Origin of the sequence: Lysobacter sp. K5869, assembly GCF_018847975.1 — a bacterium.
GTDB lineage: Bacteria > Pseudomonadota > Gammaproteobacteria > Xanthomonadales > Xanthomonadaceae > Lysobacter.
Genome location: NZ_CP072597.1, coordinates 3,801,867 through 3,859,042 on the forward strand (window position 1 = coordinate 3,801,867; position 57,176 = coordinate 3,859,042).

General features: G+C 69.7%; 49 protein-coding genes (2 of these 49 cut by a window edge). 33 read left to right on the plus strand and 16 right to left on the minus strand.

The genetic code is table 11. The features are described from left to right. The 7 genes from J5226_RS16560 to J5226_RS16590 form a co-directional block, all read left to right on the plus strand. A protein-coding gene (locus tag J5226_RS16560) for a TldD/PmbA family protein (protein ID WP_215835537.1) crosses the window boundary here: on the plus strand, positions 1–831 show its 3' portion. Its footprint begins 795 nt before the window's first position; only the last 831 of its 1,626 coding nucleotides appear in the window; its start codon lies beyond the left edge, outside the window; it ends in the stop codon at positions 829–831. Between the two features lie 62 nt (positions 832–893). Continuing rightward, positions 894–1,568, plus strand: coding sequence for a DUF4159 domain-containing protein (locus J5226_RS16565; RefSeq protein WP_215840471.1), 675 nt, complete (start codon positions 894–896; stop codon positions 1,566–1,568). A gap of 73 nt (positions 1,569–1,641) precedes the next feature. Continuing rightward, complete coding sequence (locus J5226_RS16570) at positions 1,642–2,643, plus strand: MoxR family ATPase (protein WP_215835538.1); 1,002 nt, start codon at positions 1,642–1,644, stop codon at positions 2,641–2,643. A 52-nt stretch (positions 2,644–2,695) separates the two neighbouring features. Then, complete coding sequence (locus tag J5226_RS16575; protein WP_255322826.1) at positions 2,696–3,589, plus strand: DUF58 domain-containing protein; 894 nt, start codon at positions 2,696–2,698, stop codon at positions 3,587–3,589. Further along, on the plus strand, positions 3,586–4,743 hold the full coding sequence (locus J5226_RS16580) for a BatA domain-containing protein (protein ID WP_215835539.1): 1,158 nt from the start codon (positions 3,586–3,588) through the stop codon (positions 4,741–4,743). Before J5226_RS16575 ends, J5226_RS16580 begins: the two co-directional genes overlap by 4 nt. Next, the gene (locus tag J5226_RS16585; RefSeq protein WP_215835540.1) at positions 4,740–6,902 is read left to right on the plus strand and encodes a DUF4175 domain-containing protein; all 2,163 of its coding nucleotides are present in this window, start codon (positions 4,740–4,742) and stop codon (positions 6,900–6,902) included. Before J5226_RS16580 ends, J5226_RS16585 begins: the two co-directional genes overlap by 4 nt. Further along, positions 6,899–8,770, plus strand: coding sequence for a carboxypeptidase regulatory-like domain-containing protein (locus tag J5226_RS16590; RefSeq protein ID WP_215835541.1), 1,872 nt, complete (start codon positions 6,899–6,901; stop codon positions 8,768–8,770). Before J5226_RS16585 ends, J5226_RS16590 begins: the two co-directional genes overlap by 4 nt. A 130-nt stretch (positions 8,771–8,900) precedes the next feature. On the opposite strand, the gene J5226_RS16595 is transcribed toward J5226_RS16590, so the two are convergent. From J5226_RS16595 to asnS, 5 genes are all read right to left on the minus strand, one after another. After that, a complete protein-coding gene (locus tag J5226_RS16595) occupies positions 8,901–9,686 on the minus strand; it encodes an SDR family oxidoreductase (RefSeq protein WP_215835542.1) in 786 nt (261 codons plus the stop codon). A gap of 37 nt (positions 9,687–9,723) precedes the next feature. Next, complete coding sequence (locus J5226_RS16600) at positions 9,724–10,359, minus strand: FMN-binding negative transcriptional regulator (protein ID WP_215835543.1); 636 nt, start codon at positions 10,357–10,359, stop codon at positions 9,724–9,726. A 7-nt stretch (positions 10,360–10,366) separates the two neighbouring features. Continuing rightward, positions 10,367–10,678, minus strand: a complete 312-nt coding sequence (locus J5226_RS16605) for a hypothetical protein (RefSeq protein ID WP_215835544.1) — start codon at positions 10,676–10,678, stop codon at positions 10,367–10,369. Then, on the minus strand, positions 10,678–10,983 hold the full coding sequence (locus tag J5226_RS16610) for a hypothetical protein (protein ID WP_215835545.1): 306 nt from the start codon (positions 10,981–10,983) through the stop codon (positions 10,678–10,680). Before J5226_RS16610 ends, J5226_RS16605 begins: the two co-directional genes overlap by 1 nt. A gap of 175 nt (positions 10,984–11,158) precedes the next feature. Then, on the minus strand, positions 11,159–12,559 hold the full coding sequence (gene asnS / locus J5226_RS16615) for an asparagine--tRNA ligase (protein WP_215835546.1): 1,401 nt from the start codon (positions 12,557–12,559) through the stop codon (positions 11,159–11,161). Between the two features lie 122 nt (positions 12,560–12,681). Here asnS and J5226_RS16620 point away from each other — a divergent pair, with 122 nt between their 5' ends. Together J5226_RS16620 and J5226_RS16625 are read left to right on the plus strand one after the other, a co-directional pair. Beyond that, positions 12,682–13,878 carry a DUF2891 domain-containing protein gene (locus J5226_RS16620; protein WP_215835547.1) on the plus strand — a complete coding sequence of 399 codons (1,197 nt, stop codon included), beginning with the start codon at positions 12,682–12,684 and terminating at the stop codon, positions 13,876–13,878. A 220-nt stretch (positions 13,879–14,098) separates the two neighbouring features. Further along, the gene (locus J5226_RS16625; RefSeq protein WP_215835548.1) at positions 14,099–14,437 is read left to right on the plus strand and encodes an iron-sulfur cluster assembly accessory protein; all 339 of its coding nucleotides are present in this window, start codon (positions 14,099–14,101) and stop codon (positions 14,435–14,437) included. Between the two features lie 140 nt (positions 14,438–14,577). On the opposite strand, the gene J5226_RS16630 is transcribed toward J5226_RS16625, so the two are convergent. Both J5226_RS16630 and J5226_RS16635 read right to left on the minus strand, forming a co-directional pair. Next, positions 14,578–16,704 (minus strand): glycosyltransferase family 39 protein, encoded by a 2,127-nt coding sequence (locus J5226_RS16630; RefSeq protein WP_215835549.1) that lies wholly within the window; start codon positions 16,702–16,704, stop codon positions 14,578–14,580. Between the two features lie 13 nt (positions 16,705–16,717). Then, positions 16,718–17,725, minus strand: a complete 1,008-nt coding sequence (locus tag J5226_RS16635) for a glycosyltransferase family 2 protein (RefSeq protein ID WP_255322827.1) — start codon at positions 17,723–17,725, stop codon at positions 16,718–16,720. 201 nt (positions 17,726–17,926) lie between these two features. Between J5226_RS16635 and J5226_RS16640 the strand changes: the two genes are divergently transcribed. From J5226_RS16640 to J5226_RS16660, 5 genes are all read left to right on the plus strand, one after another. Continuing rightward, positions 17,927–19,735, plus strand: coding sequence for a DUF885 domain-containing protein (locus J5226_RS16640; RefSeq protein WP_215835551.1), 1,809 nt, complete (start codon positions 17,927–17,929; stop codon positions 19,733–19,735). Between the two features lie 261 nt (positions 19,736–19,996). Continuing rightward, entirely contained in the window at positions 19,997–20,425 is a 429-nt protein-coding gene (gene rpsF, locus J5226_RS16645; RefSeq protein ID WP_215835552.1) for a 30S ribosomal protein S6, read from the plus strand. Positions 20,426–20,448: 23 nt separating this feature from the next. Next, complete coding sequence (rpsR, locus tag J5226_RS16650) at positions 20,449–20,679, plus strand: 30S ribosomal protein S18 (protein ID WP_031372470.1); 231 nt, start codon at positions 20,449–20,451, stop codon at positions 20,677–20,679. Between the two features lie 156 nt (positions 20,680–20,835). After that, complete coding sequence (rplI, locus tag J5226_RS16655) at positions 20,836–21,288, plus strand: 50S ribosomal protein L9 (protein ID WP_215835553.1); 453 nt, start codon at positions 20,836–20,838, stop codon at positions 21,286–21,288. A gap of 350 nt (positions 21,289–21,638) precedes the next feature. Further along, the gene (locus J5226_RS16660; protein ID WP_215835554.1) at positions 21,639–23,051 is read left to right on the plus strand and encodes a replicative DNA helicase; all 1,413 of its coding nucleotides are present in this window, start codon (positions 21,639–21,641) and stop codon (positions 23,049–23,051) included. 127 nt (positions 23,052–23,178) lie between these two features. On the opposite strand, the gene J5226_RS16665 is transcribed toward J5226_RS16660, so the two are convergent. After that, positions 23,179–23,838, minus strand: coding sequence for a hypothetical protein (locus tag J5226_RS16665; RefSeq protein ID WP_215835555.1), 660 nt, complete (start codon positions 23,836–23,838; stop codon positions 23,179–23,181). Positions 23,839–24,165: 327 nt separating this feature from the next. On the opposite strand from J5226_RS16665, the gene J5226_RS16670 reads away from it, so the two are divergent. The 8 genes from J5226_RS16670 (at position 24,166) to J5226_RS16705 (ending at position 37,537) form a co-directional block, all read left to right on the plus strand. Next, the gene (locus J5226_RS16670) at positions 24,166–24,447 is read left to right on the plus strand and encodes a glycine zipper 2TM domain-containing protein (RefSeq protein ID WP_255323118.1); all 282 of its coding nucleotides are present in this window, start codon (positions 24,166–24,168) and stop codon (positions 24,445–24,447) included. 380 nt (positions 24,448–24,827) lie between these two features. Further along, positions 24,828–25,904 (plus strand): alanine racemase, encoded by a 1,077-nt coding sequence (alr, locus tag J5226_RS16675; protein ID WP_215835557.1) that lies wholly within the window; start codon positions 24,828–24,830, stop codon positions 25,902–25,904. 192 nt (positions 25,905–26,096) lie between these two features. Next, positions 26,097–27,740 carry a S8 family serine peptidase gene (locus J5226_RS16680; RefSeq protein ID WP_215835558.1) on the plus strand — a complete coding sequence of 548 codons (1,644 nt, stop codon included), beginning with the start codon at positions 26,097–26,099 and terminating at the stop codon, positions 27,738–27,740. A 540-nt stretch (positions 27,741–28,280) separates the two neighbouring features. Continuing rightward, positions 28,281–29,711, plus strand: coding sequence for a deoxyribodipyrimidine photo-lyase (locus tag J5226_RS16685; protein ID WP_215835559.1), 1,431 nt, complete (start codon positions 28,281–28,283; stop codon positions 29,709–29,711). A gap of 421 nt (positions 29,712–30,132) precedes the next feature. Then, positions 30,133–31,539: a wax ester/triacylglycerol synthase family O-acyltransferase gene (locus J5226_RS16690; RefSeq protein ID WP_255323120.1), complete on the plus strand. Its 1,407-nt coding sequence runs from the start codon at positions 30,133–30,135 to the stop codon at positions 31,537–31,539. A gap of 137 nt (positions 31,540–31,676) precedes the next feature. After that, positions 31,677–32,402 (plus strand): OmpA family protein, encoded by a 726-nt coding sequence (locus tag J5226_RS16695; RefSeq protein WP_215835561.1) that lies wholly within the window; start codon positions 31,677–31,679, stop codon positions 32,400–32,402. 468 nt (positions 32,403–32,870) lie between these two features. Further along, positions 32,871–33,557 carry a response regulator transcription factor gene (locus tag J5226_RS16700; RefSeq protein WP_255322828.1) on the plus strand — a complete coding sequence of 229 codons (687 nt, stop codon included), beginning with the start codon at positions 32,871–32,873 and terminating at the stop codon, positions 33,555–33,557. Between the two features lie 287 nt (positions 33,558–33,844). Then, positions 33,845–37,537, plus strand: a complete 3,693-nt coding sequence (locus J5226_RS16705; protein ID WP_215835562.1) for a transporter substrate-binding domain-containing protein — start codon at positions 33,845–33,847, stop codon at positions 37,535–37,537. A gap of 213 nt (positions 37,538–37,750) precedes the next feature. On the opposite strand, the gene J5226_RS16710 is transcribed toward J5226_RS16705, so the two are convergent. The 5 genes from J5226_RS16710 to J5226_RS16730 form a co-directional block, all read right to left on the minus strand. After that, positions 37,751–38,179, minus strand: a complete 429-nt coding sequence (locus J5226_RS16710) for a hypothetical protein (RefSeq protein ID WP_215835563.1) — start codon at positions 38,177–38,179, stop codon at positions 37,751–37,753. A 298-nt stretch (positions 38,180–38,477) separates the two neighbouring features. Beyond that, the gene (locus J5226_RS16715; RefSeq protein WP_215835564.1) at positions 38,478–39,344 is read right to left on the minus strand and encodes a cytochrome c; all 867 of its coding nucleotides are present in this window, start codon (positions 39,342–39,344) and stop codon (positions 38,478–38,480) included. 12 nt (positions 39,345–39,356) lie between these two features. Next, positions 39,357–40,325: a copper resistance protein B gene (locus tag J5226_RS16720; RefSeq protein WP_255323121.1), complete on the minus strand. Its 969-nt coding sequence runs from the start codon at positions 40,323–40,325 to the stop codon at positions 39,357–39,359. 242 nt (positions 40,326–40,567) lie between these two features. Next, complete coding sequence (locus J5226_RS16725; RefSeq protein WP_215835565.1) at positions 40,568–42,427, minus strand: copper resistance system multicopper oxidase; 1,860 nt, start codon at positions 42,425–42,427, stop codon at positions 40,568–40,570. Between the two features lie 184 nt (positions 42,428–42,611). Next, on the minus strand, positions 42,612–43,040 hold the full coding sequence (locus J5226_RS16730) for a CopL family metal-binding regulatory protein (protein WP_215835566.1): 429 nt from the start codon (positions 43,038–43,040) through the stop codon (positions 42,612–42,614). A gap of 731 nt (positions 43,041–43,771) precedes the next feature. On the opposite strand from J5226_RS16730, the gene J5226_RS16735 reads away from it, so the two are divergent. From J5226_RS16735 to J5226_RS16760, 6 genes are read left to right on the plus strand one after another with little or no spacing between them, the layout of a single operon-like run. Beyond that, entirely contained in the window at positions 43,772–45,004 is a 1,233-nt protein-coding gene (locus J5226_RS16735) for an isochorismate synthase (protein ID WP_215835567.1), read from the plus strand. Continuing rightward, positions 45,001–46,656: a (2,3-dihydroxybenzoyl)adenylate synthase gene (locus tag J5226_RS16740; RefSeq protein ID WP_215835568.1), complete on the plus strand. Its 1,656-nt coding sequence runs from the start codon at positions 45,001–45,003 to the stop codon at positions 46,654–46,656. The genes J5226_RS16735 and J5226_RS16740 overlap by 4 nt, the downstream gene beginning before the upstream one ends. After that, positions 46,653–47,531, plus strand: coding sequence for an isochorismatase family protein (locus J5226_RS16745; RefSeq protein ID WP_215835569.1), 879 nt, complete (start codon positions 46,653–46,655; stop codon positions 47,529–47,531). The genes J5226_RS16740 and J5226_RS16745 overlap by 4 nt, the downstream gene beginning before the upstream one ends. After that, positions 47,531–48,844 carry a condensation domain-containing protein gene (locus J5226_RS16750; protein ID WP_215835570.1) on the plus strand — a complete coding sequence of 438 codons (1,314 nt, stop codon included), beginning with the start codon at positions 47,531–47,533 and terminating at the stop codon, positions 48,842–48,844. The genes J5226_RS16745 and J5226_RS16750 overlap by 1 nt, the downstream gene beginning before the upstream one ends. Then, entirely contained in the window at positions 48,841–49,677 is an 837-nt protein-coding gene (locus J5226_RS16755; protein ID WP_215835571.1) for a siderophore-interacting protein, read from the plus strand. The genes J5226_RS16750 and J5226_RS16755 overlap by 4 nt, the downstream gene beginning before the upstream one ends. Beyond that, on the plus strand, positions 49,674–50,474 hold the full coding sequence (locus J5226_RS16760; RefSeq protein WP_215835572.1) for a 2,3-dihydro-2,3-dihydroxybenzoate dehydrogenase: 801 nt from the start codon (positions 49,674–49,676) through the stop codon (positions 50,472–50,474). The genes J5226_RS16755 and J5226_RS16760 overlap by 4 nt, the downstream gene beginning before the upstream one ends. A 140-nt stretch (positions 50,475–50,614) precedes the next feature. On the opposite strand, the gene J5226_RS16765 is transcribed toward J5226_RS16760, so the two are convergent. The 3 genes from J5226_RS16765 to J5226_RS16775 form a co-directional block, all read right to left on the minus strand. After that, on the minus strand, positions 50,615–50,839 hold the full coding sequence (locus tag J5226_RS16765) for a hypothetical protein (RefSeq protein WP_215835573.1): 225 nt from the start codon (positions 50,837–50,839) through the stop codon (positions 50,615–50,617). A 246-nt stretch (positions 50,840–51,085) separates the two neighbouring features. After that, on the minus strand, positions 51,086–51,256 hold the full coding sequence (locus J5226_RS16770; RefSeq protein WP_215835574.1) for a hypothetical protein: 171 nt from the start codon (positions 51,254–51,256) through the stop codon (positions 51,086–51,088). A gap of 258 nt (positions 51,257–51,514) precedes the next feature. Then, a complete protein-coding gene (locus J5226_RS16775; RefSeq protein WP_215835575.1) occupies positions 51,515–52,174 on the minus strand; it encodes a TetR/AcrR family transcriptional regulator in 660 nt (219 codons plus the stop codon). 353 nt (positions 52,175–52,527) lie between these two features. Here J5226_RS16775 and J5226_RS16780 point away from each other — a divergent pair, with 353 nt between their 5' ends. The 5 genes from J5226_RS16780 to J5226_RS16800 all read left to right on the plus strand — a co-directional run. After that, positions 52,528–53,322, plus strand: a complete 795-nt coding sequence (locus tag J5226_RS16780; RefSeq protein WP_215835576.1) for a MipA/OmpV family protein — start codon at positions 52,528–52,530, stop codon at positions 53,320–53,322. A 743-nt stretch (positions 53,323–54,065) separates the two neighbouring features. Beyond that, the gene (locus tag J5226_RS16785; protein WP_215835577.1) at positions 54,066–55,589 is read left to right on the plus strand and encodes a hypothetical protein; all 1,524 of its coding nucleotides are present in this window, start codon (positions 54,066–54,068) and stop codon (positions 55,587–55,589) included. 154 nt (positions 55,590–55,743) lie between these two features. Then, entirely contained in the window at positions 55,744–56,112 is a 369-nt protein-coding gene (locus J5226_RS16790; RefSeq protein ID WP_215835578.1) for a hypothetical protein, read from the plus strand. A gap of 302 nt (positions 56,113–56,414) precedes the next feature. Continuing rightward, on the plus strand, positions 56,415–56,870 hold the full coding sequence (locus J5226_RS16795; protein WP_215835579.1) for a hypothetical protein: 456 nt from the start codon (positions 56,415–56,417) through the stop codon (positions 56,868–56,870). A 27-nt stretch (positions 56,871–56,897) separates the two neighbouring features. Next, positions 56,898–57,176, plus strand: partial view of a MarR family transcriptional regulator gene (locus J5226_RS16800; protein WP_215835580.1) — the 5' portion only. The gene runs 246 nt beyond the window's last position; the window shows 279 of its 525 coding nt (coding positions 1–279); it begins with the start codon at positions 56,898–56,900; the stop codon falls past the right edge of the window.

Genomic DNA, 57,176 nt, shown 5'->3' on the forward strand with positions numbered 1-57,176 from the left:
ATCGAGGACGCTGTCGCCGCCGCGCGCCACGCCCGCGCCAAGCTCAAGGCGCCGTCGGTGAAGCCGGGCAAGTACGACTTGGTGATCGACCCGTCGAACCTGTTCCTGACCATCCACGAGAACGTCGGCCATCCGCTCGAACTCGACCGCGTGCTCGGCTATGAGGCCAACTACGCGGGCACCAGCTTCGCGACGTTGGACAAGCGCGACAGCGGCTACAAATACGGCAGCGAGCGGGTCAACTTCGTCGCCGACAAGACCCGCGCCGGCAGCCTGGGCGCGGTCGGTTTCGACGACGAAGGCGTGAAGACGCGCGAGTGGGATCTGGTCCGCGACGGCGTGCTGGTCGACTATCAGGCCACCCGCGACGAGGCGCACATCCTCGGGCACAAGGAATCGCACGGCTGCAGCTATGCCGATTCTTGGTCGAGCGTGCAGTTCCAGCGCATGCCCAACGTGTCGCTGCGGCCCGGCAAGGACAAGCTCAGCGTCGCGCAGATGATCGAGGGCGTGGAGCGCGGCCTCTATATCCACGGCCGCGGCTCGTATTCGATCGACCAGCAGCGCTACAACGCGCAGTTCGGCGGGCAGTTGTTCTTCGAGATCAAGAACGGCAAAGTCGCCGGGCTGATCGAGGACGCGGCCTACCAGATCCGCACGCCGGAGTTCTGGGCCTCGTGCTCGGCGATCTGCGACGAGCGCGATTTCCGCCTCGGCGGTTCGTTCTTCGACGGCAAGGGCCAGCCGAGCCAGGTGTCGGCGGTTTCGCACGGCGCGGCCACCGCGCGCTTCGACGGGGTCAACGTCATCAACACCGCGCGGGCGCTGTAGCCGGTGCGCAGCGCGGCGATCCCGGCGGTTTCGCGGTGAACCGCGCGCAGTTCCTGCGTCTGATGCTCGGCGCCGCGGCCGGCGCCTGGGCGGCGCGGTCGCCGCTGGCGCGGGCGGCGGCCGATTACGATTTCTGGTTCACCCGGCTCAAGTACGACTCCGGCGACTGGGACGTGGATCAGCGCATGCCGGCGAACCTGATCACGTCCTTGATCGACTACACCCACTTGCGCGTTGACCCGAAGGAGCACGTGCTGGCGCTGGCCGATCCGAAGATGCTGGCGGCGCCGTTCTGCTATCTGGCCGGGCACAAGCTGGTCGAGTTCAACCCCGACGAGCGGCGCAATTTCGAGCGTTACGTGCGCAACGGCGGCTTCGTCTTCGTGGACGACTGCAACCATGACATCGACGGATTGTTCGCCAAGTCGTTCGAGGCGCAGATGGGCAAGATCTTCGGCGCCAAGGCGTTGAAGAAACTGCCGAAAAACCACCCGCTGTATCGCAGCTTCTTCGTCTTCGATGGCCCGCCGGCGACCGGTTTCGAACTCAACGGCTGGGGCGACGATCTGGTCCACGATTACCTCAAGGGCATCGAGATCGACGGGCGGCTCGGCGTGCTGTACAGCAATAAAGACTACGGTTGCGAGTGGGATTACGACTGGCGCAACAAGCGGTTCCTGGCCGAGGACAACACCAAGTTCGCGGTCAATATCGTGATGTATGCGTTGAATGCGTGAGGCGGGAATAGGGAATAGGGAATAGGGAATAGTCGGGCGGGATTGTTCGATAACGATGGTTTCGGGAGTGGCTATGAGCGGTAGCGAGAACGGCGGTGAAGCGGGACTGCAGGCGCAGTTGGCCGAATTGGGGCAACTGCGCGGGGCTATCGCGCAAGCAATCGTCGGGCAGGACGAGGTGGTCGAGCAGCTGCTGATCGGCTTGCTCGCCGGCGGGCATTGCCTGCTCGAAGGCGTCCCGGGCTTGGGCAAGACCTTGCTGGTGCGTTCGCTGGGGCAGGCGCTGGAACTGCAGTTCCGCCGGATCCAGTTCACGCCCGACCTGATGCCGAGCGACATCCTCGGCACCGAGTTGCTGGAAGAGGATCACGGCACGGGGCATCGCCATTTCCGCTTCCAGCCCGGCCCGATCTTCACCAGCCTGCTGTTGGCCGATGAGCTCAACCGCACGCCGCCCAAGACTCAGGCGGCGCTGCTGGAGGCGATGCAGGAACGCACGGTGAGCTACGCCGGCACCACGCACGAGTTGCCGGCGCCGTTCTTCGTGCTGGCGACGCAGAATCCGCTGGAGCAGGCCGGCACTTATCCCTTGCCGGAGGCGCAGCTCGACCGCTTCTTGCTGCACATCCGCGTCGGCTATCCGAGCGAGCAGGAAGAACACGACATCCTGCAGCAGACCACCGGCAGCCACAGCGCGCGGGTGCCCAAGGTGATGGACGCCGAGGCGGTGCTGGCCTTGCAAGCGCGCGTGCGCGAGGTGCATCTGGGCGAGGACGTGCTGCGCTGGGTGACGCGGTTGGTGCGCGCCAGCCGGCCCGCGGCCGATTCGCTGAGCGAGGTGCGGCAGTGGGTGAAGTGGGGCGCCGGCCCGCGCGCCGGTCAGTCGCTGGTGCTGGCGGCCAAAGCGCGCGCCTTGCTGCACGGCCGCTTCGCCGCGACCCGCGAGGACGTGGCCGCTCTGGCCGCGCCGGTGATGCGCCACCGCCTGCTGCTGTCGTTCGCGGCCGAGGCCGAGGGCAAGAGCGCCGACGACGTGATCGCGGCGCTGCTGCGCGGCGTGCCGTTTCCGGGGTGAGCGCGATGATGGGCGGCGGCGTTGACGGCGAGGCGGTGGGCGAGGGCGCGGCGTGCGCGACCTGATTCCCGCCGACGTGCGCGCGCGCCTGCGCAGCCTGACTCTGATGTCGCGTCGCGCGGTCGGCGCACACGGCATCGGTGCGCACCGCAGCCGCAGCCGCGGCGCCGGCCTGGAATTCGCCCAGTACCGCGCTTACGAGCCCGGCGACGAACTGCGCCAGATCGACTGGAAGCTCTATGCGCGCTCGGACCGCTTCTTCGTCCGCGAAGCCGAGCGCGAAAGCCCGCTGGCGGCGTGGCTGCTGCTCGACGCCACCGCCTCGATGGATCAGCGCGACGGCGCGCGCCCCGATTACTCGCGCCTGGACGCGGCCAAGGCCATCGCCGCCTGCGTGGCCGAACTGGCGCTGCGCCAGAACGACCGCTTCGGCCTGATCGCGCTGTGCGAGGACGGCTTGCGCCTGATCGCGCCGGGCAACGGACCGCGCCAGCGCGACCGTTTGCTGTTGGAACTGCACGGCCTGCAGGCGCGCGGCGCGTGGCCCGAAGCGCCGCTGCTGCGGCCGCTGTGGGAGCGCATCGGCGCCGGAGATCTGGTGCTGATGCTCGGCGACGGCCTCGACGAAGCCGCGTTGGCGGTGGCCGAGCGGCTGGCCGCCGCGCGCCGCGAAGTGTTGGGCGTGCGCATCCTCACCGCCGAGGAGCGCGATTTCCCGTTCCGCGGCGGCCATCGCTTCCGCGACCCGGAAAGCGGCGAGGAACTGCTCGGCGACGGCGACGCGCTGCGGCGCGAATTCATCGAACGCTTCGCCGCCGCGCGCCGCGCCGTCGACGCGCGTTTGGATTCGGCCGGCATCCGCCACGCCGAACACGTGCTCGACGAACCGGTCGATCTGCCGTTGCGGCGCTTGTTCGGCGGCCGCGACAGCGCGGTGGACGCATGAGCGCGGCGTTGTTGCTGCCCATCGCCCTGGCCGCGCTGGCGGCGTTGGCGCTGCCGCTGCTGATCCATCTGGCCCGGCGCAGCGAGCAGCGCCCGACCGTGTTCGCCGCGCTGCGCTGGCTGCGCGAGAAGCCGCGGCCGCGCAGCCGCCTGCGTTTCGACGAATGGCCGCTGTTGCTGCTGCGCCTTTTGTTGTTGGCGGCGCTGGCCTTGTTGTTGGCGCGGCCGGTGTTGTTCGGCGCGCAATCGCGCACCGCGTGGCTGGCGGTGGCGCCGGGCGTGGATGCGGCCCAGGCCGGCGCGGGATTGGAGAACGCCGAACTCGAACGGCGCTGGTTGGCGCCGGGCTTTCCCGCGTTGAGCCAGCCGGCGCCGCCGGCGCCGGCCGATCTGGCGAGCGTAGTGCGCGAACTCGATGCGCGCTTGCCGCCCGGCGTCGCGCTGACGCTGGCGGTGCCGGCGCGTTTCGACGGCGCCGACGGCGCGCGCCTGCGCTTGTCGCGGCCGGTGCAATGGCGCGCGATCGATGCCGCCGCGGCCGATGCGCCTGCGCCGCGCGAGGCTGCGCTCGCGCCGCCCGCGATCCGTTATGCGCCGGAGCTCGCGCCGTCGGCGGCGTATCTGCGCGCCGCCGTTGCCGCCTGGAACCAACGCGAGACCGCGGTGGACGCCGCGCCGCTGACCCAAGCCTTCGATCCGAAGGCGCGTTCGCTGATCTGGCTCGCGCCCGGCCCGGTGCCGGCGACGGTGCGCGACTGGGTCGCGCAGGGCGGCCGGGTGCTGTTGGACGCGCGCGCGGTCTGGCCCGAAGCGCAGTTCGACGCGCCGTTGTGGCGCGACGCCGAAGGCACGGTGCGCGTCGCCGGCGCGCGGGTCGAGCGCGGACAGGCGCTGCGTTTCGCCGGCCCCGTGCAGCCGCGCGCGTGGCCGGCGTTGCTGCAGCCGGGATTCGCCGCCGCGCTGCGCGATTTGTTCGCCGCACCGGCGCCGCCGCCGGCGCGGATCGCCGCGCGCGACTACGCGCCGGCGGGCGGTGGGCCGACGTTCGCCGCGCCGCCGCTGGATCTGCGGCCGTGGCTGGCGCTGCTGGTGGCGGCGTTGTTCTTGCTCGAACGTTGGTTCGCGACGCGTTCCAAGCGCGGAGTCGCGCCATGAGCGCGATTCAGCAGGCGCAACGCTGGCACGGGCAGGCGCGGCACAGCCGCGCGATCCATCTCGCGCTGGTCTGGGGCGTTTGGCTGGTGCCGCTGTTCGCGCTGAGCGCGCGCTGGTTCGGCGCCGGCATCGCTTGCGCGGCGACGGCGTTCGGCATCGTCTGGGTCGCCTGGCGCGCTTGGCGCGGCGCGGTGCGCCTGGATCGCGAATGGCTGGTGCGCCGGCTCAACGCGCTGCGTTCCGACATGGACGACAGCGCCGACCTGTTGTTCGCCGAATCCGGTTCTCTGCGCGGATTGCAGCGTTTGCAGCGCGCGCGGTTGGAACGGCGGATCGAAGCCGGACCGCAGACCGATGTGCGCGAGCCGCCATCGTGGCGCGCGCTGGCCGCTTGCGCGGCGATCGCGCTGGCGCTGACCGCGGCGGCGGCGTTGTGGCCGCAACCCGATCGCCTGCCGGCCGAACTCGCGTTGTCGCCCGCGCCGCCGGTCGCGGCCGCGCCGGGCCAGCCGCGCCTGATCGCACAGGCGCTGCGGATCGAGCCGCCGGGCTACACCGGCTTGCCGGCGCGCGAGGAACCCGGTTTGGAAGGCCGCGTGCCCGAAGGCGCGACGCTGCGCTGGCGTCTGCGCTTCGAGCCGCAACCGGCGCAGGCCGCCTTGGTCTTCCACGATGGCGAGCGCTTGCCGTTGCGGCGCGACGGCGAGACGTGGAGCGCGCAGCGCGCATTGGCGAAATCCAGCCTGTACCGGATCGACGCCGCCGGCGCACCGCAAGCGCAAACGCGGCGCTTGTACCGTCTCGATGTCGTGCCCGACCGTCCGCCGCAATTGCGCGTGCTGCAGCCCGAGCGCGGTCTGACCTTGCTCGCGCGCGGCCAAAAGACCTGGCCGCTGGCGTTCGAGGCCAGCGACGATTACGGCGTCGCGGCCACCGCGCGTTTGCGCATCGTGCTGGCGCAAGGCAGCGGCGAGCAGATCACCTTCCGCGAGCGCAGCGTCGCGCTGCGCGGCAGCGGCGGCGCGACCGCCAAGCGCTTCGTCCATGCGCTGGATCTGGCCGCGCTCGGCTTCGCCGTCGGCGACGATCTGATCGTCCAGCTGAGCGCGTCCGACAACCGCGCGCCGCAGCCGCAGACCGCGCTGAGCCCGAGCCTGATCCTGCGCTGGCCGGCCGATCCCGGCAGCGAGGCCACCGGCATCGAGGGCATGGTCAAGACGGTGCTGCCGGCGTATTTCCGCAGCCAGCGCCAGATCATCATCGACGCCGAAGCCTTGATCGCGCAGCGGCGCAAGCTCGACGGCGACGCCTTCGTCAAGAAGTCCGACGCCATCGGCGTGGACCAGCGCCTGCTGCGTTTGCGTTACGGCCAGTTCCTCGGCGAAGAGGCCGAGGGCGAGCCCAAGCTGCCGACCAGCGACAGCGAGGACGAGCACGCGCATGAGGGCGAAGGCCACGACGTATCCGCGCCGGCCGACGCGCACGATCACGCCCCTGCCGCCGCGGCGGGCGCGGACAAGCCGGTGTTCGGCGAAGCTGGCGCGGTGCTGGAGGAGTACGGCCATACCCACGATCACGCGGAAGCGGCGACCTTGCTCGATCCGCAGACCCGTGCCTTGCTGAAGTCGGCGCTGGATCAGATGTGGCAGTCCGAACTGCATCTGCGCCAGGGCCAGCCGCAGCAGGCGTTGCCGTTCGCGTACAAGGCGCTAGGGTTCATCAAGCAGGTGCAGCAGGCCAGCCGCATCTATCTGGCGCGGGTCGGGCCGGAGCTGCCGCCGATCGACGAGAGCCGGCGCTTGAGCGGCGACCGTACGGGCTTGGCGCGGCGCGAGGACGCGCTGGCGCCGGCGAGCGCGGCCGATCCGTTGCCGGCGCGGCTGTGGCGCGAGTTGCAGGCGCCGGCGTCGCAGCCGGTCGATTACGCCGCGCTGGAGCGCTGGCTCGGCGCGAATCAGTCGCGCGTGCCCGATCCGCTGGCGTTCGCCGCGGCGCTGGCGGCGTTGCGCGACCGGCCCGATTGCGGCGAGTGCCGAGCGCGCCTGCGCGGCCTGTTGTGGCCGCTGCTGCAGGCGCCCGCGACCACGGTGCGCGCGCGCGACGCCGGCGACGCGCGCGACCGCCGCTACTTCGACGCCTTGCGGCAGGAGGCGCAATGAACTTCGAGACGACCGTCGCGACGGTGTTGGGCGTCGCCGCCGCGCTGGCGATGGCGCGCACGCTGTGGCGTCAGCAACGGGCCGAGTCCGCGTCGCGTTCGCGCGGCTGGCGCGTCGCTGCGTTGTTGCTGGCGCAGCCGCTGATCGCGGCGTTGCTGTACTTCGCGCTGTTCCCGCCGCGCTTGCCGGGACAGGCCGGCACCCTGGCGGTCGCCGCCGCGGGCGCCAGCGATGCGGCTTGGCGCGAGGCCGCGGGCGAGGTGCGCGTGGTTCTGCCGGAAGCGTCGCGGGATCTGGACGGCGAGCGCGTGCCCGATCTGGCGACCGCGTTGCGCCGCTATCCGCAAAGCCAGCGCTTGCGCGTCGTCGGCGCGGGCCTGATTGCGCGCGACCGCGACGCGGTGCGCGGCATCGCCGTGGACTTCGCAGCCGCGCCGCTGCCGCGCGGGATCGTCGGCGCCTGGGCGCCGGCGCGGATCGGCGAGGGCGAAACCTTCGCCGTGCGCGGCCGGGTCGAAGGCGCGAACGGCGGCGCGGTGGAACTGCTCGATCCGGCCGGTCAGCGCGTGGATCGCGCCGCGCTCGTCGCCGACGGGACCTTCGCCTTGGACGCGGTGGCGCGCGTCGCCGGCCGCGCCGGTTTCGCGCTGCGCGCCGTGGACGCGCAGCAGCGCGAGATCGAACGCGTGGCGCTGCCGGTGTCGGTCGAAGCCGAGCCGCCGGTGCGGGTCTTGTTGTTGGCCGGTGCGCCGGGGCCGGAGCTGAAGTATCTGCGCCGCTGGGCCAGCGATTCTGGCCTCAAGCTGCATACGCAGATCGCCACCGGCGCGGGGATGCAACTCGGCGACGCGCCGCTGCGCATCGACGCGCCGACCTTGGCCGGTTTCGATGCGCTCGTGATCGACGAGCGCGCCTGGGACGCGCTCGCGCCCGCGCAACGCGCGGCGTTGGCCGGCGCGCTGCGCGGCGGCCTCGGCGTGCTGCTGCGCGCGACCGGGCCGCTGTCGCCGGGCTTGCGCGCGCAATTGCGCGAATTCGGCCTGGAACCCGGCGCGGGCGCCGACACCGCGACCTTGCGCCTGCCGGTCGAACGCGCCGACGAAGCCGCGTTGCGCGCGCGCCTGGGGCCGGGCAGCGCGGACGCGCCGCGTTCGCGCGAGCAAGCGCCGCCCGCGTTGCCGACCTTGACGCGCCGGGCCTTGGCGCTGGACGCGCCGGCGTTGCAAGCCTTGGGCGTCGACGCCGACGGCAAGGCCTTCGCCGCATGGCGCGCGGCCGGGCAGGGGCGCATCGCGGTGTGGGGCGTGAGCGACAGCTTCCGCCTGGTCTTGGCCGGGCGCGAGGACGCGCATGCGCGTTTGTGGAGCCGGGCGCTGTCGGCGCTGGCGCGGCCGCGCGCAGTGGCGCGGGCCGAGATCGATAGCGACGCGCGCGTGGGCGAGCGCGTGCGCCTTTGCGGCGTGGGCGCGCAGGCGCAGGTCGTCGCCTCCGACGGCGCGCGCATCGGTTTGTCCGTCGATCCGGCGGCGGGGCCGAAGGCTTGCGCCGGATTCTGGCCGACGTCGGCCGGCTGGCATTCGCTGGAACAAGGCGAGCGGCGTCAGGACTTCTACGTTCGGGCGGCCGACGAAGCGCCGGGATTGCGCGCCCGCGAGTTGCGCGATGCGACGGCGGCGTTGGCGCTGCGGTCGGGCGAATCGTCGGCGACAGCGACGGCGAGCGCGTCGCAAACCGGCGAACGCGGTTCGCCTTGGCGCTGGTTCGCCGCATGGCTGACGCTGTGCGCGGCGTTGTGGTGGTTCGAGCGCTCGCGCTTCGGCCGCGCGGGCGGTGCGTCGGGCGCGGCGGCTTCCGATCCGCCGCGCTGAGGTTTCAGGCGGCCCGAGCGCAGTGCGTTCGGGCATCGCGGCCTCAAAGCGAGTCTTGCGACGAGGAAGCCTTCAGGCCCGGCGCCTTTCAACCCCGTCGCGGCTAGGCCTTAGTCGAACGCATCGGCGCTCAGATCGACTGCATCCGCCCGCCGTCCACGGCCAGACTCACGCCGTTGACGTATCCCGCCGCTGGCGAGCACAGGAACGCGATGCAGGCGCCGATTTCCTCGGGCTCGGCGAAACGCGCGGCCGGCACGGTTTTGCGCATGGCCTCGATCACCGCCTCGGGCGTCTGGCCGCTGTTGCGCGCGCGGTCGGCGACGATCTGGTCGATGCGCGCGGTGCGGGTGTAGCCGGGCAACACGTTGTTGACGGTGATGCCGTCGCCGCCGAGTTCGCGCGACAAGGTCTTGGCCCAGCTCGCGACCGCGCCGCGGATGGTGTTGGACACGCCCAAACCGACGATGGGCTCCTTGACCGAAGTCGAGATCACGTTGACCACGCGCCCCCAGCGCGCCGCGCGCATGCCCGGCAGCACCGCGCGCACCAGGGTGTGGTTGGCGAGCAGATGGCGGTTGAAGGCGTCGAGATAAGCCGCGTCCTCGGCCGCATGGGCCGGGCCGCCCGGCGGGCCGCCGGTGTTGTTGATCAGGATCTGCACCGGCTTGCCGGCGGCCAGCGCCTGCACCTGCGCGGACAGCGCGGCGTGGTCGGACACGTCGGCGGCGATCCAGCCGTGTTCCTGCGCGCCTTGCCGCGGCAGTTCGGCGACGACCGCGGCCAAGGCCTCGGCGCGGCGCGCCAGCACGGTGACGTCGCAGCCCAACAGCGCCAACTCGCGCGCGGCGGCGCGGCCGATGCCTTCGGACGCGCCGCACACCAAGGCGTGCTTGCCGGTGAGATTCAGGTCCATACGCGAACTCCTGTGAGGGCGGCGGCGCGGATCGCGCTCAGTCTTCGGCGTCGGGCGCGGCCATGCGCTCGCGCATCAGCGCGGCGACCGCGCGGCTGTGCTCGCGCGGCTGCGCCTGCAACTGCGCGACGACGCTTTCGCGATTGCCGAGCGGGTGGTTCTGGCTGAGCTTGAACTTCAGTTCGATGCGTTCGACCTGGAAGCGGAAGCCGACGATGCCGCGCAATTGCCGGCGCAGTTCGTCGCGTTCGCTCTCGAAGCGCCAGTCGCCGCCGACGCGCGCTTCGTGACGCACGCTCAGGTCGTCGACCAGCGTCGCCAGCGAGGCTTCGTCGTCGAAGGTGTCGAGGCGGCCGTGCAGATGCGCGACCACGTAATTCCAGGTCGGCACTCGCGCGGCGGGTTCCTTGTCGAGATACCAGCCGGGCGAAACGTAGGCGTGCGGCCCGTGCAGGATCGCCAGCGCCGCGCCGGCGTGGCGCGCCTGCGGATTCGGCCGCGCCCAGTGGCCGCGCAGTTCGACCCGGTCGCCGTCGCGCGCGTACAGCACCGGCAAGTGGCTCACTTCCGGCGCGCCGTCGCGCACGGTGATCAGGGTGGCGAAATCGTCGGCCGCGGCGAGGCGGTCGAGCGCGGCGAGGTCGGCTTCGTTGAAGGCGCGCGGCAGGTACACGGCCGGCTCAGTGCCGCGGCGGCAGTTTCTGCAGCATCTGCGCGGCCAGCGCGTCGTCGCCGACGCCTTGCGGCGGCGCCAGTTCGGCCAGGGCGAAGCCGCGCGCGGCGGCGTCGTCCTCGTCGAGGCCGTCGTACTGGACGAACTCGGCGTCCATCAACGCCGCGCGCGCGGTGTCTTCGCTGTCGTAGGGCAGGGTGTTGCCGTCGCTGTCGAGGACTTCGGCGGTGCCGGCCTCGCGCACGCGCAGACGCGCCCAGATCACGGTGCGGCCGAGCGTGGCCAGCCACCATTGTTCGTTGTCGAATTCGTCGGTCATCACGGCACCAGCAGGGAAATCAGCCACAGCAGCCCGGCGCAGGCCAGCGAGGCGAAAGTGATCAGCAAGGAGATCCGCGCCGGGGTCGCCAGACCGTCGAGGTTGCGGTCGCCGGCGATGCGGTAGCGCCGGCGCAGCAGCCAGTTCCACGCCGCCGGGGCCACGAACGCGGCTTCGCCGAGTTGCCCGCGCAGCGCCGGGTGGCGGTCGCGCAGGTGCACCAGCGCCAGCGGCCAGAAGATCGCGAACGCGCACAGCGCGGAGACCGCGATGCCTACGAAGGTCAGGGCCAGGAACAGGATCATTCGCTGCCTCTCGGTTGGGTTGCGGTGAGGCGCGCGCCGAACGGTCGCCGCGCGGCCTCGTGATCGTCGTCCCCGCGCAGGCGGGGATCCGGAGACTTCAGCGTCGTGCCTGGATGAAGCCCTGGGTTCCCGCCTGCGCGGGAACGACGGTAGCAACGTCCGCGGACGCCTGCGGTCAGAACTCCGCGCTGCCCGGCGCGCGCGGATAGGCGATGGCGTCGCGGATGTTGGCCAAGCCGCACACGTACACCACCAGGCGCTCGAAGCCCAGGCCGAAACCGGCGTGCGGCACCGTGCCGTAGCGGCGGAAATCGCGGTACCAGCCGTAATGCGCCGGGTCCAGGCCGAACTGCGCCATGCGCGCGTCGAGCACGTCCAGGCGCTCCTCGCGCTGGCTGCCGCCGATGATCTCGCCGATGCCCGGAGCCAGCACGTCCATCGCCGCGACGGTCTTGCCGTCGTCGTTGAGGCGCATATAGAAGGCCTTGAAGTGCTCCGGGTAGTTGGTCACCACCACCGGGCGGCCGACGTGCTCCTCGGTCAGCCAGCGCTCGTGCTCGGTCTGCAGGTCCAGGCCCCATTCGACCGGGAACTCGAACTTCTTGCCGGACTTTTGCAGCAGCGCGATCGCGTCGGTGTAGTCGATGCGCTCGAACGGCGAGTTGACGAACGCTTCCAGGCGCTTGATCGCGGCCGGCTCGACCCGCTCGGCGATGAACGCCAGATCGTCGCCGCGCTCGGCGAGCACGGCGCGGAACAGGTACTTGAGGAAATCCTCGGCCAGCTGCGCGTTGGCGGCCAGATCGTTGAACGCGACCTCCGGCTCGATCATCCAGAACTCGGCCAGATGGCGGGTGGTGTTGCTGTTCTCGGCGCGGAAGGTCGGACCGAAGGTGTAGACCTTGCTCAGCGCCAGCGCGTAGGCCTCGGCGTTGAGCTGGCCGGACACGGTCAGGAAGGTTTCCTTGCCGAAGAAATCGCGCGAGAAGTCCACCGCGCCGCTCTTGTCGCGCGGCAGGTTGACCATGTCCAGGGTCGACACGCGGAACATCTGCCCCGCGCCTTCGGCGTCGGAGGTGGTGATGATCGGGGTGCTGATCCAGAAGTAGCCGTTCTCGTGGAAGAAGCGGTGCACCGCCTGGGCCAGCGAGTTGCGGATGCGGGTGACCGCGCCGAACAGGTTGGTGCGCGGGCGCAGGTGGGCGAACTCGCGCAGGTACTCCAGCGAGTGCTGCTTGGGCTGCATCGGGTAGGTCAGCGGGTCTTCGACCCAGCCCACCACTTCCAGCTTGGAGGCCTGGATCTCGAAGCTCTGGCCCTGGCCCTGCGAGGCCACCAGGGTGCCGGTGGCGATCACCGAGCAGCCGGTGCTCAGGTGCTTGATCTCGCTGTCGTAATTGGCGAGTTCGTTGGTGGCGACGACCTGGATCGGCGCGAAGCAGGAGCCGTCGCTGACATTGACGAAGCTCAGCCCGGCCTTGGAGTCGCGGCGGGTGCGGACCCAGCCGCGGACCGTGACTTCGCCGCCCGCCGGGAGCTTGCCTGCGAGTGCCTGTTCGACGCTTACCACCGTCATGTCGTGCCGCCTTAGCGCGTTGCAATGTGAGGGAGGGCGATGATAACGGATGATTCCGGCGCAGCGCGCCGTGGCCGGCGCCCGTAGACTGCGGCAGGGATCACGGCCGAAGGGGGCGGAGCATGGGCGAGGGCAGGAATACGGCGGCGCGCGGCGCGGGCGGTTGGCGCGGGGCGATGGCGGCCTTGCTGGTTCTGGCGGCGTTCCAGGCGTCCGCCGCGCAAGCTCCGGCGGCGGCCGCGCCGGTGCCGGAACCGGTGGCGTTGGACGCGGCCCGCGCCGCGCACTTCGCGCAGCTGGCGCTGGACTGCGTCGACCGCGAGTACCCCAACAAGATCGCCCACCGGCTCGACAGCGCCGCCGACGCCGGCGTGCCGTCGCGCCTGTACCCGGCGTTCTACGGCTGCTTCGACTGGCATTCGGCGGTGCACGGGCATTGGCTGCTGGCGCGGCTGGCCCAGCGTTTTCCGAACGAACCCTTCGCGCAGCAGGCGCGGCAGGCGCTGGCGCGGCACCTGACCGCGGCCAACATCGCCGGCGAATTGGCCTATCTGCGCCGCGGCGACGACGACGGCTTCGAGCGTCCCTACGGGCTGGCGTGGCTGTTGCAACTGGGCGCGCAGCTGCGCGGCTGGGACGACCCGCAGGCGCGGCAATGGGCGCAGGCGCTGGAGCCGCTGGAGCGCGAGGCCGCGGCGCGGCTGGTGCGCTGGCTGCCCAAGCTGACCCGGCCGATCCGCGTCGGCGAACACACCCAGACCGCGTTCGCGTTCGGGTTGGCGCTGGACTGGACCCAGGTCAGCGGCGATACCGCGCTGCGCGAGGCGCTGTTGGCGCGGACCCGCGACTACTATCTGACCGACCGCGACTGCCCGCTGGCCTACGAGCCGTCCGGGCAGGATTTCCTCTCGCCGTGCCTGGCCGAGGCCGATCTGATGCGGCGGGTGCTGGCGCCGGACGAATTCGCCCGCTGGCTGCGCCGCTTCCTGCCGCAGATCCCACGCCGCGCCGTCGCCGACTGGCTGGCGCCGGGCGTGGTGCTGGACCCGGCCGACGGCAAGCTCGCGCATCTGGACGGGCTCAACCTCAGCCGCGCCTGGATGCTGGAGGGCATCGCCGCCGGCCTGCCGCCGCGCGACCGCCGCATCGGCGCGCTGCGCGCGGCCGCGGCCTTGCACAGCCGGCTGGGCTTGCAGGCGGTGTCGGACACGCATTACGCCGGTTCGCATTGGCTGGGCAGTTTCGCCACTTATTTGCTGGCGCCGCCGGGCGCGACGACGGGCGAGGGCGGGGCCGCCGCGGCGGCGACCGGGCGCTGAGGCCGGCGGCGCGGAGCGACCAGCGTTCGGCATCGGCGCTGGCTCGGGCGCCGGTGCCGGCGCGGCCACGGCGCGCCGGCTGAACGCGCGCCTTGAATGCGCCGCCGAAGCCGCCATATCCGGTAGCGCAAGGGCGTCGCGGTGGGCTGTTACCATGCCGGCGACGCCCGCGGATTCCCGTCCGCCGCCCGTCCCCGGTACCCCACGCTTCGAGACCGCCATGTCCGTGACCCTCGCCCCCGCCGCCCTGACCCGCGTTCAGCATTTCCTGACCGAGACCCCGGGCGCGTTGGGTTTGCGTTTCGGCGTGACCCGCACCGGCTGCTCGGGCTGGCAGCACGTGGCCGATCTGGCCCGCGAGCAGCGCGAAGGCGACACCGTGTTCGAGCAGGACGGCGTGCGCATCTTCGTCGACGCGATCAGCCTGCCGCTGGTCGACGGCACCCGCATCGATTTCCTCAAGCAGGGCTTGGGCGAGATGTTCGTGTTCCAGAACCCGAACGCGAAGGCCGAATGCGGCTGCGGGGAAAGCTTCACCACCTCCGCCGACGCGGCCTGAAGCCGCGGCGCCAGCGTCGAGCCGCCGGATCCCGGCGGCGAACCTCCAAAATCTTTCGCCCTCTCGGCTCATCGCAGCATCGCTGCGCGCGCGATTCGTTTTGAACCGCGCCGCGCTCGTTTGCGTGCGAGCCGCGCGGATCAGCGCTGCGCTTGCGGCGTTCCCGCCGGCGCCGCGCACTCCGCGCATTCCTTAGGCATCGCGGCCTCCCCGGCGCGTTCGCCGCGGATCTGCACCTGCGTCAGCGCGACGCCGAGCCGGCGCGCGTCCTCGCCCTGGCCGAGCGATTGCGGCGAGGTCGGGTGGGCGATGCGCAAGCTCAGTTCGCGCGTCGGCGCCACGCCGTCGAAGCGCAGGACGTAGCGGCCCGGGCTCGCCTGCAGCGTCAGCGGGCGCTGCGTAGCGCCCAGCGCCACGATAGTCGGCTGGTTCGCGTTGGGGCCGAAGGCCGCGGCCTCCAGGGTGACTTGCAGCGAGCCGGACACCTCGCGGTCCAGTTCGATCGTCGCGACGTCGCCGTCGCTCCAGCGCCCGAACGCTTCCGGCGCGGCCCAGCCGCGCAGCGCGCGGACCGAGGCCGGGTTCGGCTGGCGCAGGTCCACGCTGATCGCCGACGGCAGCCAGTACACGGTGAAGCCGCGATGTGGCTGCTTGCGCACGTAGCTGCCGGCGGGCAGGGTCAGGCCGTCGAGCAGCACTGCGGTGTCGAGATTCCAATCCACCGCCGCCTCGGCCGCTTCGCCGGGCGCGACGCCGCGGGCCGTCAGCGCCATCGAATCGGCATAGAACCGCGCCTTGAACAGCCCGGCGCCGTCCACCGCCAGCACCTGACTGCGCGCAGCGGCTTCGGCGCCTTGCTGCCGCAGCCATTGGCCGGCTTCGACATAGGGCGACACGAGCCGGGCGTTGCGCACCGACACGGTGACGGCGCCGGCGCCCAGCGCCGCGACCAGGGCGAAATAGGCCAGCGCCGCCAGCCGCGCGCGCCACAGGTCCTTGGCCAGGACCCAGCCCAGGCAGGCGGCGGCGCCGAGCAATCCGACCGTGCCGCTGAGCCAGGGGCGCTTGAGCGCCCAGACCAATTCGGGAGAATCCGCCGGCGCCGGCGAATACAGGTGCAGGCCGTACGCGCCGGAAAACAGCGCGGCCGCCGCCAACGCCAGCGCCGATCCCCACAGCGCGCGTTGCAGCCCGGCCGGGCCGGATTGCGCGCCGCGCCAGGCCAGCGGCGCCAACAGCAGCAACGGCAGGCAGAAATTGTAGTAACGCAGGTGCAGGCGCCCGATGGCTTCGTTGGCGCCCATGCTGGCGGTGAAGTAGACGGTGATCGCCACCAGGCTGCCCAGCGTGATCAGCCCGAACAGCACCGCACTGCGCGCGCGTTCGTCGCTGTCGTCGCCGCGCGGCCGCAGCAGCAGCGGCAGCGCCGGCACCAGCAGCGGCGCGAACAGCAGGCTCAGCGCGAGGGTGTGGCCGACCGCCGAGATCGACAGGTTCTTCGCCATCGCCGTCGCCGCCTGATGGCCGAAGTTGCCCTGCGCCTGACCGCTGTAGAACTCGCCCAGCAAGTTCAGGCTGGTCGGCCCGGCCAGCAGATAACCGCCGCCGAACCGCACCGCGAAGAACGCGGCGAGGCTGGCGACCGCCACCACCATCGCCGGACCGATGCGCTCGCGCCGGCCGATCCACAGCGCGTCGCCGACCACGAACAGGCCGAAGCCCAGCGCCAGGAACAGCGCGTGCATCTTGACCAGGCACATCAAGCCCAGGATCGCGCCGGCGGTCAGGCCGTAGCGCGCCGGATGGACCGTGTACGGACGCAGCACCGCGGTCGCCAACACCCAGAACATCAGGTAGTACATCGACTCGGGCATGAAGTACGCGGCGTAGCTGTTCACCGGCGCGGCCACGCACGCCAGCGCCGCCAACGCCGCCAGCGCGGGCGGAGCGTAAGGGCGCAGGATCCGGTAGATCAGCGGCAAGGAGGCGACCAGCATCAAGGCGTTGAGCGCGCGCGCGCAGTCCAGGAACTCGCTGCCGCATTGGCTGGTGAGGCGGAACACCCACAAGTACAGATACGACGGCAGCTTGGAATCCGACAGCGGCACCAGACGGCTGTAGGCGCTGTAGTACCACTCGTCGGCGAACACCGCCGCGTAGAGGTTCTGGTCGCGCAGCGTCATCGCCGCGAGCAAGGCCAGGGCGCCCGCGCCCAACAGCCAGCGATGCCAACCGTTGGCGCGGAGGAAAGCGGATTCGGAAATCATCGGCCGTGCGGACTCATTCGTTCGGGCGGCGCCAACGCGCCGGCACGCTCAGGAAGGGGGCGATGGCGCGGGTCGGCACGCTGGCCACATCGAAGGACACGAACGCGAGCAGGAACTGCAGGCCGACGATCACCGGCAGCGCCGCCAGCATCACCGTGCCGGCCGGCGTGGCCACGCCGGAGTGGATCGATTCGATCCACTTCCAACTGCCGAAACCCAGGCCGAAGGCGATCAGCGCCGCGCCGAACGCCAACTCCAGCGAGGCGGCCGACATGTCGCGCAGGAAATAGCTGTAGAACACCCGCTTGCAGAAATTGCGGATGTGCTTGCCGAGGAACTCGCCGAAGATCTTGCCGATCCGCAGATTGCTTTCCTCGTCGGCGTAGACCGCGTCCATCGGCACGTCCAGCACCGCGGCGCGCGCGATGTTGAGGCGGAACAGCAGGTCGGTCTCGAAGAAATAGCGCCGGCTCACGCGTTCCAGCGGCAAGTGCGCGGCGACCCGGGTGGCGATCGCGGTGTAGCCGTTGGTCGGGTCGAACAGGTTCCAATAGCCGGTGGAGAGCTTGCTCAGGAACGACAGGCCGGCGTTGCCGATCAGGCGCAGCGCGGGCATGCGCTGGATCTGCGAGAGGTCGTAGAAGCGGTTGCCCTTGGTGTAGTCGGCGCGGCCGTCCAGGATCGGCCGCGCGAACAGCGGCAGCAGGCGCGGATCCATCTGCCCGTCGCCGTCGATCTTGACCGCGATGGTGAAGCCTTCGACGATGGCCTCGGCATAGCCGGTCATGACCGCGCCGCCGACGCCCTGATTGCTTTCGTGCCGCAGCACGCGCACGCGCGGATCGGCGCACTGGCTTTCGATCAGATCGCCGCTGCCGTCGGGACAGCAGTCGTCGACCGCGTAGATGCGCTCCACCTCCGGGCCGATGGCCTCGATCACCGCGAGCACGTGGCGGCGGACCTTGTAGCAAGGAATCACCACGGCGATGCGGTGCGGGGCGGGGGCGTCGGTAGCGTTCAAGTCGGCCTGTGGGCGGCGTTGGGGGGACGGGCTAGGCGAGCGCGGCATGATAACCAAACCGGCCCGCGCGGGTCGCCCGTGCCGCCGGTGCGCCCAACTTCCGACACGCGGAGCGCGACGGGCGCGGCCCTAGACTGGCCGCAACGTGTTCTCCGTCGCGCCGTCTGCATCGCGCCTCATCTCATTGCCGGGAGTGTCTTCATGCTTCGTCCCATCCTGCTCGCCGCGGCCATCGCCGCCGGCCTGTCCTGCGCGCCGTCCATGGCCATCGCCGCCGCGCCCGCCGCTGCGACGGGCGCGCCCGCGCGTTCGGCCCAGGCCCAGGCTTTGCACGTTTTGTTCGATGAGGAATGGGAGCGCGGCCTGCGCGAGAACCCGGAAAGCGCCAGCTACAACGGCGACAAGCGCTTCAACGACCGTTGGACCGACGTCAGCCTGAGCGCGATCCAAGCCCGCGCCGACGGCGACCGCCGCGCGCTGGAGCGGTTGCGCGCGATCGACCGCGCCGCGCTGTCGCAGGAGGACCAGCTCAGCTACGACACCTTCGCCTGGAATCTCGAGCGCTCCGCGCAGCGGCAGAAATTCCGCGAGCACCTGATGCCGCTGAGCCAGCAGGGCGGGGTGCAGACCGCCGACGGCATCGTCGAAGGGCTCGCGTTCGACAGCGTCAAGGATTACCGCGATTGGCTCGCGCGCCTGCGCGCGGTGCCGGCGATGGTCGAACAGAACCAGGCGCTGATGCGCGAAGGGGTCAAGGCCGGGCTGACGCCGCCGCGCGTGCTGATGGAGCGCGTGCCGGCGCAGGTCGCCAAGCAAGTCGTCGACGATCCGACCCGAAGCCCGTTCTACAAGCCGTTCGCGCGCTTCCCCGACAGCATCCCGGCGGCCGAGCGCGCGCAGTTGCAGGACGAGGCCAAGCGCACCATCGCGCAGACCGTGGTGCCGGCCTACCGCGCCTTCGGCGAGTTCTTCCAGCGCGATTACCTGCCCAAGACCCGCACCACCATCGCCGCCGGCGATCTGCCCGACGGCAAGGCGTACTACGACTTCCTCGCCGGCTACTACACCACCACCGACCTGAGCGCCGAGCAGATCCACCAGACCGGCCTCAAGGAAGTCGCGCGCATCCGCGCGCAGATGGAGAAGATCCGCGCCGAGGTCGGCTTCCAGGGCGATCTGGCGGCGTTCTTCCACTACCTGCGCACCGATCCGAAGTTCTTCTACAAGACGCCGGCGGAACTGCTCGAGGCCTATCAGGCCACGGCCAAGCGGATCGACCCGGAGCTGGTGAAGATCTCCAAGATCATTCCGCGCCAGCCCTACGGCGTGCGCCCGATCGCGGACAACATCGCGCCCGACACCACCACCGCGTACTACCTCGCCGGCGCCGTCGACGGCAGCCGCGCCGGGTACTACTACGTCAATCTCTACAAGCCCGAATCGCGGCCGAAGTGGGAAATGATCCCGCTGTCGCTGCACGAGGCGGTGCCGGGCCACCACTTCCAGTTCGCCCGCGGCCTGGAGCTGCCGGACGCGCCGCTGTTCCGCCGCACCGGCTATTTCGTCGCCTACGGCGAGGGCTGGGGCCTGTACGCCGAGCGCCTGGGCTACGACATGGGCCTGTACGACGATCCGTACGACCGCATGGGCCAGCTCTCCTACGACATGTGGCGCGCGGTGCGGCTGGTGGTGGACACCGGCATGCACGCCAAGGGCTGGAGCCGCGAGCGCGCGATCAAATTCTTCATGGACAACGCGCCCAAGACCGAGCAGGACGTGGTCAACGAGATCGACCGCTACATCGGCACGCCGGGGCAGGCGCTGGCCTATAAGATCGGCCAGCTCAAGATCAGCGAATTGCGCGAACGCGCCCGCCAGAGCCTGGGCGAGCGCTTCGATCTGCGCGATTTCAACGATCAGGTGCTGGCGACCGGATCGGTGCCGTTGAGCGTGCTGGAGACGCGGATCGATGCCTGGATCGCGGCGACTAAGGCCTCAAAGAATAGTTAAAACAATAACTTGAAGTTTGTTTGTAAAGCGAATTGTGATTCGCCCGCGGCCCGAGCGGCCGCGGGCCGGCGGTCGGATGAAGCCGCCCGCGCGCCTCGGGCGGCGCCTCGAAATTGCGCTAACCCCGCGCCACTGTCATACTTTCCGGCTCCCGCACGGCCGCCCGGCCGCGCAGGGAACCTTGCTCCACCGGCGCCGACGGCTCCGGGGGGCTGAACGGGACCGCCGCCGGCGGTCCTTCATCCACAAGGAATCACCGCAATGCGTCATTACGAAGTCGTGTTCCTGGTCCACCCGGATCAGAGCGAGCAGGTCCCGGCCATGATCGAGCGCTACAAGTCGCTGATCGAAGCCGGCGAGGGCAAGATCCACCGCCTGGAAGACTGGGGCCGCCGTCAGCTGGCTTACCCGATCGAGAACCTGGTCAAGGCTCACTACGTCCTGCTGAACATCGAAGTCACCCAGAACGTGCTCAACGAGCTGGTCGACGGTTTCCGTTTCAACGACGCCGTCCTGCGTCACCTGGTCATGAAGCGCGACGAAGCCGACACCGAGCAGTCGCTGATCATGAAGTTCAAGGACGAGAAGGGCGACAAGCCCGAGCGCGGCGAGCGCCGCCGCCGCGACGACGACAGCGACAGCGCCGTCGGCTCGGCCGACAGCGCCGAAGACAGCTCCGAAGCCGCCTGATCCCCTTCTAGGAACGCACCGACATGTCCAAGTTCTTCCGCCGCCGCAAGTTCTGCAAGTTCACCGCCGAGGGCGTCAAGGAGATCGATTACAAGGATCTCAACACCCTGCGCCAGTACCTGACCGAGACCGGCAAGATCGTGCCGAGCCGCGTCACCGGCACCAAGTCGAAGTACCAGCGCCAGCTGGCCACGGCCGTCAAGCGCGCCCGTTTCCTGGCGCTGATTCCGTACACCGACAACCACAACGCCTAAGCGCTGGCGGATAGCGGCGGCTTCGCCGCCTGGGAGATAGGGGATAGCGCCTTTCGCTAACCTCTATCTCCTACTCGCTATCCCCTAATGTCCCTCGTTCGGACAGCGACCCCTGCTGCGGGCCTACAGGTCCGCTAACGAATACGGAGCAATCCCATGCAACTGATCCTCCTGCAGAAAGTCACCAACCTCGGCAACCTCGGCGACACCGTCAACGTGAAGCCGGGCTACGGCCGCAACTTCCTCGTCCCGCAGGGCAAGGCCGTGCCGGCCACCGCCGCCAACCTGGCCGAGTTCGAGACCCGCCGCGCCGAGTACGAAGCCAAGGCCAAGTCGCTGCTCGACGGCGCCGAAGGCCGCAAGGCCAAGCTGGAAGGCGTGGAGGTGACCATCACCGCCAACGCCGCCACCGAAGGCAAGCTGTACGGCTCGGTGACCCCGCGCGACATCGCCGATGCGCTGACCAAGGCCGGCTATGAAGTCGGCAAGTCGGAAGTGATCATGGGCGAAGGCCCGATCCGCCGCACCGGCGAGTACGAAGTGCTGCTGCACCTGCACGCCGACATCGAAACCACCGTCAAGGTGATCGTGATCGGCGAAGCCGCCTGATCCCTTCGGGTCGAGTGCGGTAACACGAGGGGCGCCGCGAGGCGCCCTTCGTTTTGGGCGATGCCCGGCCGGCCGCGCGCAAGCCCGCATGAACCGGCTGAAGCCGGGGCGGCCGCCCGCGTCGCCGCCGATCCGCGCCGATGTTCGCCCATCGCGCAGGCAACCGCCGCCGGTGGCCGGTCTCGCCCTGTGAGACCCGGACGCGCGATACAACGACCCACCTGTTATCCACAAGCTTTCCACCGAATTGTCTGCAACGGCGTGAGCGCCGCGCTCGCTAGGATGGCCCACCGGGCGACGTCCCGGCCTCGCGCCGCGCACCGGCCGCACCGACCAGGATCGCCTTCCCGATGAGCTCACGTCCCGGATTCCGCGGCGAAAAACGTTTCGAGACCCGCGCCGAACAGCGCATCGACCAGCTGCGCGTGCCGCCGCAATCGGTCGAGGCCGAGCAGGCCGTGCTCGGCGGCCTGATGCTGGCGCCCGACGCCTACGACCGCATCGCCGATCAACTGGTCGAAGAAGATTTCTACCGCCGCGACCACCAGCTGATCTACCGCGCGATCCGCGAACTGGCCGAGCGCAGCCGCCCGTTCGACGCGGTGACCCTGGGCGAATGGTTCGACTCGCAAGGCCTCAGCGAACAAGTCGCCGGCGGCGCCTACCTGATCGAACTGGCCACGACCACGCCGTCGGCCGCCAACATCGCCGCCTACGCCGAGATCGTTCGCGACAAGGCGGTGATGCGCAAGCTGATCGAGGTCGGCACCGAAATCGTCAACGACGGTTTCCAGCCCGACGGCCGCGACAGCAGCGAGATCCTGTCCAAGGCCGAACAGCAGGTGTTCGCCATCGCCGAAGCCGGCGCGCGCGGACGCACCGACTTCACTCCGGTGACCAAGGCGCTGTCGGAAGCCTTCGACACGCTGCAGACGCGCTACGCCAACGGCGGCGCGGTGACCGGCCTGCCGACCGGCTACACCGAATTCGACGAGATGACCGCCGGCCTGCAGAACACCGACCTGCTGATCCTGGCCGCGCGTCCGGCGATGGGCAAGACCACCTTCGCCCTCAACATCGCCGAGCACGTCGCCTTCCGCACCAAGAAAGCGGTGGCGGTGTTCTCGATGGAAATGTCGGCCAGCCAGCTCGCGCTGCGTCTGATCTCCTCGGTCGGCCGCGTCAACGCCCAGCGCCTGCGCTCGGGCCAGCTCGAGGACGAGGATTGGGCGCGCGTCACCGGCGCGATCCGTCAGTTGCGCGAGGTCAAGATCTTCATCGACGACACCCCGGGCCTGTCGCCGGACGTGCTGCGCGCCAAGTCGCGCCGGCTCAAGCGCGAACACGACCTGGGCCTGATCGTGATCGACTACCTGCAGCTGATGTCGGTGCCGGGCAACCAGGAAAACCGCGCGACCGAAATCTCCGAGATCTCGCGCTCGCTCAAGCACCTGGCCAAGGAACTCAACCTGCCGGTGATCGCGCTGTCGCAGCTCAACCGCTCGCTGGAACAGCGCGCCGACAAGCGCCCGGTGATGGCCGACTTGCGCGAATCCGGCGCTATCGAGCAGGACGCGGACATCATCATCTTCATTTACCGCGACGACTACTACAACAAGGAAACCTCGCCCGACAAAGGCTTGGCCGAGGTCATCATCGGCAAGCAGCGTTCCGGCCCGACCGGCTCGCTCAAGCTCAAGTTCTTCGGCGAGTACACCCGCTTCGACAATCTCGCCCACGACTCGATCGGCAGCTTCGAGTAAGCGGCGACGGCCGGCCGCGGCGGTCGGGCAGGGCGCGCGGCTCAACGTCGCGCGATCACTCACTCCATCATCGGTTCGCGCGGACGCGGCGATCGCGTGCGCCGCGGTCGCATCGCCGCCGCGGCGCTCAGGTGCAGGGCGCTTCCCAGGCCAGACGGCGCTCGGCGCCGGCGGCGTCCTTGACGATGAAGCACTGCGCGTAGTCGGATTCGGCGAAGGTCGGCAGCGCGGGGCATTCGATCTGGCGCGCGTTGGCGTCGAGCGATTTGGCGTCGCTGTGCAGCGGTTCGAGTGCGCCGGCGGGCGTGGTGGCGAACTCGCCGCGCTGGCCGTGCGCGTCGACGCGGAACAGCAGGCGCGCGCCGTCCAGGCCGATCAGCTCGGCCGCCATCGGCCGGCCCCAGCGCTGGAGCTCGCGGTCCTTGTCGTCGAACTCGACCACCCAATCCGGCAGCAACAACGCATCGCGCAGCGGGATCGCTTCGACCTGCGCCACCGGATAAGCGCCGCAGCCGTCCTCGCCCCATTCGACCACGCGCGGGTCGGCGTCCTTCTTGTCGGTCTTCTCGCTCTTGGTCGCGAAGGCGAAGCGGTAGGGCGGCTTGGGCAGTTCCGCCGGCGCGGCCGGCGCGCTCGCGGCGGGCGCCGGCATGGGTTCGCTCGTGGCCTCCGGCTTGGTTTCGGGTTGCGGCGAGGCCGCAGGCGCCGACGCGCGTTCGCCGCAGGCGGCGAGCAACAGGCACAGCGGCAGCGAAGCCAAGGCGAGCCGGGACAGTCGGCGTTCCATGCGGAGTTCTCCTCTCGAATCCTTGCGCGCCAGGGAGCGTCGCGCGGGCAAGCGGCCATCATAGGCGCGCGCGGCGGGGCGCGGAACCGCCCGCGTCCGCGGCGCGTTTGTTGATTGCGCGCACGCTCTGCGCATTTGTCCGCGCGCGCCGCGAATCCGCATGCGCCCGTTCAGCCAACCCGGATTAGCCTGCACGGGCGATGCGGGGGTTGACGTTTCTATGACGAGCTCCGGCGCATCGTAGCCATCGCCCTTCCAACTCCTTTGGTGAGTTCTATGAATTCCTCCGTCAAATCCACGATCGCCGCTGTTCTGGTGTCCTGCGTCATGGTCACCGGCGCCGCCGGCGCGCAGACCAAGTCGAAGAAGACCCCGCACTGCTACAACGTGGAAGTGCAGCGTCCCAAGCAGATCAAGGATCAGCACAAGATCGCCGGCACCGCGATCGGCGCCGTGGCCGGCGGCCTGCTCGGCAATCAGGTCGGCGGCGGCAACGGCAAGAAGCTGGCCACCGCGGCCGGCGCGGTCGGCGGCGCGTTCGCGGGCCGCAAGATCCAGGAGCATCAGCAGAACAAGACCGAGACGGTGATCGAGCGCCGCTGCGACTGACGCAGCCGGCTGCCGCCGTCGCGGCGCTGCAGCGAAGCAAGACCGAACCGCGCGCGGGCGACCGCGCGCGGTTTTCTTTTGCGCGGGGTTGACGCGGTCGGCGGGAGCGGGGCGGACAAAGCTGCGGTATGAGCCTCGCGGCAGAGGCGGTCGATTGCCGCCGCGCGATCGCACGCTCGCAGAGGCGAGCCGGTCCGGCCCGGCGCGTTCTGATCGCCGCGACGGTCGGCGGAAGCATCGGGTCCGCCGACGCCTCGCAGCGAATACGCGCGACAGCGCCATCCCGGAAACACCGCCCGCCGCTTTGCCCGTCGAGCGCACTCCCGCCACTTCACACTCGCCTCATAGGCCTTCGCGACCGTCTCGCTAGAATGTGCGCCATGGCACGACCGACCTGCGCACTCATCCATACCGACGCCCTGCGTCACAACCTCGCCCAGGCCCGGGCGCTCGCTCCCCACAGCCGGGTGATGGCGGTGGTCAAGGCCGACGGCTACGGCCACGGCCTGGAACGCGTGGCCCGCGCGCTCGAAGGCGCCGACGCGTTCGGCGTCGCCGCGTTGTCCGACGCCGAACGCCTGCGTGCGGCCGGCCTGTCGCAGCCGATCGTGCTGCTGTCGGGCTTCGACGAGCCCGAAGACCTGCCGCAACTGCGCCGCCTCGGCGTGGAAACCGTGGTCCACCACGTCAGCCAGATCGAGATGCTCGAACAGGCCGCGCCCGGCGAGCCGGTGCGTTGCTGGCTCAAGGTCGACAGCGGCATGCACCGGCTCGGCTTCGCGCCCGAGTACGTGCGCGAGGCCTACGCACGCCTGCGCGCGGCGCCGGCGGTGGCGGAAGGCCTCGTGCTGATGAACCACTTCGCCAGTTCCGACGAATTCGACAACCCGCAGACCCGCGAGCAGCTGCGCGTGTTCGACGCGGCCATCGAAGGCTTGGACGGCGCGCGTTCGCTGTCGAACTCGGCCGCGGTGCTCGGCTGGCCCGACGCGCACGCCGGCTGGATCCGTCCCGGCGGGCTGCTGTACGGCATCAGCGTGGTCGAAGGCCGCACCGGCGCCGACTTCGGCCTGCGCCCGGCGATGACCTTGTCGACGCGCCTGATCGCGGTCAACCGCGTGCGCCGCGGCGAACGCATCGGTTACGCCGCCACCTGGGAATGCCCCGAAGACATGCTGATCGGCGTGGCCGCCATCGGCTACGGCGACGGCTACCCGCGCGCGGCGCCGTCGGGCACGCCGGTGTTGGTGCGCGGGCAGGAGACCCAGTTGATCGGCCGGGTCTCGATGGACCTGATGACCATCGACCTGCGCGGCATCGACGCGCCCGCGGTCGGCGATCCGGTCGAGCTGTGGGGGCCGGCGCTGCCGGTCGAACGCATCGCCGCGGCCAGCGCCACCATCGGTTACGAGCTGACTTGCTCGATCACCCGCCGGGTGCGCTTCGTCGAGGCCTGAGCCCGGCCCGGGACGCGGCTGTGAGCTGCGTCAAGGAAACGTGACGCCGAACCCCCGAACCGTTCAGCCCGCTCAGAAAGGCCGCCCGAACCGGGTAGGGGGGCGTAACTGTTGTCACGTTTGCAGTGTTATCGGGCACACGCCCGATGGCCGCTCCGTCCGGAGCCGGCCGACATTGCAACCGGGGGTTCGATGAAGCAGAGCAAGTTGGTGTGCGCGCTGGGCCTGGGTCTGGCGACCCTGATCGCGTCGACGGCGGGCATGGCCCAGGACGGTCCGAACCCCAATCGCGTGTGGGTCAAGTTCAAGTCCGCCGGCAACCATGCCGGCAACGCCCGCGGCCTCGCCGCCACCTCGAACCTCGGCCAGCGCATCCAGGCGCTGCGCGGCAAGCTCAGCGCCGCCCAGGCCGGCGACGCCGAAGTCAATTACCAGTTCGACCGCAACAACACCGCGGTGATGACCCTGTCCTCGCCCGAAGCGGTCAAGGCGCTGCGCGCCAATCCCGATGTGGAATCGGTCGAGATCGACCAGCCGCGTTACCTGCAGGCGCAGTCGGTGCCCTACGGCATCGATCAGGTGCAGGCGCGCGATGCGTGGGACGCCAATCGCGACGGCACGCTCGACGCCGGCGCCGCCAACGGCTCGGGCATCAAGGTCTGCATCATCGACTCGGGCCTCAACAAGAACCACGAAGACTTCGCCGGCATGACCATCACCGGTTACCCGACCGGCTGGGACACCGACACCTGCGGTCACGGCACCCACGTCGCCGGCACTATCGCCGCGGTCAACAACGACAAGGGCGTGGTCGGCGTGAGCCCGGGCAAGGTCTCGCTGCACATCGTCAAGATCTTCGGCAGCAACGGCTACAACGGCGGCAGCCACGGCCAGTGCTCGTGGACGTATTCCTCGACCCTGGCCGACGCCGCGCAGCGCTGCCAGGCCGCCGGCGCCAAGATCATCAACATGAGCCTGGGCGGCCCGAGCGCCTCGGAAGCCGAGCGCACCGCGTTCCAGACCGTCGCCAACGCCGGCGTGCTGAGCATCGCCGCGGCCGGCAACGACGGCAACAACACCCAGAGCTACCCGGCCGGCTACGCCAGCGTGGTCTCGGTGGCGGCGGTGGATTCGACCAACGCCAAGGCCGACTTCTCCCAGTTCACCCCGAAGGTGGAACTGTCCGCGCCGGGCGTGGACGTGCTGAGCACCTATCCGCTCAAGGACGATCCGCTCGTGGTCGGCACCTCCAGCTTCGCCGCGATCCCGGTGTCGGGCTCCAAGCAGACCACCGCCAGCGCCGCCTGGGTCAACGGCGGCCTGTGCCAGACCTCGTCGAGCACCTGGCGCAACAAGATCGTGGTCTGCCAGCGCGGCACCAACACCTTCCTGGACAAGATCACCAAGGCCAAGAGCGGCCGCGCCCTGGGCGTGGTGATCTACAACAACGTCGACGGCCCGCTCAACATCGGCCTGTACACCGGCACCGCGCCGAACCTGAGCCCGACCACCACGACCCTGCCGGCGGTGGGCATCAGCAAGGTCGACGGCGAATACCTCGTCGCCAACCTCGCCGGCAAGACCGCGACGGTGGACGCGGCGCCGTCGGTCGCCAACGACGCGTACGAGACCATGAGCGGCACCTCGATGGCGACCCCGCACGTGTCCGGTTCGGCCGCCGTGGTGTGGAGTTCCAAGCCCACCGCGACCGCCCAGCAGGTGCGCGACGCGCTCGACGCCACCGCGCTGGACATCGACGCGGCCGGCCGCGACGACAACACCGGCTGGGGTCTGGTGCAGATCCCGGCGGCGATCGCCGAGCTGCAGTTGAAGTAAGCCGCGCGGCGCCTTCGGGCGTTTGCGTGCGAGGAAAACGGGAGCCTTCGGGCTCCCGTTTTTTTGCGCTACTCCTGCGCACGGCAACTGGTGGAAACGCGTATTTCGCGCGTCGTCTCTAAGCCGGGACGAGTCAGAAATCGAAAAAGCGGGTGGAGAGCGGCCGCCGCCGCGTCGTGTTCGGCAAACGCGCCGTCGCGCGAATCGCCGCCGCCTCTCGCGGGGCGGCGGTGTCGCTGCCGGCACGCGATGCGGTGGCGCGGGGCGGAGCGGTCGCGGATTCCGCGGCCTCGATGTCGCGGGCGAGGGCGTGCCGGTTCGACGGCGCACCCGGCGATGCGCGGTTGCGCAGGCTCGATCTCTTCGCTCCGACGAGTAGCTCCGACGAGCGAGATCGGCCCGAAATCGAGGCGGATTGGTTCCCGCGGACGGACCCCGACTCCGGCCCCGGCGCGATCCTTCCGATGCGGCTCGCCGGACTCGATGCGGTCCGCCGCGCCCACCCGGCATACTGACCGTCCACCTACCGCGCCGGCCCCGATGCCCGAAGCCCCGACTCCCGCCCTGGTCTGGTTCCGCGACGACCTGCGCCTGGACGACAACCCGGCCTTGCGCGCGGCGCTGGAAGCCGGCTACACGCCGGTCCCGGTGTACATCCACGCGCCGGACGAACACGGCACGTGGCGGCCGGGGGCGGCCTCGGACGCGTGGCGGCACCGTTCGCTGGCCGCGCTCGACGCCGACCTGCGCAAGCGCGGCTCGCGCCTGCGCCGTTTCTTCGGCCCGAGTCTGGCCACGCTGCAATCGCTGGCGCTGGCGACCGGCGCGCAGGCGGTGTTCTGGAACCGCCGCTACGAGCCCTACATCGAGAAGCGCGACACCAAGATCAAGCAGCAACTGCGGCGCACGGGACTGGAGGCGGAAAGCTTCAACGGCTCGCTGCTGTTCGAGCCGTGGACGCTGCGGACCAAGCAGGGTGGGCCGTTCAAGGTGTTCACCCCGTTCTGGCGCGCGGCCCTGGCCGATTGGCGCGAGCATTCGCGGTGGGACGCGCCGGCGTCGTTGCCGAGCACCCGCGAAGGCCCCGAGGGCGTGCCGTTGGCGGCGCTGAAGCTGGCGCCGTCGCTGGGTTGGGACGGCGGCTTCTGGGGCCACTGGACGCCGGGCGAAGCCGGCGCGCGCGCGGCGCTGTCGACCTTCGTCGACGGCGCGCTGCGCGGTTACGCCGAACAGCGCGACCGGCCCGACCGGGTCGGCACCTCGCGTCTGTCGCCGCATCTGCACTTCGGCGAACTCGCGCCGTGGCGCGCGGTCGCCGAACTGCAGGCGCAGCGCAACGCCGCCAACGCGCGCGACGTCGACGCGGCGATCCGCGAACTGGGCTGGCGCGAGTTCGCCCATCACCTGCTGCATCACTTTCCCGACACGCCCGAGCAGAACTTCAACCCGCGCTTCGCCGACTTCGATTGGGCGCGCGCCGCGCCGCCGAAGCTGGAGCCGTGGCAGCAGGGCCGCACCGGCGTGCCCATCGTCGATGCCGGCATGCGCGAGCTGTGGGCCACCGGCTGGATGCACAACCGCGTGCGCATGATCGTCGCCAGTTATCTGACCAAGCACCTGCGCCTGCACTGGCGCCACGGCGCGCGCTGGTTCTGGGACACCCTGGTCGACGCCGATCTGGCCAACAACACCTTGGGCTGGCAGTGGGTCGCCGGCACCGGCGCCGACGCCGCGCCGTACTTCCGCGTGTTTAACCCGGTGACCCAATCCGAGAAGTTCGACCCCGACGGCGCCTACATCGCCCGCTGGGTGCCGGAACTGGCCGGTTTGCCGGTGCCGCTGCGCTTCGCCCCGTGGCAAGACCCTCAGCGCCTGCGCCGCGTCGCGCCGGATTACCCGCCGCAGCCGCTGGTCGATCTGGCGACGGGACGCGATGCGGCGTTGGAGGCGTATCGCAGGTTGCGGGAATAACCGCGGCGAGGGGCCGCGCGAGGTAGGGGAATGAGGGGAATGAGGGGAATCAAGGGAATGGCGAGTCTTTCGCGCGGTCGACGGCCTCGACCTCGAACCAGCGCGATCCGTCGCAACCCCAAGCGCATTTTGATGCTTTCCATTCCCCATTCCCTTGATTCCCTTCATTCCCCTCATTCCCCTCATTCCCCTCATTCCCCTCATTCCCCTCATTCCCTTCATTCCCTTCATTCCCTTCATTCCCCTCGTTCCCCTCGTTCCCCTCGTTCCCTGTTCCGAAACTCCCAGCCCTGCGCATTCCCTCACCCAACGCGTTGACTCCCCCAACGCACGCATGATTCACTCGCCCGACGCATCGGAGAGACGCATGGCGAAGGCAGAAACGGGGGCGGGGACGCGCCGGCGCGCGCGGCGCGAGCCGATGTCGCGGGTGGATACGGCGTGGTTGCGGATGGAACGCCCGACCAACCCGATGATGATCACCGGCGTGCTGATGTTCGACGATCCGATCTCGGTCGACGCGCTGCGCAAGGTGATCAAGCAGCGCTTCCTCGCCTACAGCCGGTTCCGCCAGAAAGCCGTCGACACCGCCGCCGGCGCGTACTGGCAAACCGACGACGATCTCGATCTGGAATGGCATGTGCAGCACACCGCGCTGCCCGGGCGCGGCGGCAAGCGCGCGCTGGAGCGGTTCGTCAGCCAGCTCGCTTCCAGTCCGCTCGACAACAGCCGGCCGCTGTGGCAATTCCATCTGGTCGAGCGCTACCGCGGCGGCTCGGCGCTGATCGCGCGCATCCATCACAGCTACGCCGACGGCATCGCCCTGGTGCAGGTGCTGCTGTCGCTGACCGACACCACCGCGCAGCCGGCCAAGGGCAGCGATCTGGCCCACGCCTGGCTCAAGCAGGACGGCGCCGACGTGGCGCGCCGGGTCGGCGCGGTGGACCGCTACATGAAGCTCGGCAGCCGCGCGCTGGAAAAGGGCATGGAGATGTACCGCGACCCGACCCTGGCGGCGATGCTGGCCAAGGAGGGCGGGGAGATCGCGCGCGAACTGCTGCACGCGCTGTCGCTGTCCGACGATCCGCCGTCGATGCTGCGCGGCAAGCTCGGCGTGTCCAAGCGCGTGGCCTGGGCCGAGCCGCTCGATCTGGAAGAGGTCAAGGCGGTCGGCCGCGCCTGCGACTGCACGGTCAACGACGTGCTGATGGCGACCGCGGCCGGCGCGCTGCGCAGCTACATGATCGAGCGCGGCGACGCCATCGACGGGGTGACCATCCGTGCCACCGTGCCGGTCAACCTGCGGCCGCTGGAACACGCGCGCAAGCTCGGCAACCACTTCGGCCTGGTGTTCCTGGATCTGCCGGTTGGCGAGGACAACCCGATCCGCCGGGTCGAGCGCGTCGCCGAGTGCATGAACAATCTTAAGAATTCGCGCCAAGCCATTGTTGCATTTGGTCTTTTGGCCGCGCTCGGCATGGCGCCGGCGCAGGTCCAGGGGCTGGCGCTGGAGTTGTTCAGCCGCAAGGCGACGGCGGTGGCGACCAACGTGCCGGGGCCGCAGCAGCCGCTGTATCTGGCCGGCGCGCGCCTGGACGAGATGATGTTCTGGGTGCCGCAGACCGGTTCCATCGGCGTCGGCATTTCGATCCTGAGCTACAACGGCCGCGTGCACTTCGGCCTGATCGCCGACGGCAAGCTGATCCCCGACCCGGACGAAGTCATCAGCCGCTTCGGCGCCGAGTTCGACAAGCTGCTGTACCTGGCGCTGATGGGCAGTTGGGAACGCACCCTCGACGCCGACAGCGCCGCCGCGCTGATGGCCTGAACCCGCGCTCGGCCGTTCGCGCCGGGCCGCGCAACGTCTTCCCGGCCCGGGCCTGAACGGGCCGGCGCCGCCGTCACTCGTCCCCCACGGCGGCGTGATTAGCTTGTGGGCGCTCCGCCACCCGACGAGGACAGCCCATGAAGACCCAACTCAAATTCGCCATCGCCGCGGCGACGCTCGCCGCCCTGCTCGCCGGCTGCGCCACCGGCGGTGGCGGCGGTTACTACGGCGGCCAGCAGCAGCCGTACCCGGGCGACCCGAACCAGCCGCAGCAACAGCAAGGCGGCATGAACCGCACCCAGAAGGGCGCCCTGATCGGCGCGCTCGCCGGCGTCGCCGCCGGCCTGCTCAGCGGCAACGACGCCACCGAACGCCGCCAGCGCGCGCTGATCGGCGCGGGCGTCGGTGGTCTCGCCGGCGGCGCCATCGGCAACTACCAGGACCGCCAGGAGCGCGCGCTGCGCGAACGCATGGCCGGCACCGGCGTCGACGTGGTCCGCCAGGGCGACAACATCACCCTGAACATGCCCAGCAACATCACCTTCGCCTTCAACAGCGCCAACCTGGATCCGAAGTTCGACCCGGTGCTCGACAACGTCGCCGCCACCCTGACCGAGTACAACCAGACCATCGTCGAGGTCGCCGGCCACACCGACAGCATCGGCACCGACGCGGTCAACCAGCGCCTGTCCGAGCAGCGCGCCGCCTCGGTCGGCAATTACCTGATGTCCAAGGGGCTGGTGCGCGACCGCTTCATCCTGACCGGCGCCGGCAAGACCCGCCCGATCGCCAGCAACGACACCGACGCCGGCCGCGCGCAGAACCGCCGCGTCGAGATCACCTTGGTGCCGGTGCGCTCCTAAGCGGTTAGCGCGATCGCGCCGCGCCGATGAGTTAGGCGCCGCCGCCCATCGTTGGAGTCATCCCGAAACCGGGCCGCCGCTGGCGGCCCGATTTCGTTTAAGGCGCGGGTGCGACAGCGCGCGACCCGCGGCGATGCCGCAGGCGCTGCGGGCATGGGGGTGCGTTGCGGGGCCGCGTCGCGCGGTTCGTCCGAACCGGCTCAGTCGAACCGGCGCGATGAGCTGCCGCGCCCGCCAGCGTCCCTTGCGTGCGTTATGCACGCAGCATGCAGTTCGTATCCGTGCGGATCGCGCATCGCGGCAGGCCGCATTTCGCCGCAATCGAGCGCGCGGCCCGTGCCGGAACACGCCACGACTTTGCCCATGCGGGCGATTGTGCCCACTCGCGGCGCACGAACGTTCTTTCCGCCGCACGTTTTGTCCGCCTGATTCCCTGCGCGACGAAAGGGTGGTCAGGAGGAGCGACGCGTGAACTCAGTTTTCGATCAGGAAGGTTCCGGCCCGCGCGCGGCGAGTCTGCGCATCGCCTTGTCCGACGATCATCCGGTGGTCCGCGCCGGCGTGCGCGCGCTGCTGGAATCGGCCGCGGCGCCCGGCGAAACCTGGACGGTCGCGGCGGAAGCCGGCGGCGCGGACGAGTTGCTGGAACTGCTGGCGGCGACGCCGCTGGATCTGGTGATCACCGATTTCTCGATGCCCGGCAGCCGCGTCGGCGACGGCCTGAGCCTGCTCGGGCAGATCCGCCGCCGCCGTCCGCAGTTGCCGGTGATCGTGCTGACCATGATCGGCAACGCGCCGGTGCTGCGCTCCATCGCCGACGCCGGCGTCGCGGGCTTGCTCGACAAAGCCGCCGCCGCGGCCGAACTCGGCGAAGCGGTGCGCACGGTGATGCAAGGCGATCGCTACTTCGGCCTGGCGCTGCGCGGGTTGCTGCAACCCGGCGCCGGCGCGGCGCGCGGCGGCGGTCTGTCGCCGCGCGAAGCGGAGGTGTTGCGGCTGTTCGCCGCGGGCTTGGGCGTGTCGCAGATCGCCGCGCACCTGCACCGCAGCAAGCAGACCATCAGCCGGCAGAAGACCGATGCGATGGGCAAGCTCGGGCTCAAGAGCGACCGCGAAATCTACGACTACGCGCGCAACGAGGGGCTGTTGTCCTGAACGCCGCGCGCGCCCGCGCGGCCCGCGATCGCGCCCGCCGGCGCGTCTGCGGGTGGCTGGCCGCGCTGGCGCTGGCGGCCGCCGCGACCGCGCCGCAGGCGCGGGGCTGGCATCAGGAGCCGGCGGCGTCCGGCGCCGAAACCGCGGCGCGGGCGGCGCCGGACGAGGCCGGTGCGCGGGCGCGCGTAGCGCCGGCCGCCGCCGCGCAAGCGCCCGAGCCCGCGGCGCCGCCCACCCGGATCGCCAGCGACGAGCCCGTCGCCGCGCGCGCCGCCGCCAAGCCCGCCGTGCTGCGCGTCGGCGTCGCCGAGTGGGGCAACCTGCCGTTCCAAGGCTATCGCGACGGCCGCGCCGCCGGCTTCAACATCGAGTTGCTGGAACAGATCCTGCGCACGCACGGCTACGGCGTGCGCTACCTCGCCGTCGGCGACAGCGAAGCGACGGTGCGGGCGCTGTGCGAGGGCCGCATCGATCTGGCCATGAACCTGCGCGTGACCGCGGCGCGCAGTCGCTGCATGGCCTATACCGACCCGATCGAGAACCTCTCGCTGTACGCGCTCAAGCGCAAGGACGACGCGCGCCTGCTCAGCGAGGACGCGCTCAAGCGCATGCGCATGGCCATTCCCGCCGCGCTGCTGGAACACACCCGCGACCGCACCCGCTTCCTGCCGGCACAGGTGGTGCCGGTCGTCGATGCGCCCGCCGCGGTGCGCGCGGTGGCCGAGGGCCGCGCGGATGTCTACTTCGACAGCGCCTATGTGCTGGACTGGTATCTGCGCGAAGGCGGGTACGCCACGCTGGAACTGTTGCCGACCTCGCAACTGCCGCCGCCGATGCAGCGCAACGATCTGGGCGTGCTGTACGCGGCGCCGCTGGCGCGGCTGCCGCTGCTGAAATGGCTCGACGAGCAGATCAAGCGCGATCCGCAACGGGTCGAGCGGCTGCGCGCCAAATGGCTGCGCGCGGACCTGCAGGCCGGGGCCGCGCCCGGCGAACTCAACGCCGCGCAGCGCGACTGGCTGGCGCGACTGCCGCGCCTGCGTCTGGCCCTGGCCGACAACGCCGCGCCGTTGTCCACGCTCGACAGCGATGGCCAACCGGCCGGTATCGCCGCCGACTACGCGCGCATCGTCGAGGACCGCCTCGGCCTGGATTTCGCCGTCGTCGCCGGCAACGGCCAGCGCGGCGCGATCGCCGCGCTCGCGGGGCATCGCGCCGAACTCGCCGTGGCGCCGCTCGGCAGTCTGCCCGGCGCGCACTGGGTCTACAGCCGCGCGTTCGAGCGCACGCCGCTGGTGATCGCGACCCGGGCCAAGGCGTCGGCGGCGATCGGCCTGGAGTCGCTGGCGGGCAAGCGGGTCTCGGTGACCTTGCTCGGATTGGCCGGGCAAGCGGTGCGCCGCGCCGCGCCCGACGCGCGCGTGATCGGCGTGGCCAGCAACGCCGAAGGGCTGGAACTGCTGGCGTCGGGACAAGTCGACGCGCACCTGGGCGATCTGGCGGTGCTCGACCGTCTGCTGCAAACCCAGCACCGCAACAGCGAATTCCAACTCGCGCCGGCCGGGCTGGAACTGGAGCTGGCTTTCGCCGCCGACCGCCGGTTGGCGCCGCTGATCGACATGATCGACCAGCAGCTCGATGCGCTGTCGGAAGCCGAGCGCCAGCGCATCCACGATCACTGGGTCGCGCTGCGCTACAGCTACGGCGTGCCGTGGAACCGGGTGATGGCGATCGTCGCGGTGGCGCTGCTGACGATCAACGTCATCGCCGCGTTCTACCTGCGCCTGCGCCGCGAATCGCGGCGGCGCGAGGCGGTCGACCGCAAGCTGCGCGAAGTCGCGAGCAATCTGCCGGGCGTGGTGTTCAAGGCGCGGCGCGCGGCCAACGGGCAGATCCGCTTTCCGTATCTGGCCGGGCGGCCGGAGTTGCTGTTCGGGCTCGACGCCGAGCGCGCGGTGGCCGATTCGCGGGTGCTGTTCGCGCGCGTGCACGGCGCCGATCTGCCCGGCTTGCGCGCGGCGATCGCGGCCGCGGCGCGGACCATGAGCGGCCTGCACGCCGATTTCCGCGTGCGCGGCGGCGGCGGCGAATGGCGCTGGGTGCGGGTCAGCGCGCTGCCGCGGCCGCAACATCCCGGCGAGGACCGCGAAGACGCGGGGTACACCGGTTATTTCGTCGACGTCACCGACGTGCATCTGCAAGCGCAGGCGCTGGCCCGGGCCAAGGAACAGGCCGAGGCCGCGACCCGGGCCAAGTCGCGGTTCCTGGCGACGATGAGCCACGAGATCCGCACGCCGATGGGCGGCATGACCGGCATGCTGGAACTGCTGGAGCGCTCGCCGCTGGATCCGGATCAGCAAACGCTGCTCGGCCACGTGCGCGATTCGGCGCAAGCGCTGCAGGGTCTGCTCGACGACATCCTCGACGTGTCGCGGATCGAAGAAGGGCAGCTGCGGGTGGAACTGGCGCCGTTGCGCCCGCGCGCGCTCGCCGACGCGGCGGCGATGCACGCCGCCGCCGGGTGCCGCGCCAAGGGATTGCGGGTGGATCTGCGCGTGGACGCCGCGGTACCCGAGGCGGTGCTCGGCGATCCGCTGCGCTTGCGTCAAGTGTTGTTGAACCTGCTCGGCAACGCGGTCAAATTCACCGAGCGCGGCCGGATCTGGCTCGACCTGCGCGTGCGCCGGCAGCGCTTGATCGTCGAGGTCGGCGACACCGGCATCGGCATGAGCCCGGACCAGCTGCGGCGCGCGTTCGAGCCGTTCCGCCAGGGCGAGGACAGCACGCCGCAACGTTTCGGCGGCGCCGGGCTGGGGCTGTGGATCTGCCGGCAACTGGTCGAACTGATGGGCGGGCGCATCCGCCTGGACAGCCGCGCGGGGCAGGGCACGCGCGCGACCGTGGAACTGCCGCTGCGCGCGGCGGTGGCCGGCGAGGCCGCGGCGCCGGCGGCCGCGCCGTTGCGGGCGACGGTGAGCGTCGGCGACGCACGCCGCGCCGATGCCTTGCGGCAAGCGCTCGCGGCGTTGGGCGTGACGCTGTCGGCGCCGGGCGAGCAGGGCGAGGCGAGTTTCGAGGACGGCGAGCGCGCCGATCTGATCCGCGTGCGCCGCGACGGCGCGGGCGGCGATTACGCGCTGCAAGCCGAGCCTTTGCTGTTCCTGCACGTGCAGCGCGCCTGCGAGTGGGCGCGCGATCCCGCCGGCGCGCGCGAGGGCGCGCTCCCGCGCGGCGCGACGGCGCCGGGGCCGGCGCGGATCGTGGTCGCCGAGGACGGCCCCGTGAATCGGGAATTGATCCAGCGCCAGTTGCTCGAACTCGGCCACGCCTGCCGCGTCTGCGCCGACGGCCGCGAAGCGCTGGCGGCGCTGCGCGAAGGCGGTTACGCGTTGCTGCTGAGCGATTGCCGCATGCCCGAACTCGACGGCTACGCGTTGGCGCGGGCGATCCGCGACGACGAAGCGCGCGAAGCGGGAGCCGGCGGCGGCGCGCGGCGGCTGCCGATCGTGGCCATCACCGCGAGCGCCTTGCCCGAGCAGATCGGGCGCTGCCGCGACGCCGGCATGGACGATTGGCTGATCAAGCCGGTGCGGCTAGAGGATTTGCAGCGGGTCCTGCAGCGCTGGCTGCCCGCTGCGACTTCCGACGGGCAGACGCCTCGGCGTTCATCGAAGCCCGCCGCGCACGCCGCGGACGCGACGCTCGCGCTGCGCGCGGCCTTGCCGGCGCTGTTGCGCGAACTGCCGCGCGAACGCGCCGACATCGCCGCCGCCTTGCAAGCGCGCGACGTCGCAGCGTTGTCGCACGCCGTGCATCGCTGCACCGGCGCCATCGCCTTGTTCGATGCCGCCGTCGCGCGCCGGGGACAGGCGCTCGAGGAGGGATTGGCGCGGCAGCCGCTGCACGAAGCGGAGCCGGCGGTGCGCGCGTTCCTGGACGAGTTGGAGGCGCTGCAGCGGCGCTGGGGCGCCGAGGCGTAGCAGGCGTAGCGGAAGGCGCCGCGCGGAGCGGCAGCGTCGAGACGAAGCAGGCGTAGCGGAAGGCGCCGCGCGAAGCGACAGTGCCGAGGCGAAGCGGGCTTAGCGGAAGGCGCCGCCCGATGCGGCAGCGCCGATGTTCGCAGAAGACGATGCGCGGACCGGCGCGCGGCGACGCGATCGATGGCTACGACGATCGCGGGTTCGTCGACGCGCTCAGTGGCGCGCGCTGCTCGCGTCGGCGACGAGGTTGAGCGAGGGCGGCGGATCGATCGCCAATTCCTTTTCGAGCTCTTCGCGGAACTGCTCGAAGCTCACTCCGCGCTCGGCCAGTTCGCGGTCGGCGGCGGTGCGCAGGGCGCTGGAGCAGCCCAGGCTGACCTGCGCGCCGTCGCGCCGGTGCAGCGCCGCGGCGCGTTCGAGCAGGGCCAGCACCCGCGCCGCGCTCTCCGAGCCGCCGACGATGCGGCCGCCCAGGCCCAGGGTCCATTCGCCGTCGCGGCGGACGATGCCGCCGAGCAGGCGGCCGTCGGCATCGCGCAGCTCGGCATGGGGTTCGATGTTGGCCGCGACCGGCGCGGCCGTACGGGCGCGCTCGAGTTTGCGTTTCTTGGCGTCGCGGCGGGCCTTGGAGTTGATCGACATGGCTGGCTCCTTGGCCGCACAGATGGCTTGGAGGACATCATAGCCCCGCAACCGCGGCGGCCCAAGCCGGCGGCGGAGTGCGACCAGGTGCGCGGTTTAGGCGGTTTAGGCAGGCGCGCGCTGAGGCTGGCGAGCGGTATCGCCCAGGCCGGTCGAAAGGCATCGGGATGAAAGGCCCGTCCAGCGGAGTGCGGAAAGGGCATCGCGTCCGTCGCTCATAGTTCGCGTTGCGGCCGTCGTCTTCCAAGAAGCCGCCATGCACGAACCGGCTCCGCCGAAGCGGAGCCGGCGCTCGTGGTCAGTGCGGGTGCGATTGTCCGTCGGCGTGCCCGTGAGCCGGCTTCGGGGGCGAGGTCGATGGCGGCTGGACGCGGGCTTTCGCCGGCGATGGCGTGGGAGCCGCCGCCGACGCTTCGTGCTCGTGCGCGGGCGTGCCGGCCTCGTCGTGCGGCTTCGCCTCGTTCGCCGAATCGCCGTGCGAGTGCGCAGGCCCGTCGCCGTCGTCGTGCGGCTTCGCCGCGTGCGCATGCGCCGGGGCTTCGACGCCGTCCGCTTGCGCCTGCGCGTCGCTGTGCCCATGGCCGCCGCTATCGTCATGCTCGCCGCCGTGGTCGTGGCCGGACATGTTCTCGCCGCCGCCGTGCGAATGCCCGTCGCTGCGCGCGACCAGATCGCGATAGCCCTGCGCGTCCAGCGACGGCAAGCGGCCGAGGAAGGCGACCAAGTCCCACAGATGCGCGTCGTCCATGCTGCCGCCCCAGGCCGGCATGCCCGAGGCCTTGATGCCGTGCTTGATCGTCCAGAACGCGGACGCGGCATCGACTTCGCGCTGCGACAGGTTCGGCGGCGCCGGGTACAGCCCGCGCGACAGCTCGCTCGGCCCCGCGCCCGGGGTCAGATGGCAGCCCGCGCACATCGCCGCGTAATTGCCGGCGCCGCGGCGCACGCGCTCGGCGTCGTCGAGGTTCGCCGGCACGCTCAGCCCGCTCGCGCGCGCCGCGATCGAGCGTTCGCGCGCGTACTCGAGCAACGCGTACACGGGCCGCGTGTGCGGCGCGTCGGCGCCGACGTCGTAGGCGCCGGACCACACCACCGCGGCGCCGGCCGCGCCCGCGGCCAACGCCGCGCTACCCAGCCACAGGCCGGTTCGAAGGAATGCGTTCATGGGCGCGCTCCTTCAAAACCACAGCCGCACGCCGGCGACCAGCCGGGTGTCTTCGACCCGCTCGCCGTGCGCGCGCCGGTAATCGGCGGTATCGCCGAACGCGCGCTCCCAGCTCACGCCCACGTACGGCGCGAACTTGCGGCTGATCTCGTAACGCAAGCGCAAGCCGGCCTCGGCCGTGCTCAGGCCGGCGCCGGTTTCGCGGCGCGGATCGTCCTTGCCGTAGAACTCGACTTCGACCAGCGGTTGTAGGATCAGGCGGTTGGTCAGCAGCAGTTCGTACTCGGCTTCCAGGTTCAGCGCGGTTTGCCCGCGTTCGCCCAAGTACGCGGTGGCCGAGACCTCGAACTTGTACGGCGACAAGCCCTGCACGCCGAACGCGGCCCAGGTTTGCGCGCGTTGCGGGCGGAAATCGTGGCGCACGCCGGCGACCACGTCCCACCACGGCGAAATCGCGCGGCCGTACAGCGCTTCCAGGTTGGCCGATTCGGTGCGGCCGCGTTCGCGCTCGCCTTCGCTGCGCAGCCACAGCCGGTCGGTGTCGCTGCCGAACCAGGACTGGCCTTCCCAGGCCTGCGCGCTGCCGTCGTCGATATCGACCGCTTCCAGGCGGTTGATCACCACCATGTGGTTGAACTCGCGCGCGTGCTGCATGTGCAGGCTGATCGGCGGGAACGCGGCGGCGCGGTCGGCGTCGGTGACGGCGGGGATCGGCTCGCGCGGTTGTTGCGGGGCGTCGGCGCGCGGAGCGGCACCGTGGCCCATCGCGGCGTGATCCATCGTCGAATGATCCATCGCCGCGCCTTCGGGCTTGGCGGGCGCGCCGTGGTCCATTGCGGAGTGGTCCATCGTCGAGTGATCCATCGCCGCGCCTTCGGGCTTCGCCGGTGCGCCAGGGTTCATGCCGGCGTGATCCATCTGGGAATGATCCATCGCGGCGTCTTCGGATTCCGCCGCGGCATCTTTCGCCGGAGCCGGCATCGCCGAGTGGTCCATCGTCGAATGATCCATCGCGGCCGCCTTCGCGGGCGCGGCGGTTTTCTTCGCCGGCGCTTTCTTCTTCGCGCCGCTCATCTGCGAATGGTCCATCCGGGAATGATCCATTCCCGAGTGATCCATGGCTTGCGCGGCCTGCGCATCGCGATCGCGCTGCTGCGCGAACGCGGCGAACGGCAGCGTCAGCGCCAAGGCCAGCGCGGTGCGGGGCAAGGTGGCGGTCGTCTTCATTCTTCGACCCTCACTTCGCGCATCATGCCCGCTTCCATGTGGTAGAGCAGGTGGCAGTGGAACGCCCAGCGGCCGAGCGCGTCGGCGCGCACGCGATAGCTGCGGCGGGTTCCCGGCGGCATGTCGATGGTGTGCTTGCGCACCTGGAACTCCTGCTTGTCGTTCTCCAGATCGCTCCACAGGCCGTGCAAGTGGATGGGGTGGGTCATCATCGTGTCGTTGACCAAGACGATGCGCAGCCGCTCGCCGTAGGTCAGCCGGATCGGATCGGCGCCCATGAACTTCTGCCCGTCGAAGGACCAGGCGAATTTCTCCATGTGGCCGGTGAGGTGCAGTTCGATCTCGCGGCTGGGTTCGCGGCCGTCGGGATCGTCGAACACGCTGTGCAGGTCGGAATAGGTCAGCACCTTGCGGCCGTTGCCGCGCAGGCCGATGCCGGGATCGTCGAGCTTGGGCGACAGGCTCATCGCGCGCATGTCGATCAGGCGCGGATCGCCGCCGGGCGCGGATTTCATCGCGCCGTGGTCCATGCCGGCGTGGCCCATCGCCGCGTGGTCCATGCCGCCGCCGGACGCGGGTGCGGCCATGCCGCCCATGTTGGCGCCGCAGCCGCCCTCCATGCCCTTGCTCTTCGCTCCCATGCTGGCGCCGCAACCGCCTTCCATGCCTTTCATCTTCGACATGTCGTGGCCGCCGTCGCCGCTCATGTCGCCGTGGCCCATGTCCTCCATGGTCAGCAGCGGGCGCGGATCGGTGCGCGGCACTTCCGCTTCCAGACCCTGACGCACCGCGAGGGTGCCGCGCACGTAGCCGGTGCGGGCGTTGTCCTGGCAGAAGATGGTGTAGGCGTCCTGGCCCGAGGGTTCGACCAGCACGTCGTAGGTCTCGGCCACGGCGATGCGGAACTCGTCGACGCTGACCGGATGCACCGGCTGGCCGTCGGCGGCGACCACGGTCATCTTCAGGCCGGGGATGCGCACGTCGAAGTAAGTCATCGCCGAGCCGTTGACGAAGCGCAGCAGCACTTTTTCGCCGGGCTTGAACAGGCCGGTCCAGTTGCCCGCCGGGGTCACGCCGTTGAGCAGATAGGTGTAGGTGTGCGCGTTGACGTCCGACAGATCGGTCGGGGTCATGCGCATGCGGCCCCATTCGCCGCGGTCGCGCAGGGTCGCGGCCAAGCCTTTCTCGCCGACATCGCGCATCGCGTCGCCGACGGTGCGCTTGTAGTAGTTGTCGTAGCTCGACATCTGCTTGAGCCGGCGGAACAGCGCGGCCGGCTCCAGGTCGGTCCAGTCCGAGAGCAGCAGCACGTGTTCGCGGTCGTAGCGGTAATGCGCCGGTTCGCGCGGGTCGATCACGATCGCGCCGTACAGGCCGGCCTGCTCCTGGAACAGCGAGTGGCTGTGATACCAGTAAGTGCCGGATTGACCGACGCGGAAGCGATAGACGTAGCTCTCGCCGGGACGGATGCCGTCGAAGCTCAGACCCGGCACGCCGTCCATATTGGCCGGCAGGATCAGGCCGTGCCAATGGATCGAGCTCATGCCTTCGCGCAGGCGGTTGGCCACGCGCAAGGTGACGGTGTCGCCTTCGCGCCAACGCAGGATCGGCGCGGGCAGGCTGCCGTTGACGGTGACGGCCGGACGCACGCGGCCGGTGAAGTTGACTTGGGTGGCGCCGATGTCGAGATCGAACTCGGTGCCGCTGAGCACGCGCGGCGTCTGCGCCATCGGCGCGGCGAAGGCGCCGCGCCACAGGCCGCTGCCGGCGATGGCGCCGCCGGCGGCGAGGCCGGCGACGAAGCGGCGGCGGCCGGGATCGGCCGGGGCGCCGAACGGGGGAATACGCAATGTCATGGGGAGCCTTCCGTTGGGAAGAGCCGCGATCAGTCTCGCGGCGGGCGAGGCGCGGGGCAAGCGCTGTTGAGCGCCGCCGCGCCGGTGCGGGCGATGACGGCCGCGCCGCCGTGCGATGCCGCCGCGGGCGCGGACGGATCGTGGGCGGGAGCCGTGGGCCGGCGGAATCCGGCCGAACGCGCGCTCAGGCGATGGGTGGACGGATCGGCAGGCTCAGCACGCCGCTGGGCGGGGCGTGCGGGGTCGGCAGCGCCGGCGCGACCGTGTCCAGGCGCGGCGGCAGCGGCGCGATCGCGTGGGCGATGCTCGCCGCCTGCAGGCAATCGCATTGACAGGCGAACTTGCCGCAGCAATCGCCCTCGTGCGGCGCGGCCGGGTCGGCGGGGTGGGGAGCGGAGGCGGGCTCGGCGCCGTGATGGGCCATCGCCGGCATCTCCATGCCCTCGTGGCAATCGGCCATCGCCGTGTCGGCCGCGGGCTGCGCTGGCGCCGCCGCCGCGAGGCGCGGCCCCATCGCATGGCCGCCGCTGGCGATCATCGCCGCCGACGCGTAGCCGTTCAGGCTCAACGCGACGATCAGCAGCAAGCGCAGCAGCAGCGAAAAGAAGGGCATGCGGGGGACAGCGACGGCGAGGCGGTGGCGGGCACCGGAACGGCAGCCATTGTGCCCTCAATTCGCGCGGATCGTGCAACCTTCCTGAGTGGGAAGGTTGTGTGGGGCGTTCATGGCGAAGGTGGGCGAGGGGAGGGCGGGCGGTTATTTGGAGGTTGGCGGAGGCGGCGACGGAAGCGGCTGAATGGCGCTGAAGACGTTGGATCTCCGAGTTCGCGGAGCTGACGTGCTCGAGGGCTCGACGCGAACTCGAAGCAGTGCGCGCCGCGGCCGCGCTCGCGAACGAGCCGCGTCCGATCCGCGCGGCGACGGCGCGATCGCGACGGCCGTCGATGACGCGCGAGCTGCTTCATCGTCTGTAACCGCACGACGCGCGTCGCACATCGAAGCTTCAGCTTGTGACGCTTATCGCAACGAAGCCGATCGAATGAGGCCGCGCCGCGCGCATAGTCGCGCGCACGGCCGCACGCGCGGTTCGTTCATCCGGCGACCTCGCCGCAAGCGCTTGCCGATGTGCGCGCAAGTGGCATACTTCCCGCTCCACGGACGACGTAGCCACGGCTCGTCCATTCCCGGCCAGCCGGCGTTCCCGCCCGCAAGCTCGCGACCCTCAGAGCCTGCAGGTGACCCTTGAACGCACTGCCACGCGCGGTTCGCGCGACTGTCTTTTCTTTTGTTTCTTCCACCGACTCCGGCGCCGTCGCCGCGCGCGTCCGCAGCGGAGCGCCGCGATGATGGGCGAAGCGCAACTGGCGCGGGTCGCGCCCGCGATCGCCGCGACCGCGCACCTCGACGCCGCACCGCCGGCCTTGCTGTCGAGCTATCGGCCGCAGGATTCGCTGTTTTCCTCCGCCCACACCCAACTGCATGCGCGCGGCGTGCTGCACGCGCTGACGCGCGCCAGCGACGACGATCTGGCCGGCGCCAGCGAACGCCTGCTGAGCCAGGTCGCAAGCGAAGCGGGGCGTTTGCCGTTGCTCGGCGCGGTGCCGTTCGAGGGCGGCCAACCCGCGCGCTTGTGGGTGCCGACGCACGCCGCGTTCGCCGCCGGCCGCGCGCGCCATCGCGGCGCCGCGCATTTGCACGGCGATTCGCGCGCCGCGCCGCGGGTCGAACCGGTGCCGGCGCCGGCGCAGTTCAAGCGCAATGTCGAACGTTCGCTCGACCGCATCCATGACGGCGGTCTGCGCAAGGTGGTGATGTCGCGCAGCCTGCGCATCGCGGCCAAGGTCGATGTGCCGCAGTTGCTCGGGCAACTGCTGGCGCGCGCGCCGTCGGCCTACACCTTCGCGATGGATCTGGCCGGCGCGGGCGGCCCGCCAGCGTGTTTGATCGGTTCCAGCCCCGAGCTGCTGCTGTCCAAGCGCGGCGCGCGCATCGTTTCCAATCCGTTGGCGGGCTCGATCCCGCGCAGCGCCGATCCGGTCGAGGATCGCCGCCGCGCCGAAGGCTTGCTGCAGTCGGCCAAGGATCTGCACGAACACGCGTTGGTGATCGAGGACGTCGCCGCCGCGCTGCGTCCGTTCTGCAGCGATTTGCAGGTGCCGGCGGCGCCGTCGCTGTTGGCCACGCCGACGATGTGGCATCTGTCCACGCGCGTCGACGGCGTGTTGCGCGACCCCGCGACCAGCTCGCTGCGGCTGGCGCTGGCGCTGCATCCCACGCCCGCGGTGTGCGGTTATCCGACCGAGCCGGCGCGGCGGGTCATTCGCGAATTGGAAGGCTACGACCGCGGTTTGTTCACCGGCCTGGTGGGTTGGTGCGACGCCGACGGCGACGGCGAATGGGCGGTGACGATCCGCTGCGCGCTGGTGGAAGAGGAGTGCGCGACCGTGTTCGCCGGCGCCGGCATCGTCGCCGGCTCGCAGCCGGAGGCCGAATTGGCGGAAACCACCGCGAAACTGCGCACCATGCTCGGCGCGATGGGGCTGGCGCACGTCGCCGAGGCCGAGGGCCGGGCATGAGCGCCGCGCCGCTGCCCGGCTTCGTGCCGTGGCCGGACGAGTTCGCCGCGCGTTATCGCGAACGGGGCTATTGGACCGGCGAGACTCTTTACCGCAGCGTTTCCCGCGGCGCGCGTATGCATCCCGAGCGCATCGCCATCGTTTGCGGCGAACGGCGCTGGAGCTATGCGCAATTCGACGAGCAATCGCGGCGTCTCGCCGCGGGCCTGCGCCGCCTCGGCATCGGCCCGCGCGACCGGGTGCTGCTGCAGTTGCCGAACATCGGCGAACACTACATCGCCTGCCATGCGCTGTTCCTGCTCGGCGCCTTGCCGGTGTTCGCCTTGCCGGCGCACCGCCGCGCCGAGATCGGCTATTTCGTCGGCCATGCCGAGGTCCGCGCCTGCGTGATCGCCGACCGCGACGGCGGCTTCGACTACCGTTCGATGATTCGCGAGGTCTGCGCCGAGCACGACTGCCTGCGCGACGCGATCGTGATCGGCGAAGCCGAGGAATTCCACGCCTTCGCCGATCTGCTCGACGAGCCGTTGAGTGGCGACGGACCCGAAGCGGGGGAGGTCGCGTTCCTGCAGCTGTCCGGCGGCAGCACCGGCGTGCCCAAGCTGATTGCGCGCACCCACGACGATTATCTCTACAGCGTGCGCGAAAGCGCGCGCATTTGCGGGCTCGACGGCGACACGGTGTATCTGTGCGCGCTACCGGCCGCGCACAATTTCCCGATGAGCTCGCCCGGCGCGCTCGGCGTGTTCCATGCCGGCGGCTGCGTGGTGTTGGCGCGGCACAGCGATCCCGAATCCTGCTTCGCCCTGATCCAGCGCGAACGCGTCACCCTCACCGCGCTCGTACCGGCGCTGGCCTTGGCGTGGCTCGAATCGCGGTCGCGCGCGCGCTACGACCTCAGCAGTCTGGACTGCGTGCAGATCGGCGGCGCGCATCTGGCCGGCGAGGTCGCGCGGCGCGTGCCGGAGGCGTTCGGCTGCCGCTTGCAGCAGGTGTTCGGGATGGCCGAAGGCTTGGTCAACTACACCCGCGGCGACGAACCCGAGGAACTGATCCTGGGCACGCAAGGCCGGCCGATCAGCGACGACGACGAGATCCGCATCGTCGACGACGAAGACATCGACGTCGCGCCCGGCGAGGTCGGCCATCTGCTGACCCGCGGTCCGTACACCATCCGCGGCTATTACCGCGCCGAAGCGCACAACGCGCGGGCGTTCACCGCCGACGGCTTCTATCGCACCGGCGACCGCGTGCGCCGCTTGCCCGGCGGCCATCTGATCGTCGAAGGCCGGGCCAAGGACCAGATCAACCGCGGCGGCGAGAAGATCGCGGCGGAGGAAGTCGAAGGCTATCTGCTCGCGCATCCGGCGGTATTCGACGCTGCGCTGGTGGCGATGCCCGACCGCTGGCTCGGCGAGAAGACCTGCGCGTTCGTGGTGCTGCGCGACGCCGCGCAAGCCACGCCGCGCGAACTCGCGCAATGTCTGCGCGAGCGCGGCATCGCCGCGTTCAAGATTCCCGACCGCATCGAGTTCCTCGCCGCGTTGCCGCGCACCGCGGTCGGCAAGATCGACAAGAAGGCCTTGCGCGCGCGCTTCGCGCCGCCGGCCGCCGTTCCCGTTTCCTCCTCTTTCGCACAGGCCGCGCCATGACCATTCCCAAGATCGCTTCCTATCCCATGCCCGGCCCGCAGCAGTGGCCGTCGAACCGGGTGGACTGGCGTCCCGAGCCTTCGCGCGCCGTGCTGCTGATCCACGACCTGCAGGAATATTTCCTGGCGTTCTACGACCAGACCCAGGCGCCGGTGCCGCAGCTGCTGGAGAACGTGCGCGCCCTGCGCGATGCCTGCGACGACGCCGGCGTGCCGGTGGTCTACACCGCGCAGCCGCCGGTGCAGAGCGCGCAGCAGCGCGGCTTGCTGCAGCCGTGGTGGGGTCCGGGCATCACCGCGCAGCCGCAGTTGGCGCCGGTCGCCGCGCCGATCGCGCCGCGCCCGCACGACACCGTGCTGACCAAATGGCGCTACAGCGCCTTCGTCTCCAGCGACTTGCGCGAACGCATGCGCGAGCAAGGCCGCGATCAGCTGATCGTCTGCGGCATCTACGCCCACATCGGTTGCATGATGACCGTGGCCGACGCCTTCATGCACGATATCCAGCCGTTCCTGATCGCCGATGCGGTGGCCGATTTCTCCGCCGAGGAACATCGCATGGCGCTGGATTACGTCTCGCGCCGCTGCGGCGTGGTGATCGGCCGCGCCGACTGCGCGCAAGCCTTGGCCGACGGCGCCGGCTTGCCGGTCAGCCTGACCGCGCTGCGCACCGAGCTGGCGCTGATCATGGAGCGTCCGCTGGACGAGATCGGCGCCGACGACAATCCGTTCGAGGCCGGCCTGGATTCGATCCGCTTGATGACGCTGCTGGAGCGCTGGTCGGCACGCGGCGAGCGCATCGGATTGGTTGAACTCGCCGAGCGCGGCAGCGTGGCGCAGTGGTGGGAATTGATCCAGCAACGGCGGGCGGCGTGATGGCGGGGGAGACGGGATTGCCGCTGACCGGGCCGCAACTGGGCATGTGGGCGGCGCAGCAGCTCGACCCCGACAGTCCGTCGCTGTGGACCGCCGAGGCGGTGGAACTGGACGGCCCGCTCGACGAAGCGGCCTTGGAAGCGGCGATCCGCGAAACCCTGACCGCTTGCGATGCGCTGCACATGCGTTACGAAGAAATCGATGGGCAGGCCGTGCAACGGCTGCGCGAGGCGCGCAGCGTGTTGATCGGCCGCGAGGATTGCGCCGGCTGCGATTCGCCCTGGGACAGCGCATGGCGCTGGATGCGCGAGGATCTGCTGCGTCCGGCCGATCTGGCCCGACGGCCGCTGTTCGCGACTGCGTTGATCCGGCTGGGCGCGCAGCGCCATCTTTGGTACTTGCGCGCGCATCACATCGCGCTGGACGGGTTCGCGTATCTGCTGTTGATCCACCGCGTCGCCGAACTGTATTCGGCCAAGGTACGCGGCGCCGACGCGCCGCGCGCGCGCGATTGGTCGCTGGCGCCGGTGGTCGCCGAGGAGGCGGACTACCGCGCTTCGGACGCGTTCGCGCGCAGCCGCGAGTTCTGGCGGCAACGCTGCGTCGGCGCGACTGAGCCGGTCACGCTCGGGCCGAAGTGCGCGCCCGACGACAGCGCGCGTTCCTCGCACCTGAGCCTGCCCGCGGGCGAACACCTGCGCTGGCAGAACGCGGCGCGCGCGCTCGGCGTGGACTGGTCGGCATGGCTGATCGCGGCGGTGTTCGCCTGGATGCGCGCGCGCAGCGGCGCGGACGAGATCAGCCTGGGACTGTTGGTGATGAACCGGCTGGGTTCGGCGGCGCTGGGTGTGCCGTGCATGGGCATGAACGTGGTGCCGCTGCGCTTGTCGTTGCAGCCGCAGTGGAGCTTCGCCGATCTGGCGCGCGCGGTCGCGACCGAGTTGCGCGAGTTGCGGCCGCATCAGCGCTACAACTACGAATGGCTGCGGCAGGACGCGGGTCTGGGCGACAGCCATGCTCAGTTGTACGGGCCGGTGCTCAATCTGATGCCGTTCGACCGCGGTTTCGTGTTCGAGGGGCTGAGCAGCCGCGCGCATGCGGTGTCGGTCGGTTCGGTCGAAGACCTCGACCTCACCGTGTCGCCGCTGGCCGACAGCGTGCGTTTCGATATCGAAGCCAACCCGCAGGCGTACGACGCCGCGAGTCTGCAGGCGCACCATCGCGCGTTGTTGGCGCTGATGGATGCGGCGCTGGCCGATCCTTCGCGGCGTTTGGACGAACTCGCCGGCGCGCTCGCGCGCGAGGCCGCATGAGCGCGCGTCCGCGCGCGAGGTTGTTGCGGGTGCTGCGCATCGAGCCGCGCACGCCGCAGATGCGCCGCATCGTCTTGGGCGGCGACGATCTGGCCGGTTTTCCCATCGGCAGCGAGGGCGCGCACATCAAGCTGCTGTTTCCCGCGAAGCCGGGCGAAACGCCCGCGCTGCCGGTATTCGGCGAACACGGCCCGGCATGGCCCGACGGCGCGGCGAAGCCGGTGGTGCGCACTTACACCGTGGCGAAGATCGATGACGATGGATTGACGATCGACATCGTGCTGCACGGCGACGAAGGCCCGGCCTCGCGCTGGGCCGCGAACGCGCGCGTCGGCGATCCGCTCGGCGTCGCTGGGCCCGGCGGGCCGGAGCTGTTCCGCGCCGAGGCCTCGCGGCATGTGTTGATTGGCGATCCGAGCAGCTACGCGCTGATCTGCGCGGTGATCGAACGCTTGCCGGAGCGGGCGAGCATCGACGCTCTGCTGGAAGCGCCGGATGCCGCCGAAATCCAAGCCTTGCCGGATCGTCCGGGCTTGCGCGCGCGTTGGTTTTCGCGCGAAGGCGAACCGGCCGGCGCGAGCCGGCGTTTGTTGGAGGCGGTGCGCGAACTGCCGTGGCCGCAGCGCGAAGCGGTCTCGGTGACGCTCGCGGGCGAGAGCGCGCAAGTGGTCGCGATCCGCGACTTTCTCGCACGGGAACGCGGCGTCCCGCGTTCGATGATGTACGCGGTGCCGTACTGGAAGGATCGCTGGGACGAGGACCGTTACCACGACGAACGCCACCGGATCATGGACGCGTTCGACGCCGAAGCGGAGCAGGGGGTCTCGGCATGAGCGCGCGGGGCAGGGGAGCGGGGGAGTTCGACGGCCGTCTGGCGCTGGTGACCGGCGCCGCGCAGGGGATCGGCGCGGCCACCGCGGCGCGCTTGGCGGAGCAGGGCGCGCGATTGGCGCTGTGCGATCGCGACGAAGCGCGCTTGCGCGACTTCGCGCGGGAGTTGCAGGGGCAGGGCGTCGAGGTCGCGGCCTTCGTTTGCGATGTCGCCGATGGCGCGGCCATCGAGGCGATGGTCGAGCGGATCGAGCGCGAGCTCGGGGAGATCGCGCATCTGGCCCACATCGCCGGCATCTTGCGCGTCGGCGATGCGGTCGGACTCGAGCTCGAGGATTGGGACGCTTGCATGACGGTCAATGCGCGCGGCGCGTTCGTCGTCGCCCGCGCGGTGGCCGCGCGCATGCGCGAACGCGGGCGCGGCAGCATCGTCGCGGTCGGTTCCAACGCCGCCTCCGCGCCGCGCACCGGCATGGCGGCGTATGCCGCGTCGAAGGCGGCGGCGACGCAGTATCTGCGTTGTCTCGCATTGGAGCTGGCGCCGCACGGCGTGCGTTGCAACATCGTTTCGCCGGGATCCACCGACACCGCGATGCAACGCGCGTTCGCTGTCGACGAAGCCGCGCGCCAGCGCATTCTGCGCGGCGACGGCGAGCGTTTCCGCCTCGGCGTTCCCTTGGGGCGCATCGCCGATCCGGGCGATATCGCCGAGACGATCTGTTTCCTGTTGTCGGATCGGGCGCGGCACGTGACCTTGCACGATCTGCGCGTGGACGGCGGGGCGACGTTGGACATGTAGCGATGCGCTTGTTGCATCGACGCAACACGCGCGCATCCGCGCGAACGGCCTCGCAAACGAAGACGCCGGCTGCATGAGCCGGCGTCTTTCGCCTATCGCGTAACGTTATGCGAAATCGGCGACAACCGACCCTCGGTCGGTCAGGGCACGGTCACCCCGCGCGCATCGTCTTCGCCGACCACGCCGCTGTCGGCGCCGTTCCAGACGATGTAGAGGTACTTGCGTTCGCCCGGCGCCGGGTCGCCGTAATCGCCGTTGTTGGCGATGAAACGGCGCTGTCCGGCCGCGTACTGCTGGCGGACCTTGCTGGTGACGTCGTTGGTGCTGTTCCACACGCCGTAACCGGCGTAATCGATGCTGGCCATGATGAGATCCTCTGTGATCTGAGCAGACGACGCTCGCCCGCGGTTCCGGCGGGCCACCCGCCGGTGTCGTCCTGACCGGCGGTTGCAGGCAGCGTCCACCGATGGCGCGGTTCGTACCTTCCGGGAACCTTACGGTTGCGTCGCGGCCGCCGGCGACGGATCGGGCAGGCCGCCAGCTTGAAATCTGAGCGGCCGGCGGCGGTGTTGGGGCTCAGATTTCAAGGCGGCGACAGCGGGGCTGGTGGGTCAGGACGCTGCCAGCCCATTGCAGCGGTAGTCGGCGAGGTCGACTACGACGACTTTGACCAGTTGGCTGTTCTTACGCCGTTCTTCGGCGGCTCGCCGGGATGCGAAGCCTTTGCGCTGCAGTTCAAGTTCGTCGCGCCAGAGAAGGCCGCGCAGGCGCCCAACGGTCATGCGTTGGCCGTCGTCGGAGACGAGATGCCGCCCTCGCATCGCCGTCGAGATCGATGTTCATTGCGTCACGCTCCTTGTGGGGGTTCTTAAGACAATCGCCGAGCGATATCGACAAGAGGCCGTGCAGCAGGACACGAGCGGATTCGTACCAGAACATAATACACATTATGCGAAATTGCGTGTTCTGGAGCTACGACTGCCGTCTGGACAAATTCCGGGGCTGGCTTGGCGCTGCGTTGAAGCTGACCGATTGAGCCGCTACCCTGCCTTGGGCGCTCGCAACAGCGCATGCAAGAGCTTCTTGTGACCGGTCTTCAGATCCTCGATCTGAGCTTCGGCTTGAACCGGTCCCAACACCATTTGGGCCACCGCAGCATAGAGAAATGGCGCGAGCGCCAAGCTGAAGTGCTCAGTCACTGGGCTTTTCTCCAGCTTGCCGTTCTTCACGAGCAGATCGATGATTTGCTGCCTTTCGGCATTGAGCCCGAACACCCCCTCTCCTAGCTGCTCCCGCAGATGAGGCAGGCGGTAGCCGTCGGCGATCATCATGCGAATGATCGATACGGTCTCGGGGGTCAGTGCGGCATAGGCTGCGTCGACGAACTGATCGACAAACGCTCCGACATCCTGGACCTCCCGCAGGTGGTCCCAGCTCTCTTTTGGCTGGCTGAGCAGCTTGCGTACCAGGACCTCGAATACTTCCTCCTTGCTGGCGAAATGAACGTATACGTTCGCCTTGGAGATGCCTGCGCGAGCGGCGATCCGGGAAATGCTGGTGGCCGCGTATCCATGCGTGGAGAACTCCACGAGCGCCGCCTGAAGGATCTGCTCGTGCCGCAACTCAGGGGCGAGGCGCGTTCTCTTCTTGACCCCCTTGGGCTGGGTCGCTTTCGGGGCGTTCTTGCTGATCTTTGGCATTGCTGGTGCGGCTCTCCTGTCGCGCCCTTGGGCCGACCAGGCGCGAGGCGGTCCTCGACGTCCCGAATAGCGAAATCGGCTTGTGATCTTTACTGGGCCCTGCGTCTTTCACAAGGGCTCTCGCGCGTGTCCGCCGCCCTTTGGCCGCCCCAATGCCCCGCATCGGAAGGCCGCGATGAGTGAACGCTTTCGAAACAGCCACGAACGCACTAATGACCGTTCGGTTATTAACATTGTAGCATCGCTAATGTCCGGTCGGTCATTAGTGACTTCGGATGCCTGTCGGCCCGCTGGAAGTTGCCTTAGAAGCGGTGCGGATCACTCCAATGTTAAGAACCTCAAGGACCATCTTTATGGGGAACACCCGTACGGCTCGGTGGATCCATCGCCCTACCGCGGTCGTCATCTTCGGGCTCGCGCTCGCGGCTTCTCCGCTTCTGGCGGGCGCTCAGGAGTCCGACGACTCGCAAAGCGACGATTCGACGTGGGCGATTGGGCTTGGCGCAACGCTGATTCAGAGGCCTTACCGCGACATCGACGACGAGCTTAAAGCCGTTCCGTTGATTAGCTACGAAAGCTCTCGGTGGAGCCTGGCCGGATCCCGCTTCGACTTCAAGGTCAATCGAAGCGAAGAGCTGTCGTTCCGATTGAGGGCGCGTTACGCGCTCGACGGTTACGACGCCAACGACTCCCCTTTCCTGCGCGGGATGCATGACCGCGACGACAGCGCATGGGTTGGGGGTGCGGTGGCTTGGCGCCTGCCCTGGGTAGATCTCTCCGCGGAGTACCTCGCTGACGCCATGGGCAACAGCAAGGGCTCGCGTGCTCTGCTTCAAGCTCAGCATCGCTTCGCCTTCGGAAGGTTCGGCCTGACCCCGAGGCTCGGCGCGGAATGGGTGGACAAGAAGTATGTCACCTACTACTACGGCGTACTTCCCGAAGAGGTCACCCCCTCCCGTGCGGCGTACGAAGGAAAGGCGACCGTCAATTTCGAAACCGGCGTGCGCGCCGACTACACGATCGGCCGAAAGCACACCGTCTTCCTCGACGTCGGAATGATCAAGTTCGGCGACTCGATCAAAGACAGCCCGCTCGTAGATGGCTCGGACCAAGTTCGAACCTCGATCGGCTACGCCTATCGGTTCTGACGTAGGCGCGCTCGCAGCGTCTGGGTCATGTCGACGCTTTGATGCGCCATCGTTCTGGGCGGCGCGATTCCCCTCCCCTTCGCGCCACTGCCCTTCCTTTCGCCATGGATGGCGATGGGGGCTTCCTCGTTGATCGCTGTGAGTGCGCTCCTGGCGTCTAGGACCATGTCGTCGTGTTTGGATGCCGGAAGTCAACGATTCAATTCCACTCAGCCTCCGAAATTTTCCGCCATGCTCAGCGCTCGCCTACTCACGATTGTCCTTGTTGGACTGGTCGGCACCGGATGTGCAAGCCAGTCCGTCAAGTCTAGTGTTTCCGCAAGCATCGTCGCGGGGACTGGCCAAGAAGCCGTGGCTGTAAACAGCCCGCCTGGCGCGGCCACGCCGCTCCCTCCGACTGATGTTCCGAAGGAGAATGACGCTCCAGATGCGGCCTCTTCTGCCATCCCTGAGCCCCCAACGAAGATGCCGTCTTCTCTGGCAGGTAACGCGACTGCTGCAGCGTCTGCTGACGTCGAATCGATGTACGAAACGCGCGTGGTTAACGACGCAGCGCGAACCGAACCATGCGCTGTCCTTGGACATCGCTTCGTCCTGGGACAAGCCCGAAGAGAGCGGTTCCTGCGCGTTTTGTGATTCCAGTCATGCGGACATTCGGCGGCGGCTTCCTATAACTATCGCCCATTCGGGTGGCGCCTTCGGCTGCCCGGCGTATTCCATCAACGTCCCAAGGAGGGTTGGGCATGAACCGAGCGATCGTCTGTCGTGTCAGCGCCTGCGCGCTGATTTCGCTGTTGTCCTTGCCGTGCTTCGCGCTGAACCCGACACCGATGGGTCCCGCTTCGATGTATGGCATCCAAGGCTACGCGGCCAACTACGTTACCGGCGGTGGCGTGATCGCCGAGACGTCGCCCGCCTACCGTAAGGTGAGCACCGCGGCGGAGTTCGTCGCCGCGCTGCGCGCCGCGCGCAGTTCCGCTGCCAATCCGGTCAAGGTGATCGAGATCGCCAACGATCTGGCGATGGGTTGGAACGAGGTCGAAGACGCCGCGCGAACCGACGGGCTGCTGCGCCAGAACAAGGCGCCCAAGAAGCATCCGGCGCTGATCGCCAGCGGCGTGTCGTTGCTCGATGTCACCAACTTCGATGGGTTGACGATCTATTCCAAGGCCGGCGCCACGCTTCGGCACGTTGAGCTCAACATCAAGAACGGAACCAACCTGATCTTGCGCAATGTGCGCTTCGACGAGCTGTGGGAATGGGACGAAGCGACCAAGGGCGATTACGACTCGAACGACTGGGACTTCGTGACCATCGGCGATGGCGGCGGGGTCGCCTCCGGGATCTGGATCGACCATTGCAGCTTCACCAAGGCCTACGACGGCGTGGTCGACATCAAGAAAGGCGCCAACCGCATCACTCTGTCGTGGATCGAGGTCGCGCCGCCCAACGCGGGACCCGGCAGCTTCGTCGCGCGTCAGTTCGACGACCTGGAGGCCAACCGCGGCAGCAACCCCATGTATGACTTCTTGCGCGGCTACTTCAGCCGACAACAAGTGGCCGACATCGCCTTGCCGCAGAAGAAGGGGCACCTGATCGGCTCCAACGACCTGGAGGGCCTTTCCTCCTACACCGTCACCTTGCACCACAACCACTACCGCGACCTGCAAGACCGGATGCCGCGCTTGCGCGGTGGCGACGTGCACGCCTACAACCTGTATGTGGACAGCTCCAACGCGCGTCTGCTCAAGCAACTGCGCGATGGGGCGGTGGCCGCCAACCCCGGGCTGCGCGCCAAGCTGGAAGGCACGTCGCCGGCTTACAAGTTCGACCTGACGCTCAATGGGGCGATCTCCACCGAAGGCGGCGCGGTGCAGGTCGAACACAGCTTGTTCTGGGGCGTGTTCACCCCGCTTCGCAACAACCAGACCGATCCCAACGACAGCCGCTACACCGGGGCGATCCGCGCCTTCGATGTGCGCCACGTCTTGTTCGCCAGCGACACCGCCTACCTGCCCGCGTCCTCGCAGCAAGCCACGTTTGTCGACCGCGGCGTCGTGTGGGCGAGCTGGCAGGGCGACAGCGGCGCCGCCGGCAGCACGCTCGGACCCGCGCAGGCCGCGGCGATCCCGTTCGTCTGGCGCAACGGCACGCCCTCCTACCCGATGAGCGTCCATCGCGTGGACGAACTGGCAGGCCTGCGTGGGTTCATGGGGGCGGGGAAGATCGGCCTGACCCCAGCCCAGTGGATGAGCGTCACCTACTGACCGCGACGATCCCATCCGGTGCGGCGGAGGCCGTGCCGTCCGCCCTGCCCCTTCAGGCTTGCACTATCGAGCATCGCGCCACGCTCCGCACCACTGCTGGCCCCGCGGCTGGGACGCGCCTACGATGGCGATCCCACCGCGCCCCTGATCCGCCGTGACACACAACGACCCGCTCTTTCATTTCAGCGCGCCTTGGTTCGAGCTGGGCGTCGTCACACCGGCGCAGTTGCAAGGGTTCCGAAAGGAATGGAGCGAGGGCGACGATCATTCCCCTGAACACTACCGCTGGCGCGCGTTCACCGCGTTCCTCGACGAACGTCGACCTCTCGCTCCCGACACGGTGGCGGCGCTGTATTCGCTCGGCGCCGCGGACGTCGACCGCGCCATGGGAGAGGCGATGATGCACCGCCTGGTGGAGTTGCCCGAATGTCCCGAGCACGTGGTCTCGGCGGCGGAAAGTTCCGGCGTCCCGCACTTGACCAAGGCTGCCGCCCGGCATCGCGCCACGATCAAGTCGAGCTGAGCCTCCACCCAAGCTGACAACGACGCTTCGAACACCGACATCAACCGTGCTTGCCGTTAGGTCACGTGCTGTCGGCGCCGTGCATGGACGGACCTCCCAGGTTCGCAGCGCTCTGCGGCTCGCGGTTACCCGCCCTGTGTCCCATCCATCGATATGCTCGCCAGCGAGGCGCTTCGGCTTGAGGTTGGACCTCGATGTAGTCCGCCGGCCTACGCTCCTGCGCGCCCGGCTGAAGCCTATCGGAAGCGATTGGATTGCGTTATCTTGATGATCAAGATAAATGCGAGGCGCCTACGATGGCTATGGATCCCATCCTCGTCAGCCTGTCCCTGACGACCCTCGCCGCCGGCGCACTTCTCGGCGGCGGCGCTTACGAAGTGCGGGTGGTCGATCCGGTCTGGCCGCGTCGGATCGACATCGTCCAGCCCCGTCGCGGCGGCATGTCGCGCGCCCGCTTCTGGATTCCCGCGCACGTCGTGTTTGAACTACTGCTGGTTGCATCGCTGGTTCAGGCGTGGGCGTCGCCGCAGGTCAGGATGTGGTTACTCGTGAGTCTGGCGAGCCACGCCGCGATGCGACTGTGGTCCGCGATCGACTTCATTCCCAAGGCGCTGGCGTTCGAACGCGGCGACGCCGCGGCAGAGAGCGAGGAGTCGATCAGGGACTGGATCAGGCGCAGCAAATGGCGTTTGCCCTTAGACTGGGCCACCTGCGGCGCGTTGCTCGTCGCCTTGTCCCAAGCCGGCGGCGCCTCGTGACCCGGCATCGATCGCTCGAATTTATTCATGGCCAAGCAAAGCAAGATCTCGCCGCCCGCGAGCCCATCCTTGGTTGAGCACGTGGGGCTGTGCGTAAGGAAAATGGGCGCGCAGAGCGTTCTGACCAGTCAGGCGATCGCGCAGATCTTTGAAATGCACACCACCGATCTGGAAGTTCTCGATCTGATCTTCCTGCAGAAGCAGGTGACCGCTGGACAACTTGCGGAAGCGACGGGCTTGTCGACGGGATCGGTCACGGCCTTGATCGATCGCCTTGCGAAAGCGGGTTATGTGGAGAGAACCGCT

Coding starts and splice junctions, on each gene's coding strand:
- J5226_RS16565 (WP_215840471.1), top strand. CDS start 894: ATGCTCGGCGCCGCGGCCGGCGCCTGGGCGGCGCGGTCGCCGCTGGCG.
- J5226_RS16570 (WP_215835538.1), top strand. CDS start 1,642: ATGAGCGGTAGCGAGAACGGCGGTGAAGCGGGACTGCAGGCGCAGTTG.
- J5226_RS16580 (WP_215835539.1), top strand. CDS start 3,586: ATGAGCGCGGCGTTGTTGCTGCCCATCGCCCTGGCCGCGCTGGCGGCG.
- J5226_RS16585 (WP_215835540.1), top strand. CDS start 4,740: ATGAGCGCGATTCAGCAGGCGCAACGCTGGCACGGGCAGGCGCGGCAC.
- J5226_RS16590 (WP_215835541.1), top strand. CDS start 6,899: ATGAACTTCGAGACGACCGTCGCGACGGTGTTGGGCGTCGCCGCCGCG.
- J5226_RS16595 (WP_215835542.1), bottom strand. CDS start 9,686: ATGGACCTGAATCTCACCGGCAAGCACGCCTTGGTGTGCGGCGCGTCC.
- J5226_RS16605 (WP_215835544.1), bottom strand. CDS start 10,678: ATGACCGACGAATTCGACAACGAACAATGGTGGCTGGCCACGCTCGGC.
- J5226_RS16610 (WP_215835545.1), bottom strand. CDS start 10,983: ATGATCCTGTTCCTGGCCCTGACCTTCGTAGGCATCGCGGTCTCCGCG.
- asnS (WP_215835546.1), bottom strand. CDS start 12,559: ATGACGGTGGTAAGCGTCGAACAGGCACTCGCAGGCAAGCTCCCGGCG.
- J5226_RS16620 (WP_215835547.1), top strand. CDS start 12,682: ATGGGCGAGGGCAGGAATACGGCGGCGCGCGGCGCGGGCGGTTGGCGC.
- J5226_RS16625 (WP_215835548.1), top strand. CDS start 14,099: ATGTCCGTGACCCTCGCCCCCGCCGCCCTGACCCGCGTTCAGCATTTC.
- J5226_RS16630 (WP_215835549.1), bottom strand. CDS start 16,704: ATGATTTCCGAATCCGCTTTCCTCCGCGCCAACGGTTGGCATCGCTGG.
- J5226_RS16640 (WP_215835551.1), top strand. CDS start 17,927: ATGCTTCGTCCCATCCTGCTCGCCGCGGCCATCGCCGCCGGCCTGTCC.
- rpsF (WP_215835552.1), top strand. CDS start 19,997: ATGCGTCATTACGAAGTCGTGTTCCTGGTCCACCCGGATCAGAGCGAG.
- rpsR (WP_031372470.1), top strand. CDS start 20,449: ATGTCCAAGTTCTTCCGCCGCCGCAAGTTCTGCAAGTTCACCGCCGAG.
- rplI (WP_215835553.1), top strand. CDS start 20,836: ATGCAACTGATCCTCCTGCAGAAAGTCACCAACCTCGGCAACCTCGGC.
- J5226_RS16660 (WP_215835554.1), top strand. CDS start 21,639: ATGAGCTCACGTCCCGGATTCCGCGGCGAAAAACGTTTCGAGACCCGC.
- J5226_RS16665 (WP_215835555.1), bottom strand. CDS start 23,838: ATGGAACGCCGACTGTCCCGGCTCGCCTTGGCTTCGCTGCCGCTGTGC.
- J5226_RS16670 (WP_255323118.1), top strand. CDS start 24,166: ATGGTCACCGGCGCCGCCGGCGCGCAGACCAAGTCGAAGAAGACCCCG.
- alr (WP_215835557.1), top strand. CDS start 24,828: ATGGCACGACCGACCTGCGCACTCATCCATACCGACGCCCTGCGTCAC.
- J5226_RS16680 (WP_215835558.1), top strand. CDS start 26,097: ATGAAGCAGAGCAAGTTGGTGTGCGCGCTGGGCCTGGGTCTGGCGACC.
- J5226_RS16685 (WP_215835559.1), top strand. CDS start 28,281: ATGCCCGAAGCCCCGACTCCCGCCCTGGTCTGGTTCCGCGACGACCTG.
- J5226_RS16690 (WP_255323120.1), top strand. CDS start 30,133: ATGTCGCGGGTGGATACGGCGTGGTTGCGGATGGAACGCCCGACCAAC.
- J5226_RS16695 (WP_215835561.1), top strand. CDS start 31,677: ATGAAGACCCAACTCAAATTCGCCATCGCCGCGGCGACGCTCGCCGCC.
- J5226_RS16710 (WP_215835563.1), bottom strand. CDS start 38,179: ATGTCGATCAACTCCAAGGCCCGCCGCGACGCCAAGAAACGCAAACTC.
- J5226_RS16715 (WP_215835564.1), bottom strand. CDS start 39,344: ATGAACGCATTCCTTCGAACCGGCCTGTGGCTGGGTAGCGCGGCGTTG.
- J5226_RS16720 (WP_255323121.1), bottom strand. CDS start 40,325: ATGCCGGCTCCGGCGAAAGATGCCGCGGCGGAATCCGAAGACGCCGCG.
- J5226_RS16725 (WP_215835565.1), bottom strand. CDS start 42,427: ATGACATTGCGTATTCCCCCGTTCGGCGCCCCGGCCGATCCCGGCCGC.
- J5226_RS16730 (WP_215835566.1), bottom strand. CDS start 43,040: ATGCCCTTCTTTTCGCTGCTGCTGCGCTTGCTGCTGATCGTCGCGTTG.
- J5226_RS16735 (WP_215835567.1), top strand. CDS start 43,772: ATGATGGGCGAAGCGCAACTGGCGCGGGTCGCGCCCGCGATCGCCGCG.
- J5226_RS16740 (WP_215835568.1), top strand. CDS start 45,001: ATGAGCGCCGCGCCGCTGCCCGGCTTCGTGCCGTGGCCGGACGAGTTC.
- J5226_RS16745 (WP_215835569.1), top strand. CDS start 46,653: ATGACCATTCCCAAGATCGCTTCCTATCCCATGCCCGGCCCGCAGCAG.
- J5226_RS16750 (WP_215835570.1), top strand. CDS start 47,531: ATGGCGGGGGAGACGGGATTGCCGCTGACCGGGCCGCAACTGGGCATG.
- J5226_RS16755 (WP_215835571.1), top strand. CDS start 48,841: ATGAGCGCGCGTCCGCGCGCGAGGTTGTTGCGGGTGCTGCGCATCGAG.
- J5226_RS16760 (WP_215835572.1), top strand. CDS start 49,674: ATGAGCGCGCGGGGCAGGGGAGCGGGGGAGTTCGACGGCCGTCTGGCG.
- J5226_RS16765 (WP_215835573.1), bottom strand. CDS start 50,839: ATGGCCAGCATCGATTACGCCGGTTACGGCGTGTGGAACAGCACCAAC.
- J5226_RS16770 (WP_215835574.1), bottom strand. CDS start 51,256: ATGACCGTTGGGCGCCTGCGCGGCCTTCTCTGGCGCGACGAACTTGAA.
- J5226_RS16775 (WP_215835575.1), bottom strand. CDS start 52,174: ATGCCAAAGATCAGCAAGAACGCCCCGAAAGCGACCCAGCCCAAGGGG.
- J5226_RS16780 (WP_215835576.1), top strand. CDS start 52,528: ATGGGGAACACCCGTACGGCTCGGTGGATCCATCGCCCTACCGCGGTC.
- J5226_RS16785 (WP_215835577.1), top strand. CDS start 54,066: ATGAACCGAGCGATCGTCTGTCGTGTCAGCGCCTGCGCGCTGATTTCG.
- J5226_RS16795 (WP_215835579.1), top strand. CDS start 56,415: ATGGATCCCATCCTCGTCAGCCTGTCCCTGACGACCCTCGCCGCCGGC.